The organism is Paenibacillus sp. Root52 (assembly GCF_001426865.1).
Classification (GTDB): domain Bacteria; phylum Bacillota; class Bacilli; order Paenibacillales; family Paenibacillaceae; genus Paenibacillus.
On the sequence record NZ_LMFO01000005.1, the window covers coordinates 173,014 to 223,736 of the forward strand.

Sequence of the window (50,723 nt, forward strand, 5' to 3'; positions counted from 1 at the left end):
ACATCATTATAATCGCTGTAGGTACACCTTCCTTGCCGAATGGTGAGGCCAACTTAAGTTACGTTGAACTTGTTGCCAAACAAATTGGTTCTCATATTGATAGTTACAAAATAATTATGACTAAAAGCACGGTTCCTGTCGGAACAAACGACCGGATCCAAGAATGGATTAGCAGTTTGACTCAGCATGCATTTGATATGGCATCGGTTCCTGAGTTTTTGCGTGAAGGAACTGCGGTGAAGGACACGTTATACCCTGATCGGATTGTCATTGGAACAGCTAGTGAGCGTGCTGTTGCGACGCTTAAGGAGCTGCATCAGCCTTTGACGGATCAGATCATTACTACGGATATTCGATCCGCAGAGATGATTAAGTATGCATCCAATGCCTTTTTGGCAACCAAAATATCCTTTATCAATGAAATTTCAAATATCTGTGAGAAGGTGGGGGCAGACGTCAGTCGAGTTGCTGAAGGTATGGGGTATGACAAGCGGATTGGCTCTTCCTTCCTAAAAGCAGGCATTGGCTATGGTGGCTCATGCTTCCCTAAAGATACACAAGCGCTGATTCAAATTGCAGGCAATGTCGATTATGACTTTAAATTGTTGAAATCAGTAGTCGAAGTGAATAAGGATCAGCGTTTCAACGTCATTCGTAAACTAGAAGAGGCATTGGATGTACTGGATGGCAAACAAATTGCGGTGTGGGGCCTCGCCTTCAAACCGGATACGGATGATGTACGGGATGCGCCAGCGATTGAGATTATTCAGCGCCTGCTAGATCAGGGAGCGACGGTTAAAGCTTACGATCCTATAGCTACAGAGAATTTCCGGAAGGAGGTCGATTCACCAGCAATCTCATGGGCTTCAAGTGCGATGGAAGCTGCTCGGGATGCTCATGCACTCTGTGTCCTGACCGAATGGAAGGAATTCATGGAGGTTGATCTGGCTGAACTAGCTGCACATATGGATCAACCGATTCTCATCGATGGAAGAAATATATATGAAGAAGATCAGATTAAGGATACACCATTTCAATATTACTCCGTTGGACGTCCTGGCTTGACCAATATCGATGGTAGAAAAACAGCAGTTCTGTGACCGGAGGCATGAACATGAAACTCAAACGGGGAATCCAAATTTCGTTAGTGATTCTGTCTCTCATGATAGCGATTGTGCTCGGTTATGCAGTCTATCTGTATCTTAACGTTAAATCGGCTGCAAATGACATCTATGAGCCCCGGGAACCGGTCAAACAGGTATCTATCGTGGATAACAGGGGAGGCGGTGGATTCCCCATCGATTTGGAGAACGAGGAACCGTTCAATGCCCTAATTCTAGGTGTTGATACACGTGCCAATGATCATGGACGCTCTGACACCATGATTGTGCTCAGTGTGAATCCAGCTCAAAAGTCCGTACTCATGTTCAATATTCCTCGCGATACTCGCACCAGTATCGTGGGGCGTGGAACAGAGGACAAAATCAACCATGCCTATGCCTTTGGCGGCGTAAATATGTCTGTGCAAACCGTTGAGCAATTCCTCGGTGTACCAATGCACTATTATTTGAAGGTGGATATGGAAGGATTTGCGCGAGTTATTGATTTAGTTGGTGGTGTAGATGTGGAAAATCCATTTGCTTTTGAATATGAGGGCTATCAATTCGACAAGGGTACGATTCACTTGGATGGTGCGAATGCGTTGGGTTTCTCTCGCATGCGTTATGAGGACCCGAAGGGTGATCTGGGACGTAATGACCGGCAACGGGAAATTATTAAACAGGTATTGAAAAGCACGGTGCAAGTCTCCACGGTGTTTCAGTTGGAGTCACTGCTTGGAGAAGTGAGCGAACATGTCAAAACAGATGTTTCGTTTGATGAAATGAAGCATATGCTCACCAAATATCGTAACGTGCTGGAGCATGTCGAATCGGTTGAAATTAAAGGCACTGGCAAAAAAATAGACGGAGTATATTATTACATGGTGGAACAGTCTGAAAAAGATCGTATACATCAGTTGATCAAAGAACACTCCGGGTAAATGGAAATGGGGGTGAACCACATGCGTAGGTTCAGGCTACCTAAATTATTACTGATCGTAGTGCTAATGTACACACTCATGATTCCAACAACGACAAATGTAGTTCAGTCTGCTGAGAGTTATCAATGGAGTTCGATCCCCGTTGGCGGTGGAGGTTACGTCACAGGGATAGTTATTCACCCTACCGAGCCTGACTTAATCTATGCTCGTACAGACATCGGAGGCGTATACCGACTCGATCCGGCGAATAACAGATGGATTCCGTTACTGGATCATATTGAATCAAATGAAAGCAATCTGTACGGTATGGATGGAATTGCGCTGGATCATCAGAATCCGAATATCATCTATGTTGCTGCTGGGAAGTATGCGAATGGCAGCCCGAGTGATGTGCTGAAATCGACAGACCGTGGTGCAACGTGGATACGAACCGGATTGAATCTGCGTAATGTCTCTAATGGTAATATTCATAGAGCCATGGGTGAGAACATTGCAGTTAATCCAACAAGCTCAAGCTTTCTGCATGTCGGTACGAGATACAACGGTTTATATGTATCCAATAACGGAGGAAGCACCTGGAGCCATGTACGAGAAGTGCCTTATGGCATTGCAGGACAGGGAATTCGCAGCGTTGTCTATGGGGTTAATCCATCAGCTAAGCATGAGCAAGTCGTGTATGCAGGAATCAGAGGTGTAGGCATTTTCTCCAAAATGAAACGAAGTAATGGGGTGGTGGCCTGGGAGCTCATCCGGAACAGTCCAGATAGCGTAGCGCGGATGACCGTTTCCAAAAGTGGGGTTTTGTATGCCACTACCGATAACAAAGGTGTCTTTAAATACAACGGCAGACAGTGGACCAATATTACTCCGAGTTCGGCCTACTCATCCTATTATGGGATCAGTATAGATCCTTCAAATGATAATCACATCTTGGCTGCTGTTCGAACGGGTGGCAGTAACTTACCATTGTATCGCTCCACGAATGGTGGGCAGACCTGGGTTAATGTAAACAAAACGTTGAACGACAGACCGTCATGGTGGACACCGAATATGTTCTTTTCTGCAACAGCAAGTGTTGTATTTGATCCTCATCATCCCGGCAGAGTATACGTTTCCGATTGGTCAGGTGTCTATAAGACAGATAATATTACGGCACAGAATACGCAATGGGATGCGATTACAGATGGGCATGAGGAGCTTGTGGCATTAGCTGGTTCAGCACCACCAAAAGGAACTCCTTTCTTTAGTGGTGTCGCAGACCAGACTGGATTTGCCCATTCGGATGTCTATCGTACACCGACTAGAAAGTTGCAGCTTGAAGGTATGAAAGAAGTGGTCAGTATCGACTATCACGAAGCTGACCCGAATCAGATGATTTTCTTGGGCAGTAACGATTGGTATGGAACCATTACCCAACTGTTTATTTCATCAGATAGTGGTCAGACTGCTACTGCTGTGAATGTACCTGATGGCTCCAAATTGGGGCGTGTCGCATACTCAGCCACGAACCCGAATTTGATCATTTATTTGCCGCAAACCGGCAAAGCCGTAAGGAGCACGAATAAGGGAGCAAGCTGGCAGAGTATGACCGGGCTGCCATCCAATGAAAATGATGCAGATACGATATTCACATATAATGAGAGACTCGCTGGAGATCGAATCAACGGTAATAAGTTTTATATGTATTCCGCGGGTCATCTGTACCGCACGACCAATGGAGGAGCGAATTGGTATAAAGCCAACTCCAGCCGATTGCCGAGCGGCGGGAAAATTAAGGTGGAGGCTGCACCAGGATTGGGGAATGTAGTTTGGGTTAGCCTGGGGGATGCCGGATTGTATGCTTCTAGCAGCTCTGGCACTACATTTACCAAATTGCCTAATGTGCAGTCGTCTGAATTATTTGCTTTTGGCAAAGGAAAACCAGGTACGCTTAATCCTGCAGTGTTTATCTATGGAACCGTCAATAACGTAAAAGGGTTTTACCGTTCCGATAATATGGGACTGACCTGGCAGAACATCTCACCAGCTACCGGAATCGGTCTTGGAAATGAACCCCAAGTGCTGGAAGCGGATCGCCAGACGTATGGGAAGGTCTATGTAGGTACGAACGGTCGAGGTTTATTTACAGGCTCTATCGCCCAGTGATCTGTAGTGAGTTTGGTGAACATTAGAAAGAGAGATGAAAGCGGTGATTACAATATTAGTAGAGGAGGGTTCACGGCGTAGGCGACATCATCATAAGCGGAGAAAATGGGGATACTTGCTTACCACGCTTATGATCGTGTCATGGATTTTGTTCATCTGGTCAATGTCGGCACAGTCGTATCAGGAGCAGACGATTCAGCCGTGGCTGCGTCAATGGTCTGGAGACATTCAATGGCTGTTAGCATTGCCTGATATCCAGTTCACCTATGGCGAGCATCATTATTCACTCAATGAACGACCTTTAGACTTTGCCGAGTTTGTATTTCGCAAAAGTGCGCATGTATTCGTGTATGCCGTACTGGGTGTACTTGTATACTGTGGGATGCGTTACCTAAGAAAAAGAACGATAACCAGTGTTGGGATTGCGCTGGTTGTGGTTGCCGTCATTGCCGCAGTGGATGAGTACATTCAGCATTTCAATCCTAGCCGAACAGCTTCTATTCGAGATGTTGGAGTAGATCTAATTGGCGGCTTTTGCGGTGTGATGTTATGGTTAGCAGGCGTAGCGATTTATCGGAAATTAGGGTCAAGAGGTATCCGGAAGCGCTCTGAGCGGTGAGCAACGCCATTTCCCAGGAAATCAGACGATATTGTTGCAGCTTCTACTTGTCCGTCCTCCATCATAGATATGGAAGGAGGACAGGGAGGGACAGGGATGCTGCGAAGAAGGCAACGCAATGAGATGTTCAAAAAGGTTGGATTTATCATCATTGTACTATTGTTGTTATGGCTTATCGTAAGAACAGTTCCACATCTGTTCCGTGCCAGTGCTCCTGATGAGGCGGCAGCAGTTGTTGCTGAATTTTATCGCTATGAGCAGACAGGTGATTTCGGTAGTTCATGGGAGCTGTTTCACCCGCTTATGAAGGAGCGATTCCCAAAGAGCACCTATGTGCAATCCAAAGCCCATATTTTTATGCAGCACTTTGGCGTGGAAACCTTTGGTCTGGAGATAGAGAAGCCTGAGCGTGAGTTCGACGTCAACATCATTGATGGCATGCAGGTATTTTCGGAAGCGTACAAAATGAATGTAACGATGAAATATAAGAGCACATTTGGTGTGATTGACATGGTGCAGACCTGTTATGTCGTGCAAGATGGGAAGGAATGGGTGTTGCTTTGGTATTATCCTTCGAGCGGTGAGCCTCAGCAACACGAGAGCAGTGAATAGATGGTGTGTAGTATATCTAATTTGATATATGCCCATAGTTTGAACCGAATTGTATCGCAAGTCCTTGAAGAAGCTCTATGAGTGCGAGACTTTTGTCGCATTTATAGAGCTTTTTTTGTGTTTTTTCCTTTTTATAGCCGATATACTCTTGACAATAGTCCCAGTGTCAAGTAAATTACGAATTAGATACAAAATGTATCAATTCTCAGCATCTAACGACAAATAACAGGGATCTCAGTGCTCCTTGTGAGGGGAATGAATTCAGTGATCGAATCGAGTCGCTTTTATTGTGTCAGTTGTGGGAGGATTGTGTCGGTTGTTAGTAACTCAGACGAAGTTAAGGATGAGAGTTGCGGAGTCAATCAAGTATTTCGCACCGGATTTTATCGAAGTGAGATGCCGCTAGGATGCTGTGGAACATGTCAGGTTCAGACGAAGCGACAGGAGAATGCCCAGTTTACAGGACAATATACTAAAGATTATGATACACTGAATTCATATGAGAAACGGGCATGAATGGTGAGCCCGTCGATGAGGGAGGGAATGGAATGCAGAATGAACCGGTCGTCCGTCTTCAGGGCGTCAGTAAAATTATCTCTTCCCGCTCGTTGGTCAGCGACCTGACTCTGGATATTTCTCCGGGGCAGGTTTTTGGTTTTTTAGGACCAAACGGGGCAGGTAAAACAACGACGATCCGAATGATGGTTGGACTTATGTCGATTAGTAAGGGAGATATCTTGATCTCTGGACATAGTGTGAAAACGGACTTTGAGAAGGCCATCGCAGAGGTTGGTGCGATTGTTGAGAATCCTGAAATGTACAAATTCCTCACAGGGTATCAGAATCTTGTCCATTTTGCCCGCATGTCACCCGGCATTACGAAGGAGCGCATAGCGGAGACCATTGAGCGGGTTGGCCTTACCGCACGGATTCACGATAAGGTGAAGACGTACTCGCTTGGGATGCGTCAACGCTTAGGGGTTGCCCAGGCCATATTACATAAACCGAAGCTGCTCGTATTGGATGAACCTACGAACGGATTAGATCCACAAGGGATTCGGGAACTGAGAGATTATTTACGTCAGCTCACGCAAGAAGAAGGAATTACCGTGTTTGTGTCCAGCCACTTATTATCAGAGATGGAACTCATGTGTGATACGGTGGCCATTATTCAGAACGGCAAGCTGATCGATGTGCGGAATCTGAGACAAGAAGCGGGAGCCGATGCTCTGATCGAAGTTGCCTTTGAGGTCAATGATGCACAGCGTGCTGCTGAGCTCATTCCAGGAGCTACTATTCAGGGCAGTAACATCGTAGTTAGCGTATCTCGTGAACAGATTCCTGAATTGAACGCTAGATTAGTGCATGAGGGGCTTCAGGTTTATGGTATCCGTAACGTAACCCATACCCTAGAAGATCAATTTTTGCAAATGACTGGGGGCGGAGGTATTGGCTAGTTTCGGTAATCTATTATTGAATGAAAACATGAAAATATTCCGTCGTGCACGAACCTGGATTATGCTCTCCATTTTGGCTTTAAGTGCGCTGTTGCTGCCGATTTTGTTAAGAGAAGGCATGGGAGCAAGCGATATGCCGGCCTTAGAAGCCGCATACACAACCGTTCAGATCGTTTTTTTTCTAAACACCATCTTCTGTGTCGTCATAGCAGCTGAGGCGGTAGCAGGTGAATTTACCTGGGGAACGATCAAGCTGCTGCTGATTCGCCCATGGTCGCGGAGCAAGATTTTGTTATCCAAATATTTGACGGTCATTGGGTTCAGCATTTTGAGTACGCTCGTTGTGATTCTTCTGGCCTGGGGGATATCGTCTGTTCTTTTCACGACGGATCTTGAGACTAGAAGCACAGGACAGGTATTTACATTATGGGGATATATGTACGTTGACTTGTTTATCACGCTTGCGATTGCGTTCATGGTGTCCTCTGTCTTTCGTTCAGGAGCGCTGGCGATTGGATTATCGCTATTTATTATGTTCACGCAAAATATCTTTACATTGATCTTCAATCCAACGCGTTATGAATGGGCGAAGTATGTTCTATTTAATAACATGGATCTTAGTAGATACATGAACTCAGGTTCGGTCTTTGACATGATCGGCGGAGGCGTTCCAGAGGGCATGACTATTGGCTTTTCCATTGCCGTGTTGGCTGCATACTATGTCGTCTTCATGGTTATATCGTGGGTCGTATTCAGCAGAAGAGATGTAGCAGGCTAATCGCCTGCTTCTTTTTTTTGCTCGTTTTGATATGAGTTTTTCCTATTTAACAAGACATTCTTAACCGTTAAACCGTCCAGGCTGAGGCAAGAGCCACATTTCGGGGTACATATGTTACAACAGACATGGCTTGGAAGGTGAAAATTTGTCCATGCTGTAGTCAACACGTTGTAATTACATATTTCGCCGCAGTCGCATTTGGCAGAGCAGCGCATGGAGGGATCACGTTTCTTGGTAAACAATAAGTTTTATCGCATATGCACAGCCATCATCTTGCTGCTGCTCATCGTTTATTTGGGGGATAAAGTAAACTTTATTTTCCGTCCGTTAACCTCATTGATTCACATCATCATTATTCCACTACTGATTGCAGGATTTTTCTATTATTTGCTCCGTCCGCTCGTGGATTTTATGGAGCGGCACAAAATGAAGCGTGCGCTGTCAGTTATCATTATTTATGTTGTGATTGCTCTGATTCTTGCAGGCTTCAGCGTCATAGTTTGGCCGTCTCTGCGAGAGCAACTGTGGAATTTCATTGAGAACACACCGACATTGATTACTTCACTCACCAGTCAGCTCACAGAATTAGAGCAGAACGGTTTTCTTTCCAGGTATCTGCCCGAAGATTCCGATCTGGTCTCACGTTTGTCGGATTTCTTAAGTCAGGGGATAACTCAAGTCAGTGATTATATCTCTGGATTATTCTCGGTAGTATCGAACCTCGTCATTATTCTCGCGACGTTTCCGATCATGCTGTATTACATGCTCAAAGAGGGAAGTAAGTTTGGAACGAATCTGACGTTATTATTGCCAAGGCATTACCGCAAGGATGGCGAAGAGACAGTTCATGAGATTGATGATGCACTGAGTAATTATATAGTGGGGCGTGTCATTGTGAATGTGGCACTTGGTATTCTGATGTATATCGGGTTCCTTATTCTAGGCTTGCCTTACGCGCTGTTACTGACCATGGTATCCATCATTTTGAACTTTATCCCGTATGTTGGTGCGATTCTGGCCGCTATTCCGGTTGTCATCGTGGCTTTTATTGAATCACCATCCATGGCAATCTGGTCCTTGGTTATTATCGTTATCGCACAGCAAATTCAGGATAATCTCGTTTCCCCATATGTATATGGGAAGAAGTTAGATATTCATCCGCTAACGACGGTTATATTGTTGCTTGTAGGTGCGGATTTGGGAAATATTCTGGGAATGATTATCGTGATTCCGTTATACATGATCCTTAAGATTATTGTTCGGAGAATTCATCATCGAATTGTGGAAGAAAAGTCCGAGTCTGTAGAGTGAGCAAGGTTTTCATTAGATAAGCCGCATATAAGTTGTAAAGGTCACGTAATTTGCCCTTTACGATGTATATGCGGCTTTTTTTGACGTATCTGAAAATCTGAAAGGGCTGACTGAATTCTTTAGAAATCGTGCGTGATCGAGAGTTGTCACTGCATTTCTCACTTTAACTTAACCTCCTTTAGGTAACTTGCCCCTCCCATATTCAAACTTCATCATTCGATACCCTTTACTCAATCTTGTTCTATCTGTTATACTTGATATATAACAGATAACAAAAAGAAGGTGAACTCTTGATTATTCAACTTGATATGCAGTCTGAACTTCCCATCTATTCGCAACTTGTTAATCAAATTATCGAAGGAATTGCTAGTGGTCAGTTACAACTAGGTGAGGCTCTACCTTCGGTTCGGAATTTGGCTGCAGATATTGGTGTTAACCTTCATACAGTCAACAAAGCTTATACGTTACTCAAGCAAGACGGGTACATTCAAGTACATAGACAAAAGGGAGTTGTAGTCAACCCCGATGGCATGCCTGAATTAACGGATGATTTTCTGAGAAAGCAACACAGTGAATTAAGGCCCATTATTGCTGAAGCCATCTGTCGAAGTATGAACAAGGAGCAACTATTAGCAGTATTAGCCGAAATCTATGATGATGTTAAAGAGGGTCACAGCGAAGAATAAATGACATAGAGGAGTGTTGGGTATGCAACTATTTATCTTATTGCCTATTTTTTTAATCTTAGCTCCATTAGCGACGGTTCTCTCGTTTACACCATATTTGACCAGAGAGACCATTAGCTTTGGAGTATCGGTAAGTGAGCATAACTATTACACGCCAACCTTACGCAAGCTTCGACGTACGTTTGCTACATTAAGCCTGATTGGATATGGAATTATTATGGTTGCCTGTCTTTATTCACTCCAATCAGCCAATGAAGAGTCTACTGTAATGATTACTGGTGTTGGCGCAATAATGTTTATTGTGTACGGGTCAGTACTAAGTTTGTCATTTCATTTCAAGATGAAAAAGATAAAGGCAACACTCCCAACTGAAACGTCACCCCATAGAGTTAAAATCGATACCACCTTCCGCCAGAATAAGCTCACCTATTCCAACTATTGGTTTACGATTCACATTGCAATCATTGTAGCCATTGCAATCATTTCGATACTGAACTATGAAGCATTACCTGGCATGATTCCAATGAAATATGACCTTCAGGGCAATGTCACCTCCAGTTTTCCCAAAACTTACCTATCCGTACTGGCTATTAATCTCATACAGTTAGGTATGATTGTGCTCATGATGTTTGTGAACTGGAGTATTAAATCAAGTAAGCAACAGCTTACGTCGTCTGATCCTGTCCAATTTGCAACTAAAAATATTCAGTTTCGCCGTAAATGGTCCCTATTTACAATCATTACAGGCTTACTTCTAACGATTTTATTTGCCTTTGTACAAATAAACATGTTTGTTCCTAATCAGAACTTGTTATTAGCAATTAGCTTTATCATCCCTGTGGTGATTATTATAGGCGCTGTATTGTTGTCTCTCACTGGCAGACAAGGCGGTGGGGACATTCGTAATCATCAAGATGATAGTCAGCGATCTAAGGAACAGCCTGTGAATGACGATCGATATTGGAAGCTTGGCTTTCTATATTTCAACCCTGATGACCCTTCTTTTGTTGTTGAGAAAAGATATGGAATAGGGTGGACGGTTAACTTTGCTCGCCCAGCGTCTTGGATTCTGTTTTTGTTCATTATCGCCATTGTTGTTGTAAGCATAGCCCTGAGCCTATAAACGCTCATCTATGTACTTATAAATCAATAATTAGGAGGAGTTCTTATCGTGAACCATTGGAAAAAACAATTGATTTCCCTTATTTCCGCATGTCTCATCCTACCAGTAACATCCATCTCGGCAGCTACTTCAGAGTCTAATGAAGTCCAATCACAGGTTCCTATCCGTGAAATGGCTGAAATGAATGGAGCAGAGGTATCTTGGCAGCAAAAAACAGGACACATCACGATCACTAAAAATGACATTACGATCGAAGTTAAGGTTGGAGAAAAACAGGCGATGGTGAATGGGCAGGCAGTGCCGTTAGATCATCCTGTACAACTAATTAAAGGGGTTAGCTTAATAGATGTAGCTTTTCTTACAGAGGCATTGAAGGAAGCGCCCGAAGATATTTTTATTTCACTCGTGAGTGAGGGCAATGGTGTGGAGGCAGCGAAGTATATCCATACCTCTGTTAGTGGAGTGCTAACACCAACGTTATTGAGCCAGCTATGGGCATCCTTAGAAGGTCAGAATGGCAAAATTACAAGTCAAGCCTCAACGAAACGCGTAGAAAACAACAATGTGCATCGTAATGTAACATATACGTTTAAGACCGAGCTTACTAGTTTGAGTATTACGGTCAGAATGAATCATAACGGACTTGTAGATGACTTACACATTGCAGCAGCGACACCAGACGTTTATCAAAAACCAAGCTATGATCAACGATTTGCCTATACAGAACAAGCGATTACCATTGGTGAGGGTGAACTAGCTCTGCCGGGAACATTAACCTTACCCAAGGGAGAAGGGTCTTTCCCTGTTGTGATTCTCGTACATGGTTCTGGACCGAGCAATCAAGATGCTGCCATCGGTGGTGCGAAGCCGTTTCGTGATCTTGCAGTAGGGTTAGCATCACAAGGAATTGCTGTATTAAGATATGATAAGGTTACTTATGAACATACGTATAAGGTTGCTTCGCAGCCTAAGTTCACATTGAAGCAGGAAAGTGTAGATCAAGTTGCGGATGCAATCCAACTCCTCAAAAAGAATCCACAGATTGATACTACAGCGATTTATGTGGCCGGACATAGCCAAGGCGGGTTCGTAATGCCACTAATCATTGAAGAAGATAAACAAAATGAAATTGCAGGAACGATCCTGCTTGCCGCGCCAAGTGGTAGCTTTGTAGATGTGCTCATCGAGCAGCAGGATGAATTGGTAGATCGGGTGAAGCAACTTGGTTTAGACACGGAGAACGTTAAGTTACAGGCTGATTTTTACAAAAATGTTGCTGCCATCGTTAAAGATCCTACTTATTCTGTAGATCATCTGCCTGACTCATTCCCGCTTGGGCCTGCTTATTGGTGGTATGAGCAAAGAGATTATGTGCCTTCGGCCTTAGCTAAAACACAAAATACGCCTATGCTAATTATGCAAGGTGAAAATGATGTGCAAGTGTCTATGCAGCAATTCGAGGACTGGAAATCAGCCCTTCAAGGGCACTCCGATGTTACGTTCAAAAGCTATCCTAACGTAAACCATATTTTATCCACCTACGATGGTCTTTCCATTGGCACAGAGTATGCTGAGCCATCCAATGTCTCTGAAGCTATTATTGATGATATTGCGAAGTGGGTATTAGGTTCAAACTGAAATAAATATCAAAAAGCACTTGCCAATGGAGGCAAGTGCTTCTTCTTGTTCTATATCAAGTTGCTTCATTCAGCCACTAGGATTCCTTCTCGTTTTCATCAGCATAGTCTGACATAACGAGGGGTTCCTTCGGAACGACAGCAACCTTGTAAAAGCGGTTTTTATCTTTTTCCAAAAGAACAAACGTGAGATTCTCGTATTCGTATTCTTCCTGTTCGTTCATCTCTGGACGATGGCTGTATAACCAACCACCAATGGTATCCCATTCATCCGCATCGAGGTTGGATAAGAACATATCATTCACTTTCGACAAGGATACTTTACCATCCATAATGACATATTGTTCATTGATGATCTGAATATCTTCGACTTCGTCAGCATCGAATTCATCGCGAATCTCGCCGACGATCTGCTCAAGTACATCCTCAATGGTAACAATCCCCGACGTCCCACCATACTCATCGACCAATACGGCGATATGTACGCCATCCTTTTGCATTTTCTTCAGCAGGTCTTTGACAGGTGTTGTCTCATGGACAGCCGATACGGGCTGGATGAGAGAGGATAGGTCAACAGGCTCATCATTACCATACAACTCTAGGAAGAATTGCTTGGTGTTAATGATTCCGATGATATCGTCTTTACTCTCATTCACAACCGGAAAACGAGTATATTGTTCTTCACGAATAATATCTAGATTTTCTTGATTCGATTTATTTAAATAAAGGCAGACCATATCGGTCCGAGGTACCATAATTTCTTTAGCTAACATTTCATCAAAAGCAAAGATCCGGCTTACATATCCGAATTCCGCTTGATTGATCTTACCACTCTCGAAACTTTCGTTAATGATAATCTGTAGCTCTTCCTCCGAGTGTGCGTCTTCATGCTCAGAAGCTGGTTTAATACCGAATAATTTGACGAGCTGATTGGCAGAGCCGTTCAACAACCAGATAAATGGATACATAATACGGTTAAACCAGATGATCGGTGTTGACGTTAGTAGCGCGACCGTTTCGGCTTTGCGAATCGCAATCGTTTTGGGTGCAAGCTCGCCGACTACAACGTGCAAGTATGTAATGGCAATAAATGCGATAATAAACGATAAGAAAGATGATAGCGACTCAGGCAATTGCAAACTTTCGAATAAAGGATGTAGCAGCTTCTCTACGGTTGGTTCACCGAGCCAGCCGAGTCCCAGAGAGGTGATTGTAATGCCGAGCTGACAGGCGGACAAGTATCCATCCAGATTAGCCACTGCTTGTTTCACCGCTAAGGCACGCTTGTTCCCTTCGGCAACCATTTGATCAATCCGGCTTGGACGTACCCGCACCAAGGCAAATTCCACCGCAACAAAGAAAGCTGATAATCCTATCAAAAACGCAATCAAAAATAATTTTAACGCATACCCGTCACTGTCCATTACAATATTCTTCTCCTTTAAGTAATAAGTTTTTAACGATTATTATATCTAATTTTACGTAAGAAGACCACCTTTAGCTTATAGGTAGAGGAAGTATTTGGAACTGAAAACGCTATGAATGGCGCTGCACCGCCACTTTCAGAGATCTTGGTTGGATATGTTTAACCTATCACTGTCATAATATACACGCTGTTTTCCGTTTCAATCCTAGTGTTAGTGTGCGTATGTAAAGTTTTATCTATGCAAACCGTTACGAATAGGGTCAACATTGGGTATCTATGATTAGTCGCTCACTTAAACGTCAAAGATGATGTAGTGAACGTGTAACAGGATGATGTTTTTTGTCACTGAGGGGGAAGCTGAATGTTCTGGCTGCTTATCATATTGCTTATTTTTATTTTTCAGGCTGGTACCATTCTATTGCTGGAATTTCGTAATCCGGCGAAGGCTGTAGCCTGGTTATTTATTTTGTTTTGCGTTCCCCTGATCGGTTTCGTTGTCTATTATTTCGTCGCTCAGGATTACAATAAACGTAAAAAGCTCCGTAAAGGAGGCTCACGCATTTTCCGTGAGATTAAGGAAACGATATGGCAGCAAGCTCATATCATCGAGGATGCGCAGCAGATGACAGATCACCGTTTCCGGCATCAGCATCGGTTGTTCAATCTGTTGTCCCATCTGTCTGAAAGTCCGATAACAGGCTGTAATCGAAGTCGGGTGCTTACGAATGGGGAAGAAGCGTTTGAAGCCATGCTGCAAGCGATGGAAACGGCTGAGCATCATTTACATGTGGAGTTTTATATTTTCCGCGATGATGAGATTAGTACCAAGTTTCAAGATGTGATGATTCGTAAAGCCCAAGAAGGCGTGCAGGTTCGTTTTATCTGCGACGGGCTCGGGAGTCACAAGATGAGCTGGAATTTTATTCGCAAGCTTAAGGAAGCCGGCGTGCAGTTTCACTATTTCCTGCCACCGCTCATTGCTACGATTGATCGCCGAGTCAACTACCGTAATCACCGCAAAATAGTAGTGGTGGATGGGCGTATTGGTTTTGTTGGCGGAATCAATGTTGGCGATGATTACTTAGGCAAGTACCCAGAAATCGGATTTTGGCGTGATACCCATGTGCAGATTGAAGGGGATGCCGTCTATTTTTTGCAAAATACGTTTCTCAACGACTGGAAGCTTGCTTCCGGTGAGCAGATTACTGAGCCGCAATTAACGGAACTATTTCCCCCGCATATTTGCAGTGGGGATGAGCGCATCCAGATCTTAAGCAGTGGCCCGGATCAAGATTGGGATGCGATACAGGAGATGTGTTTTGGTGCAATTTCTGTGGCGTGTAACCGGATCTATATTACGACTCCTTACTTTATTCCCGACCCTGCCTTATATGAAGCGCTCAAAACTGCAGCCGTCAGTGGAGTGGATGTGAAGATTATCATTCCATATCAATCGGATTCTCGGCTGGTGCATCTAGCTTCTCTGTCATATGTTGAGGAACTGCTTCGTGCTGGTGTGAAGTTTTATCAATATCGGAAGGGTTTTGTACATGCCAAAGTCATGATTGTGGATGACCTGCTTGCTACTGTAGGGACTGCAAACATGGATATGCGTAGCTTCTTTTGTAATTTTGAGTTAACTGCGGTGTTGTTTGAGTCGGCGGCTATGGATCATTTGCTTCATGATTTTAAACGTGACTTAGAGAATTGCAGCTCCATTGATGTGAGGATTTTTCAGCAGCGATCACGGTGGCAAAAAGGGGCAGAAATGCTTTCTCGGATGCTTTCACCGCTTCTTTAGCCGTTTTTAGCCCGATTTCTGAAGATAAGTTCACTTTTTGTGAATTTATCTTCTTTTTGCTAACTGTTTTGCTCAAATTTGATCTTTTATGATATAATAGATATATAAATCATGTCTTGGCGAAGGAGGGGAGTCTGCGGGAAAACAGGCTCCCTTTTGCTCTCTTTTGGAAGTGTGAACCGGAATGCAGACAATCTTGAATCCATTTTATATCGCCTTTAGGTGCTTGTGCTCGTATAAGCCAGAGGATGTGTAGAGCTAGCTTCATTTCTTGCTCTACTGTATGTAGATCCGCTGTGAAGTATTTAAATGATTTATAAAATGGATTCACATACTGATTTAACGGGGGGGATACCATGTCTAATGTAACAGTGAAAGAATTAACATCTAAGGCAGCTGACCGCGGCGTCAAAAGCTCGGTGTTTACATTGAAGCTTCTGCAACGCATTGTAATGATACTTGTCGGTGCTGCACTCATGGCTGTATCACTTGAAGTATTTCTCGTGCCAAATGGCGTTATCGATGGCGGGATTACGGGGATCTCGATTATGGTCTCAGAGCTCACGCATCTGCCACTCGGGATATTCCTGACCTTGCTCAACCTGCCTTTTCTAATTCTAGGTTACAAACAAATTGGTAAAACATTTGCGTTATCTACGCTGCTTGGGATCGTAGTGATGTCCATCGGGACATCGTTATTGCATAAAGTGCCTGCATTAACGCCAGGCGAACCGCTGCTTGGAGCAGTGTTTGGCGGATTGATCCTAGGGGTGGGTGTTGGTCTAGTTATTCGTTCCGGTGGATCTCTGGACGGAACCGAGATCGTTGCCATTTTGCTGAGTGAGAAGTCACCATTATCAGTAGGACAGATCGTATTGTTCATTAACGTATTTATTTTTGCAGGTGCAGGATTTGTATTTGGATGGCCAAATGCTCTGTACAGCATGATTGCTTATTATATTGCGATGAAGATGATCGATATTGTCAACGAAGGATTGGATCAATCCAAATCGGTATGGATTATAAGTGAGAAATATCGGGATATCGGATCAGCGCTCACAGACCGTCTTGGTCGTGGTGTTACCTTCCTCGATGGAGAAGGTGGATTCAGTGGGGATGAGAAGAAAATCATTTTTGTGGTTATCACTCGTCTGGAAGAAGCTAAGTTGAAATCAATTGTAGAAGATTGGGATCCACAAGCCTTTGTAGCTATTGGTAATATCCATGATGTGAAGGGCGGACGATTCAAGAAAAAAGGTATCCATTAGCGAGCCTAATCGCTTAATCGCTGAATAACTGAATGACAATATGCCGCATGTGCTCGGACGAAATGCACATGTAGTTAGAACAATAGCCGATACCCTTGGTTTGAGGGTGCCGGCTATTTCTTTTTGAGATGCTGGATAATCAGCTCCACCGGCTGAGGCTCGACAGCAGCAATGAGGTCTCCCATGTGTGCAAGCCGTTCTACGATGTTCATAAGATGATAATCCTTGACCGACACGTCGTTACGAACTTCATCCCAAGTGAGAGGTGTCGAGACGGTGCCTCCTGGTTTAGCTCGCGGTGTATAAGGAGCTGCCAGCGTTTTGCCGCCATAATGTTGAAGATAGTCAAAATAAATACGATCCCCACGGTCTTTTTTGAGTCGTTCTAGCGTGAACAGATTGGGGTGTTTCTGGGTAACATATTTGCCTACAAAATGGCCGATGTCCCTCAGTTCATCAAAGGTGACACCCTGACGGATCGGCACAATGATCTGAACCCCAGTGGCGCCAGAGGTTTTGGGTACAGATCGAAGACCAAGGGACGTGAGCGTTTCCCCTACGATCTGGGCAGCCTGCATGATTCGTGGCTCGTCCTCCTGGGAAGGATCAAGATCGATCATCCATTCGCAAGGTAAATGACTCCCGACCGCATGTAGGGAAGGATGGAATTCAAGTGATGCCAGATTCCCAAGCCAGAGCAGTTCCGGTAGTTTGTTCATGACTACATAGTTAATACCTTCATGATTGGAGGTGTGTACGAATGGTGGAAGCGGCTCGGGGGCATTCTTTTGATAAAAGAATTCACCGTCCACGCCATGAGGGTATCGAATGGTAGTAAGGAGCCGATTGCTGGTATAGGTGAGGAGATAAGGAGCAAGTGCTGCTAACTTTTGCAAATAGATGGCTTTTGTCACCCCAGCTTCCGGCCATAAAGGTTTGTTCGGATTCGTCACAGTGATCTCCATGCCATCAATCATGATGGTTCCTTTAATCGTGTGTGCCATGTCGTATGCCTCCTATCCTTCGAATCTTTCGTATTGGCAGGCTATACTGCCATCTCTTATCTGTGTGAACGTTTAGTTGAATCGTTATACATGGAGCTACATATTCTACTGCTCTTCTTGGATAAGCTGACTTGCAGGGCAATCCTCCTGTGTAACTTCGGCAAACGTCTGAATACTTGGATGGCGCAACGTCCGGTGATGAGTTAGTTCCATGTATTGCACTTTGACTCCAATCTGTGGCTCGATCCACGTCGTCTCTGCACTGCGTTCAGGGATGTTATGAAATGGATTCGTTTGCCGAATTAGCGGCTGTATATCCGCAGTAAGCTTGCGCCACGTATCCGAGTTTAGCCTACCTGTGCCCACATGACCGATATAAATAAAGTGTGACCCATCGTATACCCCTACTGCTATGGCATTCACAATACCGCTACGAAAAGTAACGCCGCCAATCATCGCATAGAGATCATGCATAATTTTTACTTTCTGCCAGCGTGCATCCTTCGCCCGAATTCCATACGTACTGGCAAGATCCTTAATCACGATGCCTTCCATCTGATGCTGTCTCATAACGGTCAACAGGGCTGCTGGATCGGACATATTAGTGACCTCTTGCACATGAGAGGATGGAGTAAGCACCTGGTGTAGCAATTGCTGGCGCTGGGCAAGAGGCTGATCTGTGACCCATTTTCCGTCATAGTACAAGATATCAAACACCATGTAAGTGATCGGAATATGCTGAACCGCTTGAGCGATTGCGTCTGGTTTGCTCATACGATCACGGCGCAAAACATGATAAAAGGAAGGTTTGCCGGTGTCGGGATCTAACGCGATAATTTCACCATCCACAATGTAAGACGGAGCAGAGCAGATATTGCGGCTTAAAGCAAGCTCAGGGTACTGTGCCGTTCGTTCATGCTGTCTACGGTTGATCAGTCTGAGCTCTTGTCCGTCCTCGTAAGCAAGCATACGAACACCATCCCATTTGATTTGGGCAATCCAATTAGAGCCTGTAGGTAGAGTAAGGCTTGAGATGGGTTCAAAGGGGATGATCGGAGTGAACATGTATATAGGCTCCTTTCCAAATAAAAGAGGTTGTTCCAAACAGTGCGATTTGGATTACGAGGATGCCTGATGGCATCTCAGCGTCGAATATGGGATTCAGCCGAAAACCGCTATTAAACATGCACTAAAAGTGATCATGTTTATATTTTTGACGAACGGGCTCGGAGTTTATGTACAAGAATAAGGAGCAGCGGAAGAGCAATTCCACATGTAAGATCCCAGTCGATCCAATAAGGAATGACGACTTTGAGATAGTAAGTTTCGTTTGGCGCAATAAGGATAGACATACTAAAAATGATCAATGCGCTCGGTAAGATGAGTGAGCGGTAACTGGACAATCGAAAAAGGTGGGCAATTCCTGAGATAAAGCCGTAAAAAAACAAAATGGCTTTAAAAAAAACAGCGATAATCCATACACATGCGATAAAGGCTTCCATCCGCTGTAGAAAGTTACCTATATTAATTTTCTGGGCAAGCATAAACGAGGCAAACCAATAATGCTGTGTTAGAAAAGAACCCATGACCAACAAACTGATCGTCAACGTTAGTGTCAGCATTAATCCACCAATCATGCCTGTTAGTAGAATATCCTTTTTCATATGAGGCTTTTGATTGGTGTAGGGGAGCAGCATCATAAAAATACATAGTTCACAATATGGATATGTCAGTACAGCGACAAAGCCTTTCAAAGGGGCAAGTATGCCGTTGGAGAGAATAGGCTTGATGTTACTCAGTTGCATTTGAGGAAGTAGTAAGACAAGCAGAATAATGAGAAATAATACAACAAGAGGAAGGAACACCTCAGCAGTTCTACCTATGCAGGTTAGCCCCTGTATCAGTGCCCATGCAAGTGCACCAACAAAGAGCAGATCAATCGCCCATATTGGCGATGAAGGTAAGATCTGAGTGGTCATGAAATCGCCAAGTTCCCGGATAAAGGTAGATGTACTGATTAGAAAATAAAATAAATAAAAACAACTAATCAGCGCACCGATCCAAGAGCCAAAAGTTTGAAGTGCATTTTCAATCAGGTTTATCCGCGGATTAAGATTATAGACTGCCAGAAAAATGATTAATACTCCCATTCCACCCCCAACGCCAAGTATCGCTGATAACCATGCGTCTTCCTGTGCGTAGGAAGTAATCATGGAAGGGAATACGAGAATCTGTTCTCCAATCGTACATAGGAACAGTAGAATGGCAAGTTGCCTGACGTTCAACCTTCCCTTCTCAATCATATGTTATCTCCTTCGAGTATCTTCGTTGTCTTGAGCATGTGGATAGGATGCACGAAAAGAACCATATTTATAAGGCAGGCTTGACGTATAACATCATCATGAATACCATCAATAAAAAAATCCCGAACAACAGGCAGATCCTCCATGGCATGGGAGGGTGCCGTATGTTCGGGATTTGTAGAATGTGTAGTGTTAGTAAAGCATAATGAGAAAATTAATTCTCTACTGTCAGACGAATGTGAATCTGCTGTGGATCGACTGTAAAGTAGACATCGTTTTGTTGTGTTAATGTCGCTCCGGCTTCACGTAACTGTTCTACAGCTTGGTTACGTTCCTCTTGGCTGGAGTATACAATCGTAAAGTATTCAATGCCTGTAGCATGGCTAGGATTCACAGGTGCTCCTGAGCCTGCCCAAATATTAAGTCCGATATGATGATGGTATCCGCCTGCAGAGATGAACAGTGCTGACATGTTGGCAAAATTGCCGACGATATCGAAACCAAGTACACCATGATAGAAGCGGCGGGATTCTTCCAAACTACGTACATGGAAATGTACATGACCAATGACAGTACCTACCGGAAGACCTTCCCAAGTTTCATTCGCAGATAGGTCAAACAGACCTTGAACATCAACGGGATCGGTTCCCATGATGTAGTTGTTATCTGCGTCACGTTGCCATGTATCGCGAGGGCGATCGGCATAGATTTCAATACCATTAAGGTCTGGATCAGAGATGTACAGTGCTTCACTAACAAGGTGATCCCCTTGTCCAATCTCAATACCGGATGCAGCGAGGTTGCGCAGAGCTAACCCGAGGGACTTACGATCAGGCAATAGGATAGCAAAATGATACAAACCAGCCGAGGAACGTTCAGGCATAGTCACTGCGTTAGGAATTTCCTCAAGACGTAAGAGCGAGTGCTGTCCATCTACGGTAAACGTGGCAACAGAATCCCTCCGTTCCAGCAGTTTCAAACCTACCACTTGCGTATAAAATTCAATGGAGCGCTCCAGATTGCTGATTCTCAGACTAACTTCACCCAGATGGGTAGTAGCAGGAATTTGATAAGGTTGAGTCATGTCGTTACCTCCTGAAATAAAATATGATTTTTGTGCCTAGCCACTAAGGGGTTGTAAGAATTCATAGTTATTATGGGTTCATAATTAGGATTAAATGGATTGAATGGGATATAAGATTGCAATGGATATTTGGACTTATATGCAATTAAGATCAAGATGACTTTAAAATCGCAAATAAGTTACTTTTCATAAGTTAATATAAAATATAAATCGACTTTCGTCAAATGATTAATATCGATTAATCCGTGTGATTTCATCTCATATAAAACATAAATCCGGCTGTAGCGCCGGATTTAATGAGTTCTGATTGAGAAGACATGAGCTATGTCTTCGGAGTCGTTTTTCTCTTTTTCGCAGGCGCAGCAGGGGTGTCGTTTTCTCCTCCAGCGACAGCTTGAATGGCCGTTTTTTTCGGTGCGCGTTTCTTCGGCTTGGCGGTAGATTTACCAGGATCAGTAGGGATAGGTTTAACAGCCTCGATACTCGCCTGCAAGGCAGCCATCAGATCCATTACATTAGCCTCCGGTTTGGCAGGAGCGATTTTGATCTCTTCACCCGCAACCTTGTGATTGATCAGATCCAGCAATTTGCCTCGGTAATCGTCGGTATATTTGCCAGGCTCAAACGGGGTAGACAGTTGGTCAATTAGAAGCTTCGCCATGGTCAGCTCCTTCTCATTGACTTGCTGTACCTCGGGCAGATTAGGAACTTGTGAGACGGGACGGATCTCATCAGGATAGAATATCGTCTCCATGGAGAGACAGTCCTCAAGCACACGAATAGCGGCTAAGCTGCTTTTGGATCGAATCGAAATTTTGGCTATCCCGATTTTGCCTGTATCTCGCATGGCGTTCATTAATAGCTGATAAGCGTTCCCTCCCGCCTGATCGGGGGACAGATAATATGTCTTTTGAAAATAGATCGGGTCAATTTCAGTTAGATCTACGAAATCGAGGATCGTAATGGTTTTGCTGGTGGAATCGTTGAGAGCTTCCAATTCCTCCTTCTCAAAAAGGACGAACTTGCCCTTCTCATATTCGTACCCCTTGGTAATCTCTTCCCACTGTACTTCAACCTCACAAGAAGGACATTTGCGAACATAAGCAAGCGGGCTACCACAGACTTTGTGGATGTAACGCATGGAGATGTCTTTGTCTTCGGTAGCCGAGAACATTTTGACAGGCACATGTACAAGTCCAAAACTAATAGCGCCTTTCCAGACGGTATGCATGGATATCGGCTCCTTTCCGTTAATCATTTATAAGAATCAGTATGGGCATTTCTGTGAACGGCTAACCGCTTCATCCCATGGATGATGTGCTGAGTATGCTTCAGCAAGAGTGGGGGATGATAACAGAAACATCCTTGAGATCAATCTATAGAGCAGGCGAGCTGGAGAGTGGTCTTCGTCATAGGATGAGCAATTGTAACTATCTAACCTAGGAGGTGTCTCATGAAGAATGGACGTGATGAAGGGGAAGCTCATGCTCACACATTTTCACCTTATCCTCTTGCAGCGTCGGAAGGCTCCGAGGATTTCCACACGCCTGCGACATCTGTCAATTGGGAGGCCGTGACCTCAGAGGAGTTACCGCTTGACCGAGAATCGTTCATGCTCGATATTGATCGCATGGTCAATGAGGGGCTGGGTGGAGGTCAGGTAACCGATGATAATGGTTATATTGGGGACAGCACAACCGATACCATGGTTCGTGAATCACACGATGATCCGGAAGGGGAGTACGAATAAGATGATGGATGTTAAGCGTGCCAAAGCGATATATGATTCTGAGGATACAATTGCTGTTACGCTCGAAGGGGATCCGGTTTGGATTGAAAGTGTGGACGAAGCCAATGGGATGGCTACAGTTCAGGTAGGAAGTCGCCCTGGTAATACGCAAACTGTTCGTGTGGATCGACTGGAGGAGTAGCAACTAAGCCTCGTTAACGTTCAGTGCATGAAGGAGCCGTAGAAATAGAAGCGGTTTTATTGTGCAGGTATAGGTCATGATCGTCGAGAGGACAAGCTGAGGTTGGTATCACGGCTCCCCCGATCATATTCATGTCCTGATTATCTGAACGTGCTCTATGACAAGGTTGGTCAGCCGCAGATTTGCAGATATAGAGATTTGAGATGAGGCCGGTGCCATGAGGTGCCGGTTTTTTCGCTATTTTAGTGGGGATATCAAGCGTCATTCCTTTTGCAAGTGTTGCGGGGGAAGAAGGTGACCGATATAATAGTCTTCAAAGTGAACTCAGGCGGCAGAGCCGTCAAAGGTGGGGCGTAAATTGAATCAAGAGCATGAGCAGTGGGTGTATGATTCCCATGGCATTTCAGATACAGAAGCGCTTGCGTCTGCACTTGCTGGACAGGCAATGGCTGGTATGGTGATTGCACTGGATGGTGATCTGGGCGCGGGCAAAACGGCATTTTCACAAAAGTTCGCCTGGCATTTGGGTGTGCGAGGTGTAGTTAACAGCCCTACGTTTACATTGATCAAGGAATATGAGGGACGATTGCCTTTATATCATATGGATGTATACCGTATTTCATTGGAAGAAGCGGATGAGCTTGGGCTAGATGAATACTTCTATGGAACCGGAGTCAGTCTGGTGGAATGGTCAAGCATTATCCCAGAGCTACTCCCCGAAGAGCATCTGCATATACAGATCGAAACGACCGGTCCGGAAGATCGTAAGATTACGCTGGATGGATACGGTGAGAAGTATTCCGCCATATGCCGGCAGTTCAGACAGAATGGAGTCTAATAAGATGATGGAAGATTTACAAAAAAAGCCGCGTCAGCGGTTTTTGGCGTTGGATACGTCTACAGCGGTGATGGCTGCCTCAGTGATGGAGGATCACACGCTGCTCGAGGAACGAAATGAACGGGCAGAGCGTAATCATTCCGTGCATGTTGTGCCCGTAATGGAGCAGCTCTTGGCTGCGAGTGGAACACAGCCTGGGCAATTAGACGGCATTGCCGTTGGCATTGGCCCTGGATCATACACAGGCATCCGCATTGCGGTGACGGCGGCCAAAACACTTGCCTGGGCATGGGACATCCCCGTTGCCGGGGTGTCCAGCCTTCAGGCAATGGCCTGGGGCGGCTGGCATCATGGCCTCGCCGCCAAGGCCGAAGCTGCGGCAGAGGAACCTGCCGCAGCAGGGGCTGGCGGAACGCCATCCGCGGACGAGGGCAGCCAGTCGGCTGCCCCGGTCCACTGGATCGTTCCGCTCGTGGATGCACGGCGCGGTCAAGCGTATACCGCGCTGTTCGCCTCCGCCGGGAGCAATGCGCCCCGGCGGCTTGAGCCTGATGCCATCCGTAAGATGGACGGATGGCTGGAAGCCCTCGCCGCCCGCATCGCGGAGGCGGCGCCGGAAGAGCGGCCCGCTGCCGTCTGGCTTGTCGGCGATGCGGGGCCAGTTGAGGCTGCGGCTGCGCTGCGCTGCCCAGCAGATACGGCACTGCAGCTCATTCCATATGAGCTGGAAGGCCGTTGGGTCGGGCGCCTTGGCGCCGCCGCGCTGCTTGCAGGTCAGCGCGATGATGTTCATGCGCTGGTGCCGAACTACACCCAACTGGCTGAGGCGGAAGCCAATTTACTGCGAAAAGGGTGAAGGGGGTACGGCGAGCGGATGGATAATGTGATAGAAAACGACCAGGGTGAGGCGCTCCAATTCAAGCTCATGACACTATCGGATATTCCCGATGTGATGGTGATTGAGCATGAAGCTTTTACGCTGCCCTGGACGGAAGAGGCATTCCGAAATGAATTAATGAACAATCATTTTGCTAAATATATGGTTATGGAAATAGACGGTACGGCGATCGGCTACGCGGGGATGTGGACGATTATGGATGAGGCGCATATCACGAATATCGCGGTAAGACAGGCCTATCGCGGCCGCAAGCTTGGCGAGAGATTGCTGGATGAACTGATGAGAACGGCAGCCTATTTGGGCATGGAACGGATGACGCTAGAAGTAAGGGTTTCGAACTTAGTTGCTCAGCGTTTGTATGAGAAAAAAGGGTTTGAATCGGCAGGTATTCGCAAAGGCTATTACTCCGACAACATGGAGGATGCGATGATTATGTGGGCGAATTTGCCTTCTACAGGCCGAGACGGCACAGAGGAAGGAAGCGTAACGGATTCATGAAGGAACTGAGTGAGAACCAACAAACACAAGAGGCTCCATGCTACATTTTGGCGGTGGAGACGAGCTGTGATGAAACGTCTGTAGCAGTGGTCAAGGATGGACGGGAAGTGCTGTCCAACTTAATCTCCAGTCAGATTGAGACACATAAGGCATTTGGTGGCGTTGTGCCTGAAGTAGCTTCACGCAAACATGTGGAAGTCATCACATTAATGCTTGAACAGGCCATTGAAGAATCGGGTATTCGTCCAAGAGATTTAAGTGCCATCGCCGTAACGCAAGGCCCTGGACTCGTGGGTGCTCTGCTTGTCGGTATCGTTGCAGCCAAGACGCTGGCAATGGCGCTGGGTAAACCGCTAATTGGGACTCATCATATTGCAGGACATATCTATGCGAATCGTCTTACACAAGAACTGAAATATCCTGCGATGGCGCTTGTGGTATCGGGTGGACATACGGAGCTTGTGCATATGGAATCCGAAGGTAAGTTCAAACTGATTGGCCGCACACGGGATGATGCTGTAGGTGAGGCATATGATAAAGTGGCGCGGGCCTTGGGTTGTCCTTATCCTGGGGGGCCACATGTGGACCGGATGGCATCAGAAGCAGAGCAGGTTGTACCCTTACCAAGAGTGTGGCTGGAAGCTGATTCATATGACTTCAGTCTCAGCGGATTGAAATCTGCTGTACTCAATGTGCTGAATCAGGCCAAAATGCGCGGAGAAACCTTGGAAGCTTCTGCTGTGGCGAGAGGGTTCCAAGAGGCTGTCGTTGAAGTGCTAGTTGAAAAAGCCGTCCGTGCCGTCCGGCAATATGGTTCACAACAACTGTTGTTGTGTGGTGGTGTTGCGGCAAACCGCGGACTGCGCACGGCTTTGCAGGAGCGTTGTGAACGGGAAGGGCTTGAATTGTTAATCCCACCAATGGTGTATTGTACAGACAATGCTGCCATGATTGGAGCTGCAGCTTACCTGAAATGGCAACGTGGAGAAATTTCCGAATTCGATGCCAAAGCCGATCCAGGGTTATCGCTGGAGGAATGGTCTGTGCAATCCGTATAGAGGTTGTTCAAAAAGTCCGCTTTTGATTATGAAGAATGCCCTGAGGCATCTCAGCGCCCGATATGGGTTTCGGCCGAAATGTTAAATGTAACAGTTGACATTCGGATGTGAAGAATGTATATTAGTTACAAATTTAAACAATGTGTTCTTCTGAACAATAATAGAAAACGCGATGAACAGGAACAGTAAGGAATTTCCCGGTTGTAGAGAGCTGCGGGTTGGTGCAACGCAGTCGACGGAAAACCTGAAACTCACCTGGAAGCGGAACGATGGAACACGGTTACTCTCTTAGAGAGCCGAAGACCGATTAAGGTCGAAAGTACATGGTTACGGGTTGCCTCCGTGAATGGGCCGTTGTCTTGAATCGCCGGATCGAATGACGGTGGATGATTGGCAATAACTGAGGGGGCTTCTGACGGCTTCGGGTGATTCTATTGTGTGCATAGACATATAGGAGTTACGCGAGTGAATCGGAGAAGTCAACAAGAGTGGTACCGCGAAGGTGAACAGCCTGTCGTCTCTTGCATATATGCATGAGGTGGCAGGCTTTTTTGATTTTATTTTATCCTATATCAGATAAATGTAATGAACGGGAGCAGTACAAGGATGAGGCGCACAGAGAGCTGCGGGTTGGTGCGACGCAGTGGCATAATTCCTTAGAATCTCGCCCGGGAACAGAGCTATGGAGGCATGGAAAGACGATCTGATTATCACGATACTTCCTTGACGGTAGTAGATGATCTAAGTCCATGTTACACAGCGACGGCTAACCTCCGTTATGGGGTGTTTCTCCGTTTGGTCATGTTGCGGCTGTACTGCCTGTCCGCCAGATCATAAACGGAGACAACGAGGTGGATGGTGATTCGGCTTAGGCCGTAACCATCAAGCAAGAGTGGTACCGCGGAGGGGAGAATAACCCGCCGTCTCTTAATGGAGATGGCGGGTTATTTGTATTTGCTGCCGGCAGCAGGGTGGGCATAGAAATGAGAAGCGCTTATGAAAATTACTACATCTGGTGTGTAAGTCGACGTACACGCTAGAGCCAATGGCATGACATAACCTATTGATGGAGGCTGATGATATATGACAACGAATAACAAACGGCACATTGAGATTTTTGATACAACACTGCGTGATGGGGAGCAAGCGCCAGGAGCGAGCTTACAGCCCGAACAAAAAATTGAGCTGGCACATCAACTAGCTTCTCTTGGTATTGACGTCATTGAGCCTGGATTCCCGATCTCCAGCCCAGGGGAGTTCGCGGCGGTTCAGGCGATATCTAGACAATTGCAGAACGTAGAGATTTGTGGATTTGCCCGTGCTGTAAAAGGTGATATTGATGCAGCAGTGCGTGCAACGGCTGATGCTGCACGGCGCAGAATTCACCTGTTTATTTCTTCGTCAGATATTCATATCGAACATCAACTGCGTCGTCCGCGCAGTGAAGTTGTAGCTACTGCTCGTGAGATGGTGTCATATGCAAGGCAGTTCAGCGATATCGTAGAATTCACGGCAATGGATGCGGCTCGCACCAAAATGGATGACCTGATTGAAATGATTGAAGTCGTTATTGAGGCTGGAGCCTCGATCATTAATTTGCCAGATACGGTTGGTTACGCACTGCCACATGAATACGGGGAGATGTTCCGTCGTGTACGCGAAGGCGCTAGAGGTGGCGACCAAGTTCGTTATAGTGCCCATTGTCATAATGATCTGGGTCTTGCGGTGGCGAATAGCTTGGCCGCCATTGCGAATGGGGCTTCTCAGATTGAAGTAACCATTAACGGCGTAGGCGAGCGGACAGGTAATGCAGCATTGGAAGAACTGGTTATGGCACTGGAGACGCGGGGTGATGTGCTTGAAGCAACAACGAATATCAAATTAGAGCAACTGTACGAGACATCCCGTCAGATCAGCCGAGCGATGCACTTCCCGATTGCCTATAACAAGCCAGTCGTAGGACGTAATGCCTTCCAGCACGAATCCGGTATCCATCAGGATGGGCTGTTGAAGAATCGGAACACATACGAGATTATGGATCCAGAAGCACTCGGTATTCCACGTAGCATGATTATTCTGGGTAAACACTCTGGGCGCCATGCCTTGAAGGATCGGGTTCGTAAATACGGGTTTGAGCCGGATGAACAGCAAATGGAACAACTCTACAATGTATTCAAAGAAACGGCTGATCAGCAAAAAGTAGTTAGTGATGACCAGCTGCTTCAGATGGTCAGTCAGACCATGAATATTCCTGCTCAAGATTATGAGCTGGTCGAATTGCAAGTTACGGCAGGTAGCATGACAGATCGTATGGCTGCTGTACGCATGCGTGCAGGTGGAGTGGAGCAATCCTATTCCGCAGTAGGAAGTGGGCCTGTAGAGGCGGCGATTCATGCTATAGGTCAGAGCATCTCTGACGATATCACATTTGTGGATATGGAGATTCATGCCTTGAGCGGAGGAGAAGAAGCGAATGCCGAGGCAGCAGTTACGGTTGAGCGTGCTGGTCGGGAATTCAGAGGAACCGCTATACACAGTGATATCGTGATGGCTGCTGGACTTGCGTATGTGGCTGCATGTAATGCTGCCGGACTAAAAGCAGAATCATCCGAAAGTGGAGAGATCGCTCACGTATAAAAAGGGGCTCCGATTCAACGGGAACGGTGTGTTGATTAGTTTGTCGAATTGATGCTACAAAATATCAAGTCACCACTTCAATTTGTCAAGATGTGATTATAGTTATCCACATATTCAGGATAAATTGTGGGTAACTAGGCTGGAGCCAAACCAGACTCGTTTTCGAAACGATAAGGTTTTAGGGGATAGAATCTAAGGTGTATATCCACAAAGTTGTGGATAATGTGTATAAGTCGGTGGATAAATATGGGTTTTTGTTGAAAATGCGATTCTACCGCCGTTTAATTAAGCCTGATGGACTGCTTGGTGTCTTGCTTAATTGTGGATAAATGCGTCATTGGTTCTATAAAAAATATTTTTCAAAATTCGAGTGAATTTGACAAATGTGAAATGATCAGAATATGGCTACCCACTCGATCATAATCAACAAAAATGGGGCTGTCTTAAGAAATCTCTCTGCGCTCCAAGTGCTAACGAACCTACCGCATCTTAATAAGCGGATTATCTTACTATGCAAGATTTAATGAACCTCAGTAACGCTATTCCTTCATATAATGGTGTCGCAACCTAAATAATGGACTGAATCGATGAAATAACGCCTCTATGATTCGTTAGATATCAGATTTGGGAAAAATAGGAGAGAATAGCGTGTATCAGGGTCATTAGCTCAAAATAACGCTAAAAAGGGATGTCCCTCGTCATATTCGTGACTTTGGGAGATCCCCTTTTAATATGTGGATATTGCACGCATCGTAGGTAATATATCAATGCAATGCTTCATTAGAATGCTTCATCGGAAGTATCGATCTCTATTCCAAAGCAAGAGCTTCCCATTCTTCATAAGCTGTCGCAACTTGCTGCTTAAGCTCCTCTGATTTGGCTTGCAGCTCCTGTAGCTTCAAGTAATCCTGATAAATTTCAGGCAGAGCCATCTGTGCCTCCAGCCCTGTAATCTCATCTTCCAGCTCTGCAATTTTCAACTCTAGCGTTTCTTGTCTGCGTTGTCGATTGCGTTCTTCGCGCTTCGCTTGTTTATCCGCTTCAAAGGATGCTGCGCCTGATTTCTCCGCTGATGAAGGAGCAGTGCTCGCTTTAGCCGAGAGTTTAGCAGAGGCTGCCTTGGCTTCAGCAGCTTCGCGTGCGATATCTTCCAGCTCCTGTTTTTTCTCAACATAATCATCGTAATTGCCGAGATAATGCTCCGTTCCACCTGGATGCAATTCAACAATTCGCTCTGCCATTTTATTGAGGAAATAACGGTCATGAGAGATAAATAGCAATGTGCCTTCGTAGTCCATGAGAGCCGCTTCGAGTACCTCTTTGGCGAATAGATCCAGATGGTTCGTAGGCTCGTCCAGAATCAGCATATTGGCTTCCTTAAGCATGAGCTTAGAAAGGGAGACACGCGCCTTTTCCCCGCCGCTGAGCGAGGAGATTTTTTTGAGCACATCGTCACCGCTGAACAAGAAGTTGCCCAGAACCGTACGAATGCGGGCTTCCTCCATGCCAGGATAAGCACCCCATAGTTCCTCCAACACGGTATTGCTAGGGGTTAGTCCTGTTTGTTCCTGATCATAATACCCAATCTGCACCTTCGTTCCCCACTGAATATCACCTGCTGCCGGGCGTAAGCTTCCTGTAAGGCATTTGAGCATGGTGGACTTCCCAATCCCGTTAGGCCCAATGAGGGCAACGGTCTCTCCCCGTCGCAGATCGAAGGATACATTGCGGAATAGAGGCGAACCCTCTTCATATGCAACGGACAATTGATCCACTCGAAGAACTTCCTTCCCCGACATGACGGCTGTTTCAAAAGAAAAGTGAGCCTTCTTCAGATCGCCCATCGGTTTGTCGAGACGTTCCATTTTGTCCAGCGCCTTACGGCGACTCTGTGCGCGCTTGGTTGTTGAAGCACGAACGATGTTTTTCTGCACGAATTCTTCCATCTTGGATATTTCATCTTGCTGTTTCTCATATTGCTTCATCTGTGTTTCATACTCAGCCGCTTTGAGCTCCATATATCGACTGTAGTTACCTGTATATTTCCTAGAACGGTGCCGTTCGATTTCGACGATGGTTGTAACAAGTCGGTCAAGGAAGTAACGGTCATGAGATACGACCAGCAACGCGCCTGAATACCCTCGCAGGTAATCTTCCAGCCAAGTTAAGGTAGGGATGTCGAGATAGTTCGTCGGCTCATCCAGCATGAGAAGATCAGGGGCTTGTAACAGAATACGAGCAAGAGCAAGTCGTGTTTTTTGCCCGCCACTGAGCGTAGCAATCGGTGTGTCTGCGGCAAATTCGCCAAACCCCATCCCGTGCAGCACGCTTCGAATACGAGTTTCCATCTCATAGCCGCCATGATCCTTAAACCAATCGGAACGCTTCGCATAACGCTCTAGCAGCTCTGCATATTTTTTCTCGTCTTCCATGAAGGCAGGGTCGGCGATATCCTGCTCCATCTGTCTTAATTCAGCCTCAGCTTGGGTTAGATGGGCGAAGACGTTCATCATCTCTTCCCAGATGGTGCGATCGGACTGTAGTCCACTATTCTGAGCTAAATAACCCAGCGTTGTCTCTTTTGATTTGAAAATTTGTCCGCCATCATAGGACATCTCACCCGCAATAATTTTGAGCAACGTTGATTTGCCTGCGCCGTTTACACCGACGAGACCAATTCGTTCACGTTCTAATATTTGTAAGTTTACGCCGTCCAAAATTGGATCGACACCATAACGTTTAATAATTCCGGATACTTGTAATAACATAAAATGAAGTTCCTCCATCGGTCCAGTACGTGATTTGATAACAATAAGTGCGCGTTCAAAAAGTACGGTTGCTAGTACCGAGAAGATGGGATGAACTTTTTGAACAACCTCTATAGTCCAGTTTACATGAAATACAGATCAAATGCACCGCTTGAGAGCGGGGGGCCGTGTAGTCTTTTTGGACAATCAATGATAAACTGAAAGAAGGCATGTTAATTCATGAGTATTTTGCAGAAAATGATTCATGATAACCATTTCAACGAGATGACATCACGTCATAACATATAAATTGTATTCTTTAATGCGTTTTTTTTCACCTTCCACATCAACAGGAGGTTATTCAAAACCATGCAGGATCGGATGGAACACAAGAGCGAGCTTCGTTCTCGGCTGAAGCAAAGTCGGGATCTGCTGGATGAATCGCTTCGCCTTCATGCGATGAGTGAGATAAGCCTTGTGGTGAAGCAGGAGCTACATCGATTGAGGCTGGATAAGCCACAGTTAACGATTTTTAGCTATTTGTCCTATCGCAGCGAGGCAACGACTGCGTTTTTGTTTGAAGATGGCTGGAAGCATGGGGATGTGATGCTTGCCCCCAAAGTGCTGGCGAATCCCCCTCGGATGGAACTGAGGAGGGTGAGCGGACAACAGGATATTCAGCCAGGTGTATGGGGCATACCCGAACCTAAGGAATCCTGTGAAGTAGTACAGCCGGAGGATTGGCCTGATATCGATCTTGTTATTGTGCCTGGTTTGGGATTTGACTTTCAGGGCGGCCGGATTGGTTATGGCGGCGGTTATTATGACCGTTTTGCCGAGACGCTGGCAGTCCAATGTTCCCAAGCAGGTCAAAGACCACAGTTGGCAGCACTTGTGTTACCAGGGCAATTGCAGGACGAGATTCCGATGGAACCGCTCGATCTGCGACTGGATCTGTTGATGACGACCGAAGGTGTACTACATATCAATAAAGGGTTGTGATGGTATTGAGTTCAGATGTACACAACGGACAAACTTCCGGAGGGGAGTTTACCCATTTTAATGAACAGGGACGGGCTCGAATGGTTGATATTTCGGGCAAGGAGGCTACCGTTCGTAAAGCAGTGGCGGTGTCCAAAGTAACGATGGATCCAGCTACGCTTGAAGCCATCCGTGAAGGACGCATCGGCAAAGGCGACGTGCTGGCTGTTGCTCAGATCGCCGGTATTCAAGGGGCTAAGAAAACATCGGACTGGATTCCAATGTGTCATCCCCTTGCACTGACAGGTGTGGATATCCGTTTTCACGACAACGGTGTGGATGAGATACAGATTGAAGCAACGGTAAAAACGGAAGGAAAGACTGGCGTCGAGATGGAGGCACTAACGGCAGCCTCTGCTGCGGCGCTAACGATCTATGACATGTGTAAAGCTTTGCAAAAAGATATGATTATCGGTCCAACGATGCTGCAATCCAAAAGTGGTGGCAAAAATGGGGATTTTAATCTTTAAGTGCGTGTTCAAAAAGGGTGGTTTTCAGTACCAAGAAGATGGGATGAAGATAGAAATGGAGTAGCGGAGCGTAGATTGAGCTACGTGAGCAACGGACATTTCGGCTGAATTCCATATTCGATGCTGAGATGCCTTCAGGCATCCCTCGTGATCAAAAGCGGACTTTTTGAACTACCTCTTTAACGGACATTTATTTTCATAAAGGAGAAGGGTGATCTTTATGGTGTGGAGAACAGCAATCCTGACAGCCAGCGACAAAGGGGCCCGCGGGGAACGTGAGGATACGAGTGCACAAGTCATCCGGGAGCTTGTAGAAGAAGAACTGGGTGGGGAGATCGTAGAGTACCGCATCGTTCCTGATGAACCCGATGAGATTATCGCGGCACTAATTGAGATGACAGATTATTTTCATGCAGACCTTGTACTGACCACAGGAGGTACGGAACTTGCGATTCGCGATATTACCCCTGAGGCGACAAGACGGGTAATTGAGAGAGAAGTTCCGGGTATGGCTGAAGCAATGCGTTACAGTGTCATGAGCAAAAATCGTTCTGCTATGCTGTTCCGCGGCTTGTGTGGTATTCGTGGACGTACACTGATCGTCAATTTGCCTGGTACGCCTAAGGGGGTACACGAGCATTTGGCAGCGATTATGGATCAGCTTCCAGAGGCACTACTCATGGTTACAGGACAGTTTAAGCAATAGATGAGTGCGAATCTCCATAGGTAATCCATTCATAAATATTGAATAATTTATGAATATTATGGGTTATGTAAGTGGTTACATCTGTGGTATGATGGGCATAAATCAATATTGTTGTCGTTCTTAATCTAATCATTGGATTCTTGTAAACAGAATTTCTGAGCCTTGCAGAAGGAGGAGTATCCATGGGAAGTGCTATAGGTCCAACAGGTTTTATTTTATTAGTTGTTGTGGCGCTGTTGTTGTTTGGTCCAAACAAGCTTCCTGAACTAGGACGTGCAGTTGGCCGTACTTTTCGTGAATTCAAGGACGGTGCACGCGAGATTATCTCGGATGATGACGCGTCCAAGCGCAAGGAGCAGGAGAAGGCCAAACCACTGGCATCGGAAAGTGCACCTGTAGATAAGCCTGAAGACAAACGCTTGCCGGAGTAATGACGGCCATGAATGAGAATTCCCTTCCTGCCGGAAGGGTTTTGTATTTTAAGCTGGCAATAATGGGGGGCAAGCATGACGCAGCAGACAGAAGAAATGACTATTGTGGAACATTTGAGCGAGCTGCGCAAGCGGCTGATTTATGTGCTGAGCGTTTTTGTTTTAGGTCTAATTGTAGGCTTTTTTGTAGCAGATCCCGTGTATGAGTACTTAACGAAAGCCGAGTCGGTTAAAGGTTTTGTGCTGCATGCCTTCTCTTTCTGGGATGGTATTGGCATCTACATGAAGATTGCGGGACTGTTTTCGCTGGTTGTTACATTGCCATTTACGGTGTTTCAGATCTGGAAATTTGTAAGTCCGGGGCTACGACCGATTGAACGGAAGGCGGCATTGAAATATGTGCCGTATGTGTTTCTTTTGTTCCTGATCGGTCTGTCCTTTGCCTACTATGTCGTCTTCCCGATGGCGCTTGCGTTTACAACTTCGATTACGGAGAAAATGGGACTTGTCGAGACATATGGCATGAAGCAATATTTCAGTTTTCTGTTCGGTATTGTGCTGCCTGTATCTTTGTTGTTCGAGCTTCCTCTGCTTATCATGTTCCTGACAGCAATACGGATTCTGAATCCGACCCGTCTTCGCAAAATGAGAAGAGTGGCTTATTTCGTCTTGATCTTCATCGCCGTAGTGGTTACACCACCGGATTTTATCTCGGATCTCCTGGTGATGATTCCTTTGCTTTTATTGTATGAGTTCAGTGTTTTTCTATCGGCCTTCGTATATCGCAAGCAGCTAGCTGCTGATGAGGCAGAAGAGTCTCGCTATACCCGGGCGAGTGACGATAATAGCATGAACAGTTAGATTTCGAGAGCAACGAGGACTCAATAGAGTTATTAGGGTTATCATACATGAAGTATTCAATGTTCTATTGAGTCGTTCATTGATCTAAAGGACAAGCAGGCATATTTTGCCGAGCAATGGATACAATGGAAGAGGGCTGAGCACCCCAATGGGTTGAGGCTTGTTATTGTCTTGCGTCTGAACAGTGCGGGATAGAAGACCAGGATTCTTGTGTAATTCTGAGGGCTCGTTGTAAAGAGAACGTAAATTATCACATGAATTCGTGAAAAGGACTTGAAATCATGCTTCAAGTTGAGTATCATAAAGTTGGTTGTTAGCACTGGGCACGGTCGAGTGCTAATACATAGCTACAACCTACAATGTAACGTTATATAATTTCAAAAGGAGGCTATTTTTCATGATCAGACCTTTAGGTGAACGCGTATTGGTAGAACCATTGGAGCAAGAGCAAACTACTTCTTTCGGGATCGTACTTCCGGACTCTGCTAAAGAGAAGCCGCAAGAGGGTAAAGTAATTGCTGTTGGCGCTGGAGTGTTGAAAGACGGCGTACGTGTAGCTCTGGAAGTGAAAGAAGGAGACCGCGTAATCTTCTCCAAATATGCCGGTACAGAAATCAAATTCGAAGGTAAAGAATATTTGATTATGAAAGAGAGCGACATTCACGCGATTCTCGACTAATTCAAATTTTATCGGTTAACCGAACCATATAGCAGTACCATTTTACACAATATACTAGGGAGGTTTTCTTAACATGGCTAAAGACATTAAATTCAGTGAAGACGCTCGTCGCTCTATGCTTCGTGGTGTAGATGCATTGGCTAATGCAGTAAAAGTAACACTCGGTCCTAAAGGCCGTAACGTTGTACTTGAGAAAAAATTCGGAAGCCCGCTCATCACGAATGACGGTGTAACCATCGCTAAAGAAATCGAACTGGAAGATGCATTCGAGAACATGGGTGCACAACTGGTTAAAGAAGTAGCAACCAAAACAAACGATGTTGCCGGTGACGGTACAACTACAGCAACTGTATTGGCTCAAGCGCTGATCACAGAAGGTCTGAAAAACGTAACTGCAGGCGCTAGCCCAATCGGTATCCGTAAAGGGATCGACAAAGCGGTTAAAGCTGCGGTTGCTGAATTGCAATCCATCTCCAAACCGATCGAAACGAAACAATCCATCGCACAAGTTGCAGCAATCTCTGCTGCTGACGAAGAAGTAGGCGAATTGATCGCTGAAGCTATGGAAAAAGTAGGTAAAGACGGCGTTATCACTGTAGAAGAATCCAAAGGATTCGCAACAGAGCTTGAAGTGGTTGAAGGTATGCAATTCGACCGTGGATATATTTCTCCTTACATGATCACAGATACGGACAAAATGGAAGCTGTTTTGGACAATCCGTACATCTTGATCACAGACAAAAAAATCTCCAGCACGCAAGACATCTTGCCATTGCTTGAGAAAATTGTTCAACAAGGTAAACCACTCGTATTGATCGCTGAAGATATCGAAGGCGAAGCATTGGCGATGTTGGTTGTGAATAAATTGCGTGGTACATTCAATGCTGTAGCTGTTAAAGCTCCAGGATTCGGTGACCGTCGTAAAGCTATGCTGCAAGATATCGCTGCCCTCACTGGTGGCCAATTGATCACGGAAGAACTGGGTCTGGATCTGAAATCCGCTGTTGTGGAACAACTGGGTACAGCTCGTCAAATCCGTGTAACAAAAGAAAACACAATTATCGTTGACGGTGCTGGTAACAAAGCCGATATCGATGCACGTGTAAGCCAAATCCGTACGCAACTGGAAGAAACAACTTCCGAGTTCGACAAAGAAAAACTGCAAGAGCGTCTGGCTAAATTGTCCGGCGGCGTAGCAGTAATCAAAGTCGGTGCGGCAACTGAAACAGAATTGAAAGAACGCAAACTCCGCATCGAAGATGCCCTGAACGCAACTCGCGCTGCGGTTGAAGAAGGTATCGTATCCGGTGGTGGTACTGCGCTTCTGAACGTATATCATGCTGTTGCTGGTGTAGCATTGTCCGGTGACGAGCAAACAGGTGTGAACATCGTCCTGAAAGCTCTGGAAGCACCAATCCGCACAATCGCTGCTAACGCTGGCGAAGAAGGTTCCGTAATCGTGGAACGTCTGAAAAAAGAACAAACAGGCGTAGGCTTCAACGCTGCGACTGGCGAATGGGTTAACATGATCGAAGCAGGTATCGTTGACCCTGCGAAAGTAACGCGTTATGCATTGCAAAACGCTGCTTCCGTAGCTGCAATGTTCTTGACGACTGAAGCCGTTATCGCTGACAAACCAGAACCTGCAGGTGCTGGTGCTGGAATGCCTGACATGGGCGGCATGGGTGGAATGGGCGGCATGATGTAATAAAGGTGTAAAAAACCTTATCATGCCCTAACGAATGAAGGCTCCCGAGAGGGAGCCTTTTTTCATTTAATAAGGTTATAGGAAGTTAGATTTTGTATCATTTATAAGAAATTGAAACCTAACAGACTATTCTTCGTATGTACAATGATACATAAATGAGAATTATAGGAATTAAGGAGGAAGTTCGTTGAGGAAAAGTACGAAATGGGTATTGTGGATATTAGGTTTAATGCTCGCTGCAATTTTTATTAATTTTTATATGAATCTATATAGCTTTGGATTTGCTCTAATTGGGGTGCTGTTTATGGCATTCACGGGATGGGGATTTCTAGCCAAGCTAAAGAACGACGTTCGTCAGCACGAGGATCATCATAGAAGAATGCATGAATCTGTGAATGATGACATAGAGAGATACACCAGGTAATTAGCCATCCAAGACACTTGATATAGGATTAAGAGATGCTAAGTAGCACTTACACTGGATAAGTAACAATTATGGACTCCCGCAAGGGAGTTTTTTAATTATAAGATGTAACAAACGATATTACGTATTGCTTAGGCTGGGTTAAATACGATGCTCAGAGCATCGTGAATGCTGTCCTTCAGAGGTAAATGGACGAATATGGTATCTCATATTTTGGGTATATACCTAAAAGGAGGGATCATATGAAACGAATCAAAATGGCGTGCATGACTTGTAGTATATTACTAGTATCTGTGTTATCAGCTTGTGGTGCGGATAATATTCTACACGGGAAGAGTGATCACTGGGATGTAGCTCTGCAAAGATCAACAGGGATTTATAGTATTACTTATATCGGTGATGAAACGTATATAAGAGATTTTGTATTTGACCTTACCGGCACGAATATAAATCAACAGGGCAGTTCACTCTCAGAACAAAAGAAACCATTTAAGATGTCGGGAACGATTACGAATACGGAAGACACGAAAGATCCTCTTGAATTCAAAATAAGTTGGAATAATCAAAGCGAGAGTATAACCTTTGAGTAACTCTCGCTTTGGGGAGGTGTAACAGTTTGGAGTGGTCACAACTATGGATTGCGTGGGTATGCTTGCATAATGGGACGGCTTCTTGCACGGTGAGACTTACTCCACCGTTGTTATTTCAAAAACAGAGGTCCCATCATTTTGAACCTGGAAGCGATATTGGAACCCATCTCGTACTGTTGTTTCATCAAACTCACTCTGATTCACATCACGCTCTAACAATCCGATATCCTGAATAACGTCTTGCGCATCGTTATAGGTGTACTCACTGTGCGTGGTTAGAATGAGCGTAGCGATGGCAGTCAGCAGGACGCCACGAGTCGGTTCATTGACATTGCCAGTTCCATATAGCTTAATTTCCTGTATTTGTTCATCTGCATTGACTATTCCGATCATGCGTAATTCATCATTGAATGCATACTCAAAAGTGGAAGTTGCCTGATCCGTTGATGACTCATTCATGGTCAGTCGAGTAATTGCGAGCCCGTTCAATCGGTATTTACCTACAGCAGCATTGAACTTATTTCTGAAATCACCAGCAGTCATCTGAAATCCAGTAGAATCGGTTGGAGTGGAGGCATCGTTGTTACTTTGATCCGAAATAGCATCGGCATTCTGTTGTGTTGCCTGATCTGAACCAGGCTGTGTAGTGTTCGAGGATAAAGCTAACATACCATACATACCTATGGAAGCCATCGCGAAACAGAGTGTCGTTAGGATAATATGCTTGATGGTTACCTTGTTATGTTTTCTCATGGATAAGATCATAGATATAAGAAATACAAAGAAAGCCAATAAGCCAGTGATCCATATTACGGTAAACAGAACTTGCAAATTCTCACCTCATAATAGATTAATGATTAATATCATGTTTGTCCCATCACTCATTATAATGTTTCTTCGATTAACTTTAAACTGATCACGTATGCTCGCGCATCACATCGTTCATATTACATATCTAGCATCACGCATTGTGCGGCAAAGCATCTCATTTCACATATCCAGCGTCTCGCATCATATATCAATCATCAGTTATTCAACATCACGCATTGCACAGTAAAGCATCTTGCATCACGCATCGGATATCTCTTATCAATCATCACGCGAAAAAAAGCACTACTGGCATACGTCCAGCAGTGCTATTATTGGTGCTTTCCTCAATTACATCTTTTTGTTATACAGGTTTAACCGTAAAAGTGAAGTGATATGCACGGTTAGCGGGCAATGTATATTCCGCATGAGTTTGCGCACCCCAGCTATCATCTCCGCCTACGCCCATTTGTTTGTAATTGATGCGAGCGACGGTCTGGGTGCTGTGAGGTAATTTGTACACATGGTCATGTGTCTCAAGTTCCTCAGGAGTCCATGGCAATGCATTAATCTCGAACGGTGTTGCTGATTCGAAGCGGACACCGGTTGTGTTATTGCTTGACGTAATTTCAGCATAGCGTACATCGGTTTTGTTACCGCATTCCTGTGGTCTCAGGTACGGAACGAATTGATCGCGAACGGCTCCAGTGTAATATCCTAATCTTGCACTGGTCAGCCGGTCTGCATAGTTATCATGCGGACCTCGACCATACCAAGCGATCGTATCCAGCTCGTTATTCAGTTGCAGCAACATGCCGAATTCCGGTAGCTCGGGTAAACCTTCACCTGGAATAAGATGCTGCTGTATTTCCAGCGTGCCATCCGGGAACATCTTGTACGTAATGGACAATGTGCATCCTGGATGTGCATTCCACGTATAATCGCTTGTCACGATGCAGTTTTGTTCATTCACTTGATGTTCGAAGCGAATGAATTGGCTAGTCGCGTGAGCATCTTTCCAGAAGCCGGAACGCTCTGGCAGACCGTTACCTAGATCATTGTCTGTCACAGCACGCCAGAAATTAGGCCGTACGGGTGCAAGGAGTTGCTCCTGCTTGTTGAGCTGATAGGAGGTAAGCGCGCCTGTAGTTTGATCAAAAACAAACGATACATGGTCACTACTTACGTTCAACTCGTTCTGCACATCCTCTACGAGTAACGATTTACCTTTGCCTTGTTCTGCTGCCTTGTTTGGTTGTAATCTTGGCGATACAACGAATTGATCCCAAGCGACTTCATGACCTTCGCCTGCCCATTTTGTTGCAGTCTTGGTCACGAGCGACACGGTTAACACCGCTTCTTGGTAAAGATCTGCCGATGGTGTATAAGGAATCCGAATTTCGCTCGATTCTCCAGGTGCTACGGCAATGTCAAGGCTACCGTTCTCGACAGGCTTACCGTCGTGTAATAACGTCCATACAAGATCATATTCGCTCAGATCGGTGAACAGGAAGAGATTACGGATACGCAAGATACCCTCCTGTACATTCACAGCTTCCATACGAACATTCTGGTAACATTTCTTCACTTCTTCAAGCTTCGGTGTAACAGAGCCATCTGCTAGGATCAGTCCGTTTCCGCAGAAATTCCCGTCATGCGGCGATTCTCCGAAGTCCCCACCATAGGCGAGATATTCAATCCCATCTGCTGTAGTTGTGAGCAACGCCTGGTCGATCCAGTCCCAGATAAAGGCTCCCTGCAAAATGTCATAACGGTCAAATACATCCCAGTATAAATGCAGTCCACCACATGAGTTACCCATGGCGTGGCTGTATTCACAGATGATATACGGTTTCTTAGGCACCTTCAGCTGGGCATATTCCTCGACTTGTTGAGGTTTGATATACATGGTTGACTCGATGTCACTTGCTGAATCGGAAGGACGATAATGGAACGTTCCCTCGTAATGAACAAGTCTTGTTGGGTCAGACTGCTTCAGATAATCGTACATAGCGATGAAGTTGTCGCCACCGAACGATTCATTGCCCAGCGACCAGATGATGACGGACGGGTGGTTTTTGTCCCGTTGGAACATCGAGTTACAGCGATCTAACACATTCTCTCGCCATTCTGGCTTGCTTGCAGGAATATTGTTCTCATTCAGTTCCTTTTGTCCGTAGTACCATGATCCATGTGTCTCCAGATTCGTCTCGTCGATGACATAGAGGCCGTACTCATCACACAATTCGTACCAGAGCGATTGGTTAGGATAATGTGATGTGCGAACGGCGTTAATATTGAAAGATTTCATCAGCTCAATGTCACGGATCATGTCCTCAGCGGTAATCGCACGTCCTGTTTTCGGAGAAAATTCATGGCGATTCACGCCTTTGAAAACAATGCGTTGACCATTGATTTTCATCAAACCGTCCTTCAATTCAAACGTGCGGAATCCAACGCGGGAACGAACCGCCTCAACTGTTTCACCATGGCCTGCCTGTATGGACAGAACTAATGTATATAGATTGGGGAATTCTGCACTCCATTTCAGTGGATTGGTTACCTCTGCAGATAAGTGAATGCTTAGTTCGTTGTTATCATTTACAAAAGAAACAGCCGCTTGTATTGGTTGATCCAGCACCGCTTGCTGCTGTGCATCATAGAGCTGTGCCTGCACGCTCATTCCATCTGTAACGCTGGCATTGTGATTGAACAGTTTCACATCGATCTGTAGCTCAGCATCCTGATAGGCTGCATCAAGGTTAGTTTGTACGAAGAAGTCAGCAATCTGAACCGGTGAAGGAGAATACAGATATACGTCACGGAAAATACCACTCATTCGCCAGAAGTCTTGATCCTCCAGCCAGCTTGCATCACACCAGCGGTATACTTCTACGGCAAGTGTGTTCTCGCCATCATGTAGATACGCGCTAATATCAAATTCCGAAGGCGTGAAGGTATCTTCGCTATAACCGACTAATTCGCCGTTAACCCACACATAGAACGCAGATTCAACTCCTGCGAAATGGAGAAGAACAGGGCGATCCTTCCAGTCTGCAGGCACGGAGAATGTTCGAATATAAGAACCAACAGGGTTATAGGTTGTTGGTGCGAATGGTGATTTTAATTCTGGCTCACGCTCTGACCATGGGTAACGGATATTCGTGTATTGTGGATAATCATAGCCTTGAAGCTGCCAGTGCGAAGGAACCGGGATCTCGTCCCACTGGCTATAATCGTAATTCGTCTCGTAAAAGGACGTGATTCGAGCATCTGGCGTTTCTGCAAAAGCAAACTTCCACACTCCATTCAGGGACTGGTACCAAGGAGAAGATGTTGCTTTATTGTTCAATGCTTCCGCAACAGACGGAAATGGCATCATTGAAGCATGTGCATTTAATCGACCGACTTGAAAGGTCTCAGGATTATTGTTCCATTCAGGATAACCATTGGCTGGAGGGGTGTAGTTCAATTTGTTTCTCATCACAGCAGCTCCTTCAATAATGTTATAATATTGTCATTATAAAATTGAAAAGGCACTTATGAAATAAAGAATATTGCCCACATCTATCACAATATGAAACTAAATGGCAAGGTGGTGAACCGGTGGAGACTCAATATAGGTTTGGGAAAACAGATGAGACCTCTCGTTTGCCGATTTATATGACTACAGTGGGGTATTGGGAGCATCAGAAGGAGACAGATCGTCCGCAGGGTTTTCCTGACTACCAGATCCATCAAGTCATTGAAGGGCAAGGGAAACTGATCATTCAGGATGAGGAGCATCTAGTCGGCCCAGGTGATGTATTTTTCCTCTATCCTGGCATTCCGCATCGTTATATGCCCATAAGTGAGCGCTGGGAGCTGGCATGGATTTCTTTCCAGGGGAGGGAGGCTAGTGAATTGCTCTCGTATGCAGGAATTACCCATTCGCGCGTATGTAGATTGAGGTCTAATAAGCTATTACACGGACTACAACATATGCTTGTGAGAGAAGAGAGTGTAGAAGATACCGACTATGAGATTGAATGCTCCAAGTGGTTGTACGCGCTGCTGCTTGATCTTAAACCAATGCTTATCGCTCCGGCTAATCACAATGATGAATTACAGCGGTTAAAGCCCGTGTTGCGATACATCGCTGAACATCTAGATCAATCGTTGTCTCTAGCCGAGCTAGCCGAAGTGGCCGTGGTGTCCCCGCAGTATTTATGTCGATTGTTCCAGCGGGCATTATTCACCAGACCGTTGTTCTATGTGAATCAACAGCGTATTAATCGCAGCAAGCAATTGATGTTTAGCGAGATGCAGCTGCGAATATACGAAATTGCCCATCGGGTTGGGTACGAGAATGCGAGTTACTTTTGCGCCATGTTCAAAAGGCATACCGGCATGAGCCCGGAAAGCTTCCGTAAGCTACATGGATTGCAATGATTTCGTTCACATCCTATTCGCTCATTCAACTTATATAGAGGGTGTATGTGTAACGGCGTATACTTCGCTTAAATGAAACGCCAGATAGATCTTCATCCAGCCTTCTGAATCACTCAGATCTACACCTAGAATTTCTTCTATTTTACGTAGGCGTAAATAAAGTGTATTGCTATGAATATGCAATCGTTCGGCTGTAGCCTGAACGGAGCGGTTCTCGGAAATATAGGTTTTGAGCGTAAGTTCGAGTTCACCTGATTTATGCTGCTGGAGCGGTGCTAGAACTTCATGAATATAGTTTTCAATATCCGACGTCTCTTGATTGAGGAAGAGCTTGTTAATGCCAATATCTTCATAGAGCATCCTGCCTACCTTATTGCGTTTCAGCAAAAATGACAGTGCGCGCGCAGCCTCGTCATTGCTCTTGGACACATACTCCAGACCACGGTACACGCCACCGATTCCCATTAAGAGTTGAGGTGTCTTAGAGGTGGCCCATTTCTGTATGGCTACTTCGAGTGTGTTTATGACATGCAGCCGGATTTTGGGATCGGAAGCAGCGGCCAGAATCGTTATTTTATTGTGTGTATTAAATAGAAGATACTCAGTTGTACCTAGCTCCTTATCAATAAAGCCAATGAGCTTACGAACCCAATTTTCCGTTGTTTTCATATCCAGATGCTCGCTCTGAAGCTGAACTTGAATGACGAATAGGGATTGATGCGCTGGTAAATGAAAGCCGGCGAGCCTGCTCTCTAACTGCTGAGGTTCCCGATATTGAACGAGATCAGCGAAATAATCCTGGTTTTTGCGATAAGTCATCTCTGTCAGGGAGTAGGTATTCATCATATTCAGTGTGACAATAGCTCCGCCTTGTTCCAGAATAACATGGTCAAGCTGGCGCAGAGGATGATGTAGCTCAATGAGGAAACAACCGAGCACAAGCGCACCATATACGATCGGATATAGATATACGTCGGAATTTCCGTCTCCAGGCAATGTCATGGGGTCGAAGTTATTCTCTATTAAACTATAGATATTGACCTCATGAAGCATTGCACTCTCCGGTATCGTAGGATACCAATCACTTCTCGCCATATCAATATAATAGGTAGGCAAGTTAAGCATCGAACCTACCTTCTCTATGGTATGCCCTAAGGAACCATGTTCAATGGAAAGTTTGGTAAACTGATTATGAATTTCATTACGGCTGACGAGATAACGGTTCTTCTCCAGTAGCTCAGAGTACATGGTGGCGTTCGAGATGGCAATCGCGGCTTGATCCGCAAATCCTTGCATCACGTTCAGGTCATGCGGGGCAAAACGCCTGTATTGCGTGAATTGATAGACAAGCATGACCCCAATTTTACGCGTGTTCATCGTGACTGGAACAGCAATCATGCTTTTCGCTACACTACCGTCAGGCAATGCACTAACAATAATGCTGGCATTCTCCGGATTAACGTTAGCCATATCCCTGTATGCCTCTTCCGGATTACTGTATATACGGCCGATGCCTTCCTCATATACCTTTCCAGTAATTCCTTCATCAATCTCCCCTTGATACTGAAACACACTATCTTGAAAACCAACCTTGGCTTTAGGAATCATTTTGCCTGATTCGGGATCGACCATCATAAATAAACCACAGGATAAGGATGGAATTACCTTAAGCGCGTTCTCCATAATTTTCAGCAAGAGATCGTTTAATTCTAGGGAACAGGTAAGCTCTCTCAGCCCCGTCATCCATCGCTCATTATGTACACGCTCCTTCATGATCTGCTGTTTGAGCAGCTCTTCTCGGATCAAGGATTCCAGACGTTCACTCTGTAAGAGGGTCAGTTGCTTCTGGGTATCGACAGCCACACGGATATTGCAATGGGATAGAAATTCAAACGTATATTTAAATATTTTCCACTCTGAACCTGGAGAAATTTCCTCGATATTGTCGGGCATCTCTCCTACAAGCAGCCAGTTACTCCACTCAACATCATAATCATCCTTGAGCCATATGCCGTACCGACAGGTGCCGAAGCTATGTGTCATAAAGGAATGAATCGTCTCATTCATCATGGGCATTACTCCTTTCGTGTGTTAATACATCACATTAGTCATATCAATTTTGAACGAAGTATCTTCTTCGCTGTGTATATCACCATGGATATCTATATAAAACTGTTGGTCTCAACAATGACATTATACAATTGCAGCTTATATAATGTCAGTAACTTTAACGCAATACAATTTCAATGTGTTACAACAGTATAGCTTTAACTTGAATAGGTACAACACGTATCATTCATTACGATGATGCGTAACCAAATCTGAAAACGAGGTGGAGTATTGATGAGTTCAATGATTGCTTTTACAGGTGCATTGCTGATAGATGGACAAGGCGGAGAGCCTGTTTCCGATAGTGTGGTTCTGGTAGAGAACGGTAAGATTAAAGAAGCAGGTGCCAAGGCAACTGTACAGATCCCAGAAGAAGCTCAGATTGTCGACGTAACTGGAAAAGTTATCATGCCAGGATTGATCGATGCACATGTTCACGTTCACGGAGCGAAGAATCTGAACATGGCTGCGGTGGCTCTTGAGCCAAATGAACTTCAGATGGGGAGAGCGTTACAGGATCTACCGAAGCTGATTAACGCAGGTTTCACAACGGTTCGGGATGTCGGCAGCCATGTTGCTGTGTATATTCGTGACCTGATCCAGGAAGGTGTCGTTAAAGGGCCGCGGATCAAAACGTCTCGTCATATGCTCAGTCAGACGGGTGGACATGCAGATATTCATATGATTCCGACCGAAATGAATATTTTCACGACATGTGACGGTGTGCCAGAAGTTATTAAGGCCGCACGCACGCAGTTCCGTGAGGGTGCAGATTTTATTAAAGTTTGTTCGACAGGTGGGGTGTTGTCTGAGAAGGATGACCCACGCTGGTCACAATTCCGCTTGGATGAACTGAAGGCGATTGTCTATGAAGCTGAGGCGGTACAGTCATATGTAGCATCACATGCACAAGGGACGCAGGGAATTAAAAATGCGTTGCTCGCAGGTGTGCGTACGATTGAACATGGAATCTACATTGATGAAGAAGGCATTGGTATGATGCTGGATCAGAAGGCCATTCTCGTTCCAACACTAGCTATCGTGCATCGGATTATCAAAGAGGGGCATAAATACGGTGTACCTGAATTTGGAACTCGCAAAGCAGAGCGTGTATACCAAGAGCATATTGAAAATATGATCATTGCACACAAAGCGGGTGTAACCATCGCAGCGGGTACGGATTTCTGTACGTGTGCACCGGTAGAGCATGGCGGTAATGCACTCGAACTGCGATTACTTGTAGATGATGTTGGCTTCACGCCAATGCAAGCCATTGTTGCTGCAACGCGAGATGCTGCCAAAGCGATGCAGATGGAGGAGGAGATCGGTACCCTTGAGGCGGGCAAGTCAGCAGATCTGCTGGTACTGAATGTGAATCCGTTGACAGATATTAGTCTGCTTGAAAATACAGCCCATATTGAGCAGGTCTATTTATCAGGTGAACGCTTGAAGTAAGATGCAGACAACATAGAGAATGGGGAGAAGTCACCATGTTTAGTCAACCGATTTATATCGCCACGATATTACTCGTCATTTTAGCTATTGGAGAATTAGTCTCCATCTGGTCCAAAGCACGAATTCCTTCCTTGCTCGTTGTTCTAATCGGTTATCTACTGCTGAACTGGGCCGGATTCTTTCCGCAAGGCGTGGTGTCAAGCTCTGCACTGAGTGCGTTCGGGGCGCTGATGGTGGCTCCACTTATTGTGCACATGGGAACCTCGATTCCACTGAAATTGATTCGTTCGCAGTATAAAGCGATATTGATTTCACTGTTCGGATCACTTATTGCTACAGGCCTCATTTTGTTGATTGTAACGCCATTTTATGGTTACCCTACAGCTGTTGCCGGGTCAAGCCCGGTGGTCGGTGGGATTATCTCTTATCTGATCACGGCTACCAAGCTGCAGGAGATGAATCTCGCGCATCTGATTACGATTCCGGCTGTTATTCTTGGTATTCACTCACTCGTGGGCATGCCGCTCGCAACCAATTTACTTCGGAGGTATGCACTGAAACTACAGAAGCAGGGCGCTTTTGAGAACAAGACTCCATCGCCAGGAAACGTAAATATTAAGGAAGCGAATGTGAAAACATTTCTTCCACAGCGTTTCCATACCGCTCCAATCTTGCTATTATTCTTATTCATTATGGGCAGTCTGTCCATCTTTCTTGGCAATGTAACCGGGCTTAGCTACAGTATTTGGGCGTTGCTGTTAGGTGTTATTGGCCATCTTGTCGGGCTATTCCCATCACGGATTCTGGATAAAGCTAGTACGTCAGGCATTGCTATGATCGGTCTGATTATCGTGGTTATGACAAGTATGGAGTCGATTACGGTGGATGCAGTGGTCAGCTCTATTATTCCCGTGTTGTTCATTATCGCAGTCGGGGTGGTTGGGGTAATGATCGGGGGATTCCTTGGCTCCAAGATATTCAAATGGGATCCACTGAAAGGTCTGCCTGTGGCGTTAACAGCCCTATTTGGTTTTCCAGGGGACTACATTATCTGTGAAGAAGTGAGTCGTTCCGTTGGACGTGATGAGAATGAACGTCAAGCGATTCTGGATGAGATTTTGACGCCGATGCTGGTCGGTGGATTTACAACAGTCACCACAGCTTCTGTGTTAATCGCGTCAGTATTGATCAAAACACTATGAGTACGTGAACCAAAGTGGAGTTGTTAGTTCAATCCCTTTTATAAAATTGATCTTCTCTTCATCCTAATTTCAGATTCTATTAAGGTTCGAGGGCTAATATAAGTCTTGTAAACCCCTTCTCGTGTTAAATAGATGTGTGACTGGCTCCGCCCGGATCGTCCGGCGGGGCATTTTTTTTGTATCTTTGGCTGTGTCGGGTTACGTGATGATGATATGATAGAATCATACATAATGGGTATACAGAGCAGAGATATGAAGAGGAAGGAAAGGTTCTCATGGATGTGACGCTACATACGATGTTTCGACCAATTCAGATCAATGGTACGGATGAGCAATCGTATTATGTGGAGAGAATGCCTTCTGCTGATCTAATGGCGTACATTGCTTGCTATTGGGAATCAGGATTTTTCTCGAATAGAGAAGAGAGCATGTTGCCTAAACAGGTGAATGGAGTACCCTCTCGGGTATTGCCGGACGGTTGTACGGATATTCTGATAACATACGATGCGGCTCAGCCGAAGCATACGTTATCGTATTGTGGGAACTACACGCAGCCCTTCATGTTTCCGCAGTCAGTAGGTGCAGTTCCATCAGGGGATTATACGTTTGGTGTGCGTTTTTTTCCGGGCGGGGCACGTTCATTTCATGGATTGCCGCTGGATACGTTCACAGATCTGAGAATCGCTCTTGAGGAGTGCTGGCCTTCCCAGGTGGATGAACTTCGGGAACGCCTGGCTACAACGAATAGCTTTGATGAGCGAGTGCGAGTCATGGAGGGTACATTGAAACGGTTGTCGGTGCGTATCTCGGCATATGAGCAGGATCTGATGAAAAATGTTCTGCACCGCATATTCAGCGAGGGCGGTAGCATGAATGTACATGAACTCGCCATGCGTGAGGTTGTGAGTGAGCGGCAATTACACCGTAAATTTGCAGGCTGGATCGGCGTTAGCCCGAAGCGATTCAGCGAGATCGTTCGTTTTCACCGTGTGCTGGCTAGCATCCACCGGAATCCGGCGCGTGACTGGGCGGCATTGGCGGTTGAACATGGATTCTACGACCAGGCACACTTGATTCGTCACTTTCGTAAGTTCTATGGAGAGACGCCACGGACCGCTGCTAAGGAACATCATTTGATGATGTCCGATTTGTACAATAGATTGGACAAGCCCTCGGTTATACTTAAAACCTAAGATGAATGATAAAGGAGACTTATGATATGAATGGAACTATGCAAATGAGAGATCATCTGCTTCGAGAATTGGAAACAGGCGTGCGCACAGGGGCATCACTTATCCGTCTGATTCGTCCAGAGGATTGGGCATACCGTCCACAGGACAATATGCGTTCTCTGGTGGAGCTAGTGCACCATTTTATTCAAATTATGGCCTCGGATCTTGCCATCATGCAGGAGAAAGGCGAAGCAGAGGTAGGACAAGTTGAGAATAGTCTAGCAGGCATCGAGGATATTGAGAAATTAGAGGCAACGCTGTGGAGTAATCTAGAAGCGTACAAAGCCTATATCGTTTCACTCAGTGAAGAGGATCTATTAACCCGTTCAACCAAAGCATTTTATATGGAGCATGGACACCTTCAGGCGCAATGGCAGATTGAGACGCTAACTCATGTATTCCATCACCGTTCCCAGCTCTATAATTATCTCAAGCAACAAGGGCATGAGTTAAACTTCTTCATGTTATACGCGTAAGCACGGAGAGTTATAATCTTCTGTCAGCAGAGTTTGCGTATGTAATTCAGTCCGTTTCTACATTGAACATAACGTACTCAACACAGCAGCTCTACCGGATGGTGGAGTGCACCCCTTAGAATAGACATTGGAAAAACCCCTGGGTTTAGCCGATGAAATTCTAGGGGGTGCATTTTTTATGGCGATTAAAGGACAAAAG

The 50,723-nt window shown here is 45.4% G+C and carries 45 protein-coding genes and 2 other annotated features (1 of these 47 running past the window's edge); of the genes, 35 read left to right on the forward strand and 10 right to left on the reverse strand.

The features are described 5' to 3' along the window. The 12 genes from ASD24_RS08295 to ASD24_RS08350 form a co-directional block, all read left to right on the forward strand. Positions 1 to 1,100 carry the 3' portion of a UDP-glucose dehydrogenase family protein gene (locus ASD24_RS08295; protein WP_056694425.1) on the forward strand. Its footprint begins 232 nt before the window's first position, so 1,100 of the gene's 1,332 nt are visible here — the last part of the coding sequence; the start codon falls outside the window, past its left edge; it ends in the stop codon at positions 1,098 to 1,100. A gap of 14 nt (positions 1,101 to 1,114) precedes the next feature. Next, positions 1,115 to 2,041, forward strand: a complete 927-nt coding sequence (locus ASD24_RS08300; protein ID WP_056694304.1) for an LCP family glycopolymer transferase — start codon at positions 1,115 to 1,117, stop codon at positions 2,039 to 2,041. Between the two features lie 21 nt (positions 2,042 to 2,062). After that, the gene (locus ASD24_RS08305) at positions 2,063 to 4,186 is read left to right on the forward strand and encodes a hypothetical protein (RefSeq protein WP_056694306.1); all 2,124 of its coding nucleotides are present in this window, start codon (positions 2,063 to 2,065) and stop codon (positions 4,184 to 4,186) included. A 43-nt stretch (positions 4,187 to 4,229) separates the two neighbouring features. Then, complete coding sequence (locus tag ASD24_RS08310; RefSeq protein ID WP_162248935.1) at positions 4,230 to 4,805, forward strand: VanZ family protein; 576 nt, start codon at positions 4,230 to 4,232, stop codon at positions 4,803 to 4,805. Positions 4,806 to 4,901: 96 nt separating this feature from the next. Further along, positions 4,902 to 5,417 (forward strand): hypothetical protein, encoded by a 516-nt coding sequence (locus ASD24_RS08315; RefSeq protein WP_056694311.1) that lies wholly within the window; start codon positions 4,902 to 4,904, stop codon positions 5,415 to 5,417. A 309-nt stretch (positions 5,418 to 5,726) separates the two neighbouring features. Next, positions 5,727 to 5,933 carry a hypothetical protein gene (locus ASD24_RS08320; protein ID WP_056694313.1) on the forward strand — a complete coding sequence of 69 codons (207 nt, stop codon included), beginning with the start codon at positions 5,727 to 5,729 and terminating at the stop codon, positions 5,931 to 5,933. A gap of 32 nt (positions 5,934 to 5,965) precedes the next feature. Beyond that, a complete protein-coding gene (locus tag ASD24_RS08325) occupies positions 5,966 to 6,874 on the forward strand; it encodes an ABC transporter ATP-binding protein (protein ID WP_056694427.1) in 909 nt (302 codons plus the stop codon). Then, a complete protein-coding gene (locus tag ASD24_RS08330) occupies positions 6,867 to 7,652 on the forward strand; it encodes an ABC transporter permease (protein ID WP_056694315.1) in 786 nt (261 codons plus the stop codon). The genes ASD24_RS08325 and ASD24_RS08330 overlap by 8 nt, the downstream gene beginning before the upstream one ends. Before the next feature lie 231 nt (positions 7,653 to 7,883). Further along, on the forward strand, positions 7,884 to 8,963 hold the full coding sequence (locus ASD24_RS08335) for an AI-2E family transporter (protein ID WP_156395381.1): 1,080 nt from the start codon (positions 7,884 to 7,886) through the stop codon (positions 8,961 to 8,963). A gap of 290 nt (positions 8,964 to 9,253) precedes the next feature. After that, the gene (locus ASD24_RS08340) at positions 9,254 to 9,649 is read left to right on the forward strand and encodes a GntR family transcriptional regulator (RefSeq protein ID WP_056694319.1); all 396 of its coding nucleotides are present in this window, start codon (positions 9,254 to 9,256) and stop codon (positions 9,647 to 9,649) included. 22 nt (positions 9,650 to 9,671) lie between these two features. Continuing rightward, positions 9,672 to 10,772: a DUF1648 domain-containing protein gene (locus ASD24_RS08345; protein ID WP_056694322.1), complete on the forward strand. Its 1,101-nt coding sequence runs from the start codon at positions 9,672 to 9,674 to the stop codon at positions 10,770 to 10,772. Positions 10,773 to 10,820: 48 nt separating this feature from the next. Further along, complete coding sequence (locus tag ASD24_RS08350; RefSeq protein WP_056694323.1) at positions 10,821 to 12,410, forward strand: alpha/beta hydrolase family protein; 1,590 nt, start codon at positions 10,821 to 10,823, stop codon at positions 12,408 to 12,410. A 76-nt stretch (positions 12,411 to 12,486) separates the two neighbouring features. Here the strand turns inward: ASD24_RS08350 and ASD24_RS08355 are convergent, their stop codons facing one another. Next, entirely contained in the window at positions 12,487 to 13,833 is a 1,347-nt protein-coding gene (locus ASD24_RS08355) for a hemolysin family protein (protein ID WP_056694325.1), read from the reverse strand. Between the two features lie 363 nt (positions 13,834 to 14,196). Between ASD24_RS08355 and cls the strand changes: the two genes are divergently transcribed. Beyond that, the gene (cls, locus tag ASD24_RS08360) at positions 14,197 to 15,636 is read left to right on the forward strand and encodes a cardiolipin synthase (RefSeq protein WP_056694328.1); all 1,440 of its coding nucleotides are present in this window, start codon (positions 14,197 to 14,199) and stop codon (positions 15,634 to 15,636) included. Between the two features lie 356 nt (positions 15,637 to 15,992). Beyond that, entirely contained in the window at positions 15,993 to 16,904 is a 912-nt protein-coding gene (locus ASD24_RS08365; RefSeq protein ID WP_056694330.1) for a YitT family protein, read from the forward strand. 113 nt (positions 16,905 to 17,017) lie between these two features. Here the strand turns inward: ASD24_RS08365 and ligD are convergent, their stop codons facing one another. The 5 genes from ligD to ku form a co-directional block, all read right to left on the reverse strand. Then, complete coding sequence (gene ligD, locus ASD24_RS08370; RefSeq protein WP_056694333.1) at positions 17,018 to 17,908, reverse strand: non-homologous end-joining DNA ligase; 891 nt, start codon at positions 17,906 to 17,908, stop codon at positions 17,018 to 17,020. A gap of 105 nt (positions 17,909 to 18,013) precedes the next feature. After that, a complete protein-coding gene (locus tag ASD24_RS08375; RefSeq protein ID WP_056694336.1) occupies positions 18,014 to 18,973 on the reverse strand; it encodes an ATP-dependent DNA ligase in 960 nt (319 codons plus the stop codon). Positions 18,974 to 19,113: 140 nt separating this feature from the next. Beyond that, the gene (locus ASD24_RS08380) at positions 19,114 to 20,211 is read right to left on the reverse strand and encodes a GerAB/ArcD/ProY family transporter (protein ID WP_056694338.1); all 1,098 of its coding nucleotides are present in this window, start codon (positions 20,209 to 20,211) and stop codon (positions 19,114 to 19,116) included. A gap of 214 nt (positions 20,212 to 20,425) precedes the next feature. Further along, positions 20,426 to 21,295, reverse strand: a complete 870-nt coding sequence (locus ASD24_RS08385; RefSeq protein WP_056694341.1) for a VOC family protein — start codon at positions 21,293 to 21,295, stop codon at positions 20,426 to 20,428. A 322-nt stretch (positions 21,296 to 21,617) separates the two neighbouring features. Beyond that, positions 21,618 to 22,526 carry a non-homologous end joining protein Ku gene (ku, locus tag ASD24_RS08390; RefSeq protein WP_056694343.1) on the reverse strand — a complete coding sequence of 303 codons (909 nt, stop codon included), beginning with the start codon at positions 22,524 to 22,526 and terminating at the stop codon, positions 21,618 to 21,620. Between the two features lie 222 nt (positions 22,527 to 22,748). Between ku and ASD24_RS08395 the strand changes: the two genes are divergently transcribed. From ASD24_RS08395 to ASD24_RS08425, 7 genes are all read left to right on the forward strand, one after another. Further along, positions 22,749 to 23,045: a hypothetical protein gene (locus ASD24_RS08395; RefSeq protein ID WP_056694347.1), complete on the forward strand. Its 297-nt coding sequence runs from the start codon at positions 22,749 to 22,751 to the stop codon at positions 23,043 to 23,045. 4 nt (positions 23,046 to 23,049) lie between these two features. Continuing rightward, complete coding sequence (locus ASD24_RS08400; RefSeq protein ID WP_056694429.1) at positions 23,050 to 23,226, forward strand: H-type small acid-soluble spore protein; 177 nt, start codon at positions 23,050 to 23,052, stop codon at positions 23,224 to 23,226. Between the two features lie 358 nt (positions 23,227 to 23,584). Continuing rightward, a complete protein-coding gene (gene tsaE / locus ASD24_RS08405; RefSeq protein ID WP_056694349.1) occupies positions 23,585 to 24,064 on the forward strand; it encodes a tRNA (adenosine(37)-N6)-threonylcarbamoyltransferase complex ATPase subunit type 1 TsaE in 480 nt (159 codons plus the stop codon). Between the two features lie 7 nt (positions 24,065 to 24,071). Beyond that, positions 24,072 to 24,920 carry a tRNA (adenosine(37)-N6)-threonylcarbamoyltransferase complex dimerization subunit type 1 TsaB gene (gene tsaB, locus ASD24_RS08410; protein ID WP_056694431.1) on the forward strand — a complete coding sequence of 283 codons (849 nt, stop codon included), beginning with the start codon at positions 24,072 to 24,074 and terminating at the stop codon, positions 24,918 to 24,920. 18 nt (positions 24,921 to 24,938) lie between these two features. Further along, entirely contained in the window at positions 24,939 to 25,460 is a 522-nt protein-coding gene (gene rimI / locus ASD24_RS08415) for a ribosomal protein S18-alanine N-acetyltransferase (RefSeq protein WP_056694351.1), read from the forward strand. Then, the gene (tsaD, locus tag ASD24_RS08420; protein ID WP_056694353.1) at positions 25,457 to 26,518 is read left to right on the forward strand and encodes a tRNA (adenosine(37)-N6)-threonylcarbamoyltransferase complex transferase subunit TsaD; all 1,062 of its coding nucleotides are present in this window, start codon (positions 25,457 to 25,459) and stop codon (positions 26,516 to 26,518) included. Before rimI ends, tsaD begins: the two co-directional genes overlap by 4 nt. Before the next feature lie 163 nt (positions 26,519 to 26,681). Then, positions 26,682 to 27,043: a binding site (T-box leader), on the forward strand. A 51-nt stretch (positions 27,044 to 27,094) separates the two neighbouring features. Next, positions 27,095 to 27,449 (forward strand) — a binding site (T-box leader). A gap of 152 nt (positions 27,450 to 27,601) precedes the next feature. Then, the gene (locus ASD24_RS08425) at positions 27,602 to 29,155 is read left to right on the forward strand and encodes a 2-isopropylmalate synthase (RefSeq protein WP_056694355.1); all 1,554 of its coding nucleotides are present in this window, start codon (positions 27,602 to 27,604) and stop codon (positions 29,153 to 29,155) included. An 809-nt stretch (positions 29,156 to 29,964) separates the two neighbouring features. Here ASD24_RS08425 and ASD24_RS08430 read toward each other — a convergent pair. Continuing rightward, positions 29,965 to 31,923, reverse strand: coding sequence for an ABC-F family ATP-binding cassette domain-containing protein (locus ASD24_RS08430; RefSeq protein WP_056694358.1), 1,959 nt, complete (start codon positions 31,921 to 31,923; stop codon positions 29,965 to 29,967). 348 nt (positions 31,924 to 32,271) lie between these two features. Between ASD24_RS08430 and ASD24_RS08435 the strand changes: the two genes are divergently transcribed. The 9 genes from ASD24_RS08435 (at position 32,272) to ASD24_RS08475 (ending at position 38,812) form a co-directional block, all read left to right on the forward strand. After that, positions 32,272 to 32,904 carry a 5-formyltetrahydrofolate cyclo-ligase gene (locus tag ASD24_RS08435; protein ID WP_056694360.1) on the forward strand — a complete coding sequence of 211 codons (633 nt, stop codon included), beginning with the start codon at positions 32,272 to 32,274 and terminating at the stop codon, positions 32,902 to 32,904. Beyond that, positions 32,904 to 33,413: a cyclic pyranopterin monophosphate synthase MoaC gene (moaC, locus tag ASD24_RS08440; protein WP_056694362.1), complete on the forward strand. Its 510-nt coding sequence runs from the start codon at positions 32,904 to 32,906 to the stop codon at positions 33,411 to 33,413. Before ASD24_RS08435 ends, moaC begins: the two co-directional genes overlap by 1 nt. Before the next feature lie 220 nt (positions 33,414 to 33,633). Next, positions 33,634 to 34,119 carry a MogA/MoaB family molybdenum cofactor biosynthesis protein gene (locus tag ASD24_RS08445; protein WP_056694365.1) on the forward strand — a complete coding sequence of 162 codons (486 nt, stop codon included), beginning with the start codon at positions 33,634 to 33,636 and terminating at the stop codon, positions 34,117 to 34,119. A gap of 182 nt (positions 34,120 to 34,301) precedes the next feature. Then, complete coding sequence (locus tag ASD24_RS08450; RefSeq protein WP_056694367.1) at positions 34,302 to 34,550, forward strand: twin-arginine translocase TatA/TatE family subunit; 249 nt, start codon at positions 34,302 to 34,304, stop codon at positions 34,548 to 34,550. A gap of 75 nt (positions 34,551 to 34,625) precedes the next feature. Next, complete coding sequence (tatC, locus tag ASD24_RS08455; protein ID WP_056694369.1) at positions 34,626 to 35,411, forward strand: twin-arginine translocase subunit TatC; 786 nt, start codon at positions 34,626 to 34,628, stop codon at positions 35,409 to 35,411. A gap of 397 nt (positions 35,412 to 35,808) precedes the next feature. Continuing rightward, the gene (gene groES, locus ASD24_RS08460; RefSeq protein ID WP_056694371.1) at positions 35,809 to 36,090 is read left to right on the forward strand and encodes a co-chaperone GroES; all 282 of its coding nucleotides are present in this window, start codon (positions 35,809 to 35,811) and stop codon (positions 36,088 to 36,090) included. A gap of 73 nt (positions 36,091 to 36,163) precedes the next feature. Beyond that, a complete protein-coding gene (gene groL / locus ASD24_RS08465; protein WP_056694373.1) occupies positions 36,164 to 37,798 on the forward strand; it encodes a chaperonin GroEL in 1,635 nt (544 codons plus the stop codon). Positions 37,799 to 37,985: 187 nt separating this feature from the next. Then, a complete protein-coding gene (locus ASD24_RS08470) occupies positions 37,986 to 38,222 on the forward strand; it encodes a hypothetical protein (protein WP_056694375.1) in 237 nt (78 codons plus the stop codon). A 242-nt stretch (positions 38,223 to 38,464) separates the two neighbouring features. Beyond that, positions 38,465 to 38,812, forward strand: a complete 348-nt coding sequence (locus ASD24_RS08475; protein ID WP_056694377.1) for a hypothetical protein — start codon at positions 38,465 to 38,467, stop codon at positions 38,810 to 38,812. A 96-nt stretch (positions 38,813 to 38,908) separates the two neighbouring features. Here the strand turns inward: ASD24_RS08475 and ASD24_RS08480 are convergent, their stop codons facing one another. Beyond that, on the reverse strand, positions 38,909 to 39,565 hold the full coding sequence (locus tag ASD24_RS08480; RefSeq protein ID WP_235540458.1) for a hypothetical protein: 657 nt from the start codon (positions 39,563 to 39,565) through the stop codon (positions 38,909 to 38,911). 418 nt (positions 39,566 to 39,983) lie between these two features. Further along, entirely contained in the window at positions 39,984 to 43,103 is a 3,120-nt protein-coding gene (locus ASD24_RS08485) for a glycoside hydrolase family 2 TIM barrel-domain containing protein (RefSeq protein WP_056694381.1), read from the reverse strand. A gap of 122 nt (positions 43,104 to 43,225) precedes the next feature. Here ASD24_RS08485 and ASD24_RS08490 point away from each other — a divergent pair, with 122 nt between their 5' ends. Further along, the gene (locus ASD24_RS08490) at positions 43,226 to 44,050 is read left to right on the forward strand and encodes an AraC family transcriptional regulator (protein ID WP_056694387.1); all 825 of its coding nucleotides are present in this window, start codon (positions 43,226 to 43,228) and stop codon (positions 44,048 to 44,050) included. A 30-nt stretch (positions 44,051 to 44,080) separates the two neighbouring features. Here ASD24_RS08490 and ASD24_RS08495 read toward each other — a convergent pair whose 3' ends face one another. Further along, positions 44,081 to 46,120, reverse strand: coding sequence for a helix-turn-helix domain-containing protein (locus ASD24_RS08495; protein ID WP_056694388.1), 2,040 nt, complete (start codon positions 46,118 to 46,120; stop codon positions 44,081 to 44,083). Between the two features lie 273 nt (positions 46,121 to 46,393). Here ASD24_RS08495 and ASD24_RS08500 point away from each other — a divergent pair, with 273 nt between their 5' ends. The 4 genes from ASD24_RS08500 (at position 46,394) to ASD24_RS08515 (ending at position 50,524) form a co-directional block, all read left to right on the forward strand. Beyond that, the gene (locus ASD24_RS08500) at positions 46,394 to 47,614 is read left to right on the forward strand and encodes a metal-dependent hydrolase family protein (RefSeq protein WP_056694390.1); all 1,221 of its coding nucleotides are present in this window, start codon (positions 46,394 to 46,396) and stop codon (positions 47,612 to 47,614) included. Positions 47,615 to 47,649: 35 nt separating this feature from the next. Then, complete coding sequence (locus tag ASD24_RS08505; protein WP_056694392.1) at positions 47,650 to 48,816, forward strand: hypothetical protein; 1,167 nt, start codon at positions 47,650 to 47,652, stop codon at positions 48,814 to 48,816. Between the two features lie 296 nt (positions 48,817 to 49,112). Further along, positions 49,113 to 50,009 carry a helix-turn-helix domain-containing protein gene (locus ASD24_RS08510; protein WP_327205234.1) on the forward strand — a complete coding sequence of 299 codons (897 nt, stop codon included), beginning with the start codon at positions 49,113 to 49,115 and terminating at the stop codon, positions 50,007 to 50,009. 26 nt (positions 50,010 to 50,035) lie between these two features. After that, positions 50,036 to 50,524 (forward strand): DinB family protein, encoded by a 489-nt coding sequence (locus ASD24_RS08515; protein ID WP_056694396.1) that lies wholly within the window; start codon positions 50,036 to 50,038, stop codon positions 50,522 to 50,524. The last annotated feature ends 199 nt before the right edge of the window (positions 50,525 to 50,723 follow it).

Excerpts from the sequence above, each read along its gene's own strand:
- groES (WP_056694371.1), top strand. The coding sequence starts at position 35,809 with ATGATCAGACCTTTAGGTGAACGCGTATTGGTAGAACCATTGGAGCAA.
- ASD24_RS08480 (WP_235540458.1), bottom strand. The coding sequence starts at position 39,565 with ATGAGAAAACATAACAAGGTAACCATCAAGCATATTATCCTAACGACA.
- ASD24_RS08495 (WP_056694388.1), bottom strand. The coding sequence starts at position 46,120 with ATGATGAATGAGACGATTCATTCCTTTATGACACATAGCTTCGGCACC.
- ASD24_RS08305 (WP_056694306.1), top strand. The coding sequence starts at position 2,063 with ATGCGTAGGTTCAGGCTACCTAAATTATTACTGATCGTAGTGCTAATG.
- ASD24_RS08425 (WP_056694355.1), top strand. The coding sequence starts at position 27,602 with ATGACAACGAATAACAAACGGCACATTGAGATTTTTGATACAACACTG.
- ASD24_RS08500 (WP_056694390.1), top strand. The coding sequence starts at position 46,394 with ATGAGTTCAATGATTGCTTTTACAGGTGCATTGCTGATAGATGGACAA.
- ku (WP_056694343.1), bottom strand. The coding sequence starts at position 22,526 with ATGCATACCGTCTGGAAAGGCGCTATTAGTTTTGGACTTGTACATGTG.
- groL (WP_056694373.1), top strand. The coding sequence starts at position 36,164 with ATGGCTAAAGACATTAAATTCAGTGAAGACGCTCGTCGCTCTATGCTT.
- ASD24_RS08450 (WP_056694367.1), top strand. The coding sequence starts at position 34,302 with ATGGGAAGTGCTATAGGTCCAACAGGTTTTATTTTATTAGTTGTTGTG.
- ASD24_RS08445 (WP_056694365.1), top strand. The coding sequence starts at position 33,634 with ATGGTGTGGAGAACAGCAATCCTGACAGCCAGCGACAAAGGGGCCCGC.
- tsaD (WP_056694353.1), top strand. The coding sequence starts at position 25,457 with ATGAAGGAACTGAGTGAGAACCAACAAACACAAGAGGCTCCATGCTAC.
- ASD24_RS08485 (WP_056694381.1), bottom strand. The coding sequence starts at position 43,103 with ATGAGAAACAAATTGAACTACACCCCTCCAGCCAATGGTTATCCTGAA.
- ASD24_RS08315 (WP_056694311.1), top strand. The coding sequence starts at position 4,902 with ATGCTGCGAAGAAGGCAACGCAATGAGATGTTCAAAAAGGTTGGATTT.
- ASD24_RS08435 (WP_056694360.1), top strand. The coding sequence starts at position 32,272 with ATGCAGGATCGGATGGAACACAAGAGCGAGCTTCGTTCTCGGCTGAAG.
- ASD24_RS08475 (WP_056694377.1), top strand. The coding sequence starts at position 38,465 with ATGAAACGAATCAAAATGGCGTGCATGACTTGTAGTATATTACTAGTA.
- ASD24_RS08515 (WP_056694396.1), top strand. The coding sequence starts at position 50,036 with ATGAATGGAACTATGCAAATGAGAGATCATCTGCTTCGAGAATTGGAA.
- tsaB (WP_056694431.1), top strand. The coding sequence starts at position 24,072 with ATGGAAGATTTACAAAAAAAGCCGCGTCAGCGGTTTTTGGCGTTGGAT.
- tatC (WP_056694369.1), top strand. The coding sequence starts at position 34,626 with ATGACGCAGCAGACAGAAGAAATGACTATTGTGGAACATTTGAGCGAG.
- rimI (WP_056694351.1), top strand. The coding sequence starts at position 24,939 with ATGGATAATGTGATAGAAAACGACCAGGGTGAGGCGCTCCAATTCAAG.
- ASD24_RS08375 (WP_056694336.1), bottom strand. The coding sequence starts at position 18,973 with ATGTTCACTCCGATCATCCCCTTTGAACCCATCTCAAGCCTTACTCTA.
- moaC (WP_056694362.1), top strand. The coding sequence starts at position 32,904 with ATGGTATTGAGTTCAGATGTACACAACGGACAAACTTCCGGAGGGGAG.
- ASD24_RS08325 (WP_056694427.1), top strand. The coding sequence starts at position 5,966 with ATGCAGAATGAACCGGTCGTCCGTCTTCAGGGCGTCAGTAAAATTATC.
- ASD24_RS08510 (WP_327205234.1), top strand. The coding sequence starts at position 49,113 with ATGTTTCGACCAATTCAGATCAATGGTACGGATGAGCAATCGTATTAT.
- ASD24_RS08400 (WP_056694429.1), top strand. The coding sequence starts at position 23,050 with ATGGATGTTAAGCGTGCCAAAGCGATATATGATTCTGAGGATACAATT.
- ASD24_RS08355 (WP_056694325.1), bottom strand. The coding sequence starts at position 13,833 with ATGGACAGTGACGGGTATGCGTTAAAATTATTTTTGATTGCGTTTTTG.
- cls (WP_056694328.1), top strand. The coding sequence starts at position 14,197 with ATGTTCTGGCTGCTTATCATATTGCTTATTTTTATTTTTCAGGCTGGT.
- ASD24_RS08300 (WP_056694304.1), top strand. The coding sequence starts at position 1,115 with ATGAAACTCAAACGGGGAATCCAAATTTCGTTAGTGATTCTGTCTCTC.
- ASD24_RS08345 (WP_056694322.1), top strand. The coding sequence starts at position 9,672 with ATGCAACTATTTATCTTATTGCCTATTTTTTTAATCTTAGCTCCATTA.
- ASD24_RS08380 (WP_056694338.1), bottom strand. The coding sequence starts at position 20,211 with ATGATTGAGAAGGGAAGGTTGAACGTCAGGCAACTTGCCATTCTACTG.
- ASD24_RS08385 (WP_056694341.1), bottom strand. The coding sequence starts at position 21,295 with ATGACTCAACCTTATCAAATTCCTGCTACTACCCATCTGGGTGAAGTT.
- ASD24_RS08430 (WP_056694358.1), bottom strand. The coding sequence starts at position 31,923 with ATGTTATTACAAGTATCCGGAATTATTAAACGTTATGGTGTCGATCCA.
- ASD24_RS08395 (WP_056694347.1), top strand. The coding sequence starts at position 22,749 with ATGAAGAATGGACGTGATGAAGGGGAAGCTCATGCTCACACATTTTCA.
- ASD24_RS08365 (WP_056694330.1), top strand. The coding sequence starts at position 15,993 with ATGTCTAATGTAACAGTGAAAGAATTAACATCTAAGGCAGCTGACCGC.
- ligD (WP_056694333.1), bottom strand. The coding sequence starts at position 17,908 with ATGGCACACACGATTAAAGGAACCATCATGATTGATGGCATGGAGATC.
- ASD24_RS08505 (WP_056694392.1), top strand. The coding sequence starts at position 47,650 with ATGTTTAGTCAACCGATTTATATCGCCACGATATTACTCGTCATTTTA.